This window comes from Paraburkholderia fungorum, assembly GCF_003610895.1.
Classification (GTDB): Bacteria; Pseudomonadota; Gammaproteobacteria; order Burkholderiales; family Burkholderiaceae; genus Paraburkholderia; species Paraburkholderia fungorum_B.
Genome location: NZ_MCAS01000012.1, coordinates 288358 through 346028 on the forward strand (window position 1 = coordinate 288358; position 57671 = coordinate 346028).

At 61.8% G+C, this 57671-nt stretch carries 47 protein-coding genes (2 of these 47 only partly in view); 24 read left to right on the plus strand and 23 right to left on the minus strand.

The window, feature by feature from the left end:
- Positions 1 to 816: the 3' portion of a porin gene (locus BCY88_RS14030; RefSeq protein WP_120344818.1), read on the plus strand. Its footprint begins 345 nt before the window's first position; 816 of the gene's 1161 nt are visible here — the last part of the coding sequence; its start codon lies beyond the left edge, outside the window; it ends in the stop codon at positions 814 to 816.
- 84 nt (positions 817 to 900) lie between these two features.
- Here the strand turns inward: BCY88_RS14030 and BCY88_RS14035 are convergent, their stop codons facing one another.
- Positions 901 to 1794 carry a LysR family transcriptional regulator gene (locus BCY88_RS14035; RefSeq protein ID WP_120344819.1) on the minus strand — a complete coding sequence of 298 codons (894 nt, stop codon included), beginning with the start codon at positions 1792 to 1794 and terminating at the stop codon, positions 901 to 903.
- A 106-nt stretch (positions 1795 to 1900) separates the two neighbouring features.
- Here BCY88_RS14035 and BCY88_RS14040 point away from each other — a divergent pair, with 106 nt between their 5' ends.
- The gene (locus tag BCY88_RS14040; RefSeq protein WP_120344820.1) at positions 1901 to 2782 is read left to right on the plus strand and encodes an aldo/keto reductase family oxidoreductase; all 882 of its coding nucleotides are present in this window, start codon (positions 1901 to 1903) and stop codon (positions 2780 to 2782) included.
- Between the two features lie 40 nt (positions 2783 to 2822).
- Here the strand turns inward: BCY88_RS14040 and BCY88_RS14045 are convergent, their stop codons facing one another.
- Positions 2823 to 3737 (minus strand): LysR family transcriptional regulator, encoded by a 915-nt coding sequence (locus BCY88_RS14045; RefSeq protein WP_120344821.1) that lies wholly within the window; start codon positions 3735 to 3737, stop codon positions 2823 to 2825.
- 70 nt (positions 3738 to 3807) lie between these two features.
- On the opposite strand from BCY88_RS14045, the gene BCY88_RS14050 reads away from it, so the two are divergent.
- Together BCY88_RS14050 and BCY88_RS14055 are read left to right on the plus strand one after the other, a co-directional pair.
- Positions 3808 to 4584 (plus strand): NAD(P)H-dependent oxidoreductase, encoded by a 777-nt coding sequence (locus BCY88_RS14050; protein WP_120344822.1) that lies wholly within the window; start codon positions 3808 to 3810, stop codon positions 4582 to 4584.
- Between the two features lie 220 nt (positions 4585 to 4804).
- Entirely contained in the window at positions 4805 to 5647 is an 843-nt protein-coding gene (locus tag BCY88_RS14055; RefSeq protein ID WP_120344823.1) for an alpha/beta hydrolase, read from the plus strand.
- A 66-nt stretch (positions 5648 to 5713) separates the two neighbouring features.
- On the opposite strand, the gene BCY88_RS14060 is transcribed toward BCY88_RS14055, so the two are convergent.
- The 5 genes from BCY88_RS14060 to BCY88_RS14080 form a co-directional block, all read right to left on the minus strand.
- The gene (locus tag BCY88_RS14060) at positions 5714 to 6685 is read right to left on the minus strand and encodes an alpha/beta hydrolase (RefSeq protein WP_120344824.1); all 972 of its coding nucleotides are present in this window, start codon (positions 6683 to 6685) and stop codon (positions 5714 to 5716) included.
- Complete coding sequence (locus BCY88_RS14065; protein WP_120344825.1) at positions 6678 to 7205, minus strand: thioesterase family protein; 528 nt, start codon at positions 7203 to 7205, stop codon at positions 6678 to 6680. Before BCY88_RS14065 ends, BCY88_RS14060 begins: the two co-directional genes overlap by 8 nt.
- Positions 7206 to 7299: 94 nt before the next feature.
- Positions 7300 to 8265 (minus strand): L-carnitine dehydrogenase, encoded by a 966-nt coding sequence (locus tag BCY88_RS14070; protein ID WP_120344826.1) that lies wholly within the window; start codon positions 8263 to 8265, stop codon positions 7300 to 7302.
- 76 nt (positions 8266 to 8341) lie between these two features.
- A complete protein-coding gene (gene cdhC / locus BCY88_RS14075) occupies positions 8342 to 9271 on the minus strand; it encodes a 3-dehydrocarnitine:acetyl-CoA trimethylamine transferase CdhC (protein WP_120344827.1) in 930 nt (309 codons plus the stop codon).
- Between the two features lie 115 nt (positions 9272 to 9386).
- Positions 9387 to 10340, minus strand: coding sequence for a choline ABC transporter substrate-binding protein (locus BCY88_RS14080; RefSeq protein ID WP_120344828.1), 954 nt, complete (start codon positions 10338 to 10340; stop codon positions 9387 to 9389).
- 412 nt (positions 10341 to 10752) lie between these two features.
- Here BCY88_RS14080 and BCY88_RS14085 point away from each other — a divergent pair, with 412 nt between their 5' ends.
- On the plus strand, positions 10753 to 11763 hold the full coding sequence (locus tag BCY88_RS14085) for a GlxA family transcriptional regulator (protein ID WP_120344829.1): 1011 nt from the start codon (positions 10753 to 10755) through the stop codon (positions 11761 to 11763).
- Between the two features lie 148 nt (positions 11764 to 11911).
- On the plus strand, positions 11912 to 12226 hold the full coding sequence (locus BCY88_RS14090) for a DUF4148 domain-containing protein (RefSeq protein WP_120344830.1): 315 nt from the start codon (positions 11912 to 11914) through the stop codon (positions 12224 to 12226).
- 149 nt (positions 12227 to 12375) lie between these two features.
- On the opposite strand, the gene BCY88_RS14095 is transcribed toward BCY88_RS14090, so the two are convergent.
- Positions 12376 to 13284, minus strand: coding sequence for a LysR family transcriptional regulator (locus BCY88_RS14095; protein ID WP_120344831.1), 909 nt, complete (start codon positions 13282 to 13284; stop codon positions 12376 to 12378).
- A gap of 306 nt (positions 13285 to 13590) precedes the next feature.
- On the opposite strand from BCY88_RS14095, the gene mdlC reads away from it, so the two are divergent.
- The 4 genes from mdlC (at position 13591) to BCY88_RS14115 (ending at position 19747) form a co-directional block, all read left to right on the plus strand.
- Entirely contained in the window at positions 13591 to 15210 is a 1620-nt protein-coding gene (gene mdlC, locus BCY88_RS14100; RefSeq protein WP_120344832.1) for a benzoylformate decarboxylase, read from the plus strand.
- A gap of 53 nt (positions 15211 to 15263) precedes the next feature.
- Positions 15264 to 16715 (plus strand): aldehyde dehydrogenase, encoded by a 1452-nt coding sequence (locus BCY88_RS14105; protein WP_120344833.1) that lies wholly within the window; start codon positions 15264 to 15266, stop codon positions 16713 to 16715.
- Positions 16716 to 16971: 256 nt separating this feature from the next.
- Positions 16972 to 18399 (plus strand): MFS transporter, encoded by a 1428-nt coding sequence (locus BCY88_RS14110; protein ID WP_120344834.1) that lies wholly within the window; start codon positions 16972 to 16974, stop codon positions 18397 to 18399.
- Positions 18400 to 18610: 211 nt separating this feature from the next.
- Positions 18611 to 19747 carry a porin gene (locus tag BCY88_RS14115; RefSeq protein ID WP_120344835.1) on the plus strand — a complete coding sequence of 379 codons (1137 nt, stop codon included), beginning with the start codon at positions 18611 to 18613 and terminating at the stop codon, positions 19745 to 19747.
- A gap of 78 nt (positions 19748 to 19825) precedes the next feature.
- Here the strand turns inward: BCY88_RS14115 and gabD are convergent, their stop codons facing one another.
- The 3 genes from gabD to BCY88_RS14125 form a co-directional block, all read right to left on the minus strand.
- A complete protein-coding gene (gene gabD / locus BCY88_RS14120) occupies positions 19826 to 21286 on the minus strand; it encodes an NADP-dependent succinate-semialdehyde dehydrogenase (protein WP_120344836.1) in 1461 nt (486 codons plus the stop codon).
- Positions 21287 to 21758: 472 nt separating this feature from the next.
- Complete coding sequence (locus tag BCY88_RS39545; protein WP_147408520.1) at positions 21759 to 22115, minus strand: hypothetical protein; 357 nt, start codon at positions 22113 to 22115, stop codon at positions 21759 to 21761.
- A complete protein-coding gene (locus BCY88_RS14125; protein WP_120344837.1) occupies positions 22096 to 23379 on the minus strand; it encodes a 4-aminobutyrate--2-oxoglutarate transaminase in 1284 nt (427 codons plus the stop codon). Before BCY88_RS14125 ends, BCY88_RS39545 begins: the two co-directional genes overlap by 20 nt.
- Before the next feature lie 123 nt (positions 23380 to 23502).
- On the opposite strand from BCY88_RS14125, the gene pdxR reads away from it, so the two are divergent.
- Positions 23503 to 25020, plus strand: coding sequence for a MocR-like pyridoxine biosynthesis transcription factor PdxR (gene pdxR / locus BCY88_RS14130; protein WP_120344838.1), 1518 nt, complete (start codon positions 23503 to 23505; stop codon positions 25018 to 25020).
- Positions 25021 to 25033: 13 nt separating this feature from the next.
- Here the strand turns inward: pdxR and BCY88_RS14135 are convergent, their stop codons facing one another.
- The 4 genes from BCY88_RS14135 to BCY88_RS14150 all read right to left on the minus strand — a co-directional run bounded on the left by BCY88_RS14135 (position 25034) and on the right by BCY88_RS14150 (position 28014).
- On the minus strand, positions 25034 to 25606 hold the full coding sequence (locus BCY88_RS14135) for a PIN domain-containing protein (RefSeq protein WP_120344839.1): 573 nt from the start codon (positions 25604 to 25606) through the stop codon (positions 25034 to 25036).
- Positions 25607 to 25609: 3 nt separating this feature from the next.
- On the minus strand, positions 25610 to 26068 hold the full coding sequence (locus BCY88_RS14140) for a helix-turn-helix domain-containing protein (RefSeq protein WP_120344840.1): 459 nt from the start codon (positions 26066 to 26068) through the stop codon (positions 25610 to 25612).
- Between the two features lie 89 nt (positions 26069 to 26157).
- Positions 26158 to 26994, minus strand: coding sequence for a DMT family transporter (locus BCY88_RS14145; RefSeq protein WP_120344841.1), 837 nt, complete (start codon positions 26992 to 26994; stop codon positions 26158 to 26160).
- Positions 26995 to 27087: 93 nt separating this feature from the next.
- Positions 27088 to 28014 (minus strand): LysR substrate-binding domain-containing protein, encoded by a 927-nt coding sequence (locus BCY88_RS14150; RefSeq protein ID WP_120344842.1) that lies wholly within the window; start codon positions 28012 to 28014, stop codon positions 27088 to 27090.
- 106 nt (positions 28015 to 28120) lie between these two features.
- Between BCY88_RS14150 and BCY88_RS14155 the strand changes: the two genes are divergently transcribed.
- Positions 28121 to 28774: a hypothetical protein gene (locus BCY88_RS14155; protein ID WP_259461392.1), complete on the plus strand. Its 654-nt coding sequence runs from the start codon at positions 28121 to 28123 to the stop codon at positions 28772 to 28774.
- An 82-nt stretch (positions 28775 to 28856) separates the two neighbouring features.
- On the opposite strand, the gene phnE is transcribed toward BCY88_RS14155, so the two are convergent.
- From phnE to phnC, 3 genes are read right to left on the minus strand one after another with little or no spacing between them, the layout of a single operon-like run.
- Entirely contained in the window at positions 28857 to 29699 is an 843-nt protein-coding gene (gene phnE, locus BCY88_RS14160) for a phosphonate ABC transporter, permease protein PhnE (protein ID WP_120344843.1), read from the minus strand.
- Complete coding sequence (gene phnD / locus BCY88_RS14165) at positions 29696 to 30682, minus strand: phosphonate ABC transporter substrate-binding protein (protein WP_120344844.1); 987 nt, start codon at positions 30680 to 30682, stop codon at positions 29696 to 29698. The genes phnE and phnD overlap by 4 nt, the downstream gene beginning before the upstream one ends.
- A gap of 42 nt (positions 30683 to 30724) precedes the next feature.
- Positions 30725 to 31642 carry a phosphonate ABC transporter ATP-binding protein gene (gene phnC, locus BCY88_RS14170; protein ID WP_120344845.1) on the minus strand — a complete coding sequence of 306 codons (918 nt, stop codon included), beginning with the start codon at positions 31640 to 31642 and terminating at the stop codon, positions 30725 to 30727.
- A gap of 291 nt (positions 31643 to 31933) precedes the next feature.
- Here phnC and BCY88_RS14180 point away from each other — a divergent pair, with 291 nt between their 5' ends.
- The 4 genes from BCY88_RS14180 (at position 31934) to BCY88_RS14195 (ending at position 39812) form a co-directional block, all read left to right on the plus strand.
- Positions 31934 to 32968 carry a M14 family zinc carboxypeptidase gene (locus BCY88_RS14180; protein WP_120344847.1) on the plus strand — a complete coding sequence of 345 codons (1035 nt, stop codon included), beginning with the start codon at positions 31934 to 31936 and terminating at the stop codon, positions 32966 to 32968.
- The gene (locus BCY88_RS14185; RefSeq protein WP_120344848.1) at positions 32965 to 33741 is read left to right on the plus strand and encodes an alpha/beta fold hydrolase; all 777 of its coding nucleotides are present in this window, start codon (positions 32965 to 32967) and stop codon (positions 33739 to 33741) included. Before BCY88_RS14180 ends, BCY88_RS14185 begins: the two co-directional genes overlap by 4 nt.
- A gap of 146 nt (positions 33742 to 33887) precedes the next feature.
- Entirely contained in the window at positions 33888 to 38729 is a 4842-nt protein-coding gene (locus BCY88_RS14190) for an NAD-glutamate dehydrogenase (RefSeq protein WP_120344849.1), read from the plus strand.
- A gap of 177 nt (positions 38730 to 38906) precedes the next feature.
- A complete protein-coding gene (locus BCY88_RS14195; protein ID WP_120344850.1) occupies positions 38907 to 39812 on the plus strand; it encodes a cation diffusion facilitator family transporter in 906 nt (301 codons plus the stop codon).
- A 42-nt stretch (positions 39813 to 39854) separates the two neighbouring features.
- Here the strand turns inward: BCY88_RS14195 and BCY88_RS14200 are convergent, their stop codons facing one another.
- Positions 39855 to 40835 (minus strand): aldo/keto reductase, encoded by a 981-nt coding sequence (locus tag BCY88_RS14200; protein ID WP_120344851.1) that lies wholly within the window; start codon positions 40833 to 40835, stop codon positions 39855 to 39857.
- A 250-nt stretch (positions 40836 to 41085) separates the two neighbouring features.
- Here BCY88_RS14200 and BCY88_RS14205 point away from each other — a divergent pair, with 250 nt between their 5' ends.
- Complete coding sequence (locus BCY88_RS14205; RefSeq protein WP_120344852.1) at positions 41086 to 42159, plus strand: purine-nucleoside phosphorylase; 1074 nt, start codon at positions 41086 to 41088, stop codon at positions 42157 to 42159.
- A gap of 1229 nt (positions 42160 to 43388) precedes the next feature.
- Here BCY88_RS14205 and BCY88_RS14210 read toward each other — a convergent pair.
- Positions 43389 to 43703, minus strand: coding sequence for a DUF4148 domain-containing protein (locus BCY88_RS14210; RefSeq protein ID WP_120344853.1), 315 nt, complete (start codon positions 43701 to 43703; stop codon positions 43389 to 43391).
- Between the two features lie 236 nt (positions 43704 to 43939).
- On the minus strand, positions 43940 to 44944 hold the full coding sequence (locus BCY88_RS14215) for a LysR family transcriptional regulator (protein WP_120344854.1): 1005 nt from the start codon (positions 44942 to 44944) through the stop codon (positions 43940 to 43942).
- Between the two features lie 174 nt (positions 44945 to 45118).
- Between BCY88_RS14215 and BCY88_RS14220 the strand changes: the two genes are divergently transcribed.
- From BCY88_RS14220 to BCY88_RS14235, 4 genes are all read left to right on the plus strand, one after another.
- Positions 45119 to 45973 carry an alpha/beta hydrolase gene (locus tag BCY88_RS14220; RefSeq protein WP_120345022.1) on the plus strand — a complete coding sequence of 285 codons (855 nt, stop codon included), beginning with the start codon at positions 45119 to 45121 and terminating at the stop codon, positions 45971 to 45973.
- A gap of 45 nt (positions 45974 to 46018) precedes the next feature.
- Positions 46019 to 47230 (plus strand): efflux RND transporter periplasmic adaptor subunit, encoded by a 1212-nt coding sequence (locus tag BCY88_RS14225; RefSeq protein WP_120344855.1) that lies wholly within the window; start codon positions 46019 to 46021, stop codon positions 47228 to 47230.
- An 82-nt stretch (positions 47231 to 47312) separates the two neighbouring features.
- Positions 47313 to 50498, plus strand: a complete 3186-nt coding sequence (locus BCY88_RS14230; protein ID WP_120344856.1) for an efflux RND transporter permease subunit — start codon at positions 47313 to 47315, stop codon at positions 50496 to 50498.
- Between the two features lie 13 nt (positions 50499 to 50511).
- Entirely contained in the window at positions 50512 to 52140 is a 1629-nt protein-coding gene (locus BCY88_RS14235) for an efflux transporter outer membrane subunit (protein ID WP_120344857.1), read from the plus strand.
- 105 nt (positions 52141 to 52245) lie between these two features.
- On the opposite strand, the gene BCY88_RS14240 is transcribed toward BCY88_RS14235, so the two are convergent.
- Both BCY88_RS14240 and BCY88_RS14245 read right to left on the minus strand, forming a co-directional pair.
- On the minus strand, positions 52246 to 53547 hold the full coding sequence (locus tag BCY88_RS14240; RefSeq protein WP_120344858.1) for a type II toxin-antitoxin system HipA family toxin: 1302 nt from the start codon (positions 53545 to 53547) through the stop codon (positions 52246 to 52248).
- Complete coding sequence (locus BCY88_RS14245) at positions 53540 to 53905, minus strand: helix-turn-helix domain-containing protein (RefSeq protein WP_183081366.1); 366 nt, start codon at positions 53903 to 53905, stop codon at positions 53540 to 53542. The genes BCY88_RS14240 and BCY88_RS14245 overlap by 8 nt, the downstream gene beginning before the upstream one ends.
- Positions 53906 to 54223: 318 nt before the next feature.
- On the opposite strand from BCY88_RS14245, the gene BCY88_RS14250 reads away from it, so the two are divergent.
- The 3 genes from BCY88_RS14250 to BCY88_RS14260 all read left to right on the plus strand — a co-directional run.
- Entirely contained in the window at positions 54224 to 55063 is an 840-nt protein-coding gene (locus BCY88_RS14250; protein WP_120344859.1) for a MetQ/NlpA family ABC transporter substrate-binding protein, read from the plus strand.
- Between the two features lie 78 nt (positions 55064 to 55141).
- The gene (locus BCY88_RS14255) at positions 55142 to 56557 is read left to right on the plus strand and encodes an LLM class flavin-dependent oxidoreductase (protein WP_120344860.1); all 1416 of its coding nucleotides are present in this window, start codon (positions 55142 to 55144) and stop codon (positions 56555 to 56557) included.
- Between the two features lie 13 nt (positions 56558 to 56570).
- Positions 56571 to 57671: the 5' portion of a methionine ABC transporter ATP-binding protein gene (locus tag BCY88_RS14260; RefSeq protein WP_120344861.1), read on the plus strand. Its footprint extends 57 nt past the window's final position; 1101 of the gene's 1158 nt are visible here — the first part of the coding sequence; the start codon lies at positions 56571 to 56573; the stop codon falls past the right edge of the window.

The following is a 57671-nucleotide window of genomic DNA, read 5'->3' on the forward strand; positions in this document are numbered from 1 at the left end:
TTTGACGTGATGAACGATCTTGTCGGACCGCTCACGGCGGAGTTCAACACGTGGGGCGGCAACATGGCCGCGCATCCGTTCGAAAACGACAACCTGGCCGGCAATTCGGTCGTTCTCAACAATACGGTCAAGTACACGAGCCCGACGTATCGCGGCGTCACCTTCGAAACGATGTATGCCTTCAGCAACAAGGCGGGCAGCTTCGCGAACAACCGCTCATACGGCTTCGGCGTTTCCTATACCCAGGGACCTGTCAATCTCGCCGCCGGATACCTGCAATTCAATAACGCCGGCAGCGCGGGCGGTGCCGCCACCACGGGCGACACCAGCGCGAACTTCCTCGCGCAACGTCAGCGTATCTGGTCGCTGGGCGGTAACTACACGTTCGGTCCGGCGACTGTTGGCCTCGTCTGGAGCCATACGCAACTGGACAACGCCTCGGGTGTCTTCTCGTTCGGAACCGGCACTTACCTCGGTGCGAACGACGCTTCCGCCGGAAGCCTGAGCGGCTCGCTGCGCCTCGACAACTACGAGGCGAACGTCAAATACGCGCTGACCCCCGCGTTGAGCGTATCGGGCGCTTACACCTATACGCGTGGCGCCTATAACGGCTCGTCGCCGGGATGGAATACGGCGATGCTCCAGACCGATTACGCGATCAGCAAGCGCACCGACTTCTACCTGGAAGGCGTCTATCAGAACGTGCACGGGGCGCCTGCGGACTCCGTGCTCTCGCATGCAATGATCAACACGCTCTCGCCTTCGGCGTCGAACTCGCAGGTAGCGGTCACGGTAGGGATGCGGCACGCATTCTGATCGGGCTCGCCGGGTTCGCGTTGCGTAGCGCTTCACGACGGATGCCTGCAGGTTGAGGGGCATCCGTCATCGTCGGCTTGGCGTTTATTCGCCTGCCTTCAGGAAGTCGATAAAGACGCGCAACGGCGCGGGCAAATGACGGCGGCCCGGATAGTAAAGAAACGGCCCGGAAAAACGCTGCCACCATGGTTCGAGGATCGGCTCGAGGGCGCCGCTGTCGAGATGCGGGCGCAGCATGTCCTCGAAAAGATGAATCACCCCCACGCCCGCGACGGCGGTACTGACCGCAAGGTCGATCGCCGCGCCGGGTCTCACGAGAAGCGGTCCCGACGGATTCAGCTGGACCACTTCTCCATCGCGCTCGAAATACCAGGTTGGCGTCGCGCCGCCGGCAAACTGGCCACGCAAGCACGCATGAGCGAGCAGGTCGCGTGGATGTTCAGGTCTGCCGTGCATGTCGAGATAGTCCGGTGCTGCAGCCGTAGCAAAACGCTGCGTACGTGGTCCGATTGGCATCGCGATCATGTCCTGTTCGAGCCGCTCGTCATAGCGAATGCCCGCGTCGCAGCCGATCGACAGCACGTCGACGAAGCCGTCCTCCACCACAACCTCCACGCGTATGTCAGGATAGGTTTTCAGGAACCGGGGGATGACACCCGGCAGCACGATGCGCGCGGCGCTCGACGGAACGTTGAGTTTGAGTGTGCCGCTTGGTTTGTCCCTGAACCGGTTCAGAACGTCCAGCGCGGCTTCCATCTCGCTGAACAATGGCGTCAGCTTTTCGAGCAGGCGCAATCCCGCTTCAGTTGGGGCGACGCTGCGCGTGGTCCGGTTGAGCAGGCGCATACCGAGCTTCGCTTCGAGACGACGCACGGCAATGCTCAGACTGGACGCGGAGACGCCGCTGGTGCGCGCGGCGTCGCGAAAGCCGCCGGCGCGGGCCACCGAGGCAAATGCGGCAAGGTCGTTGAATTCCATGGTCATTGTTCAAAATGTTTAACAACCTGTGCAATCTAGACCGGATTATCGAACAGTGCAATCGCCGCCATACTGCCGCTCAACCCCTCACATCAAGGAGCGCACCATGTCGAACTTCACCACCGTGGACACATTTCCGCTGGCTGGCCAACTCGTGCAACGCATGGGCTATGGCGCCATGCAACTGGCCGGCCCAGGCGTATTCGGGCCGCCGAAAGATCATGACGCTGCAATCGCCGTACTACGCGAAGCGGTGGCCTCGGGTGTCAATCACATCGATACGAGCGACTTCTACGGGCCCCACATCACCAACCAGCTGATTCAGGAAGCGCTGCATCCTTATCCGGATGACCTCGTGATCGTCACCAAGGTCGGCGCGGTCCGTGACAAAGACGGCGCGTGGCTGCCGGCGTTCGAGCCGGAAGATATCGAGCGTGGCGTTCACGACAACCTGCGTAATCTTGGCGTCGACGCGCTCGACGTCGTCAACATGCGAATCATGGGCGACGTGCACGCACCCGCTGAAGGGTCGATTGAAAAGCAGGTCGTGGCGCTTGCCGAACTGCAACAGCGAGGGCTGGTTCGCCACATTGGTTTGAGCAACGTGACGGCGGCGCAGGTGGCCGAAGCCCAGGGCATCGCGAAGATCGTTTGCGTGCAGAATCACTACAACCTGGTTCACCGGGCAGACGATGCGCTCGTCGATGAACTGGCGCGGCAGGGCATTGCTTACGTACCGTTCTTCCCGCTTGGCGGATTCACGCCGATCCAGTCGTCGGCGTTGTCCAAGGTCGCGCAAACAATCGGCGCGACGCCGATGCAGGTTGCGCTCGCCTGGCTGCTCAAGCGCGCGCCTAACATTCTGCTGATTCCGGGCACTTCGTCGCTTGGGCATCTGCGTGAAAACATGCAGGCAGCGCGCTTGAACCTGACTGACGAGGTGCGCGCTGAACTGGATGCGATCGGCGCGGGGAATGGGCAAGCCTGATCGCATTGAGTGGATTGCATCTGCGGATTCTCACGCGTTGTTACGTCGCTACCGAGTTCGTGATGCAATCCCGCAGCCACTGATGTGCCGGGTCGCGATGAGCGCGTTCGTGCCAGAGCATCGCCATTTCGTAACCCGGCACGTCGACCGGCGCGTCGACAACCCTGACCGCGCTATTGCCGCGCGCGAGGCGCGCGGGCAGCATCGCGACGAGGTCGGTGTTCGCGAGAACCGACATCATGAACAAAAAGTGCGGGACCGACAGTACAACCCTGCGCGCGAGACCCACCTGCGCCAGCGCCTCATCCGTGACGCCGCTAAATCCGCCGCCGTCCGGTGACACGATCACGTGCTCCAGTTTGCAGAACTGCGCCAGCGTCGGCCGTCGCTTCAGGCGCGGGTGATTCGCGCGGCCTGCCAGCACATACCGCTCCTTGAAAAGCACCCGCCGGCGCAATCCGGGCGGCGCGCCTTCGCTGGTGTGGAAGGCCAGATCGATATCGCCCTGTTCCGCCTGCTTCGCGATGCGGGGTGGAGCAGCTTCGACGATCGCGAGCCGGGTGCCGGGCGCTGTCGCGCGCAAGCCGGCGAGCATGGGCAGCAGGATCGTCGATTCGGCGTAGTCGGTAGCGGCCACGCGCCACGTATGGTTCGCTTCGGCCGGATTGAATGGGCTGGCCGGCGCCACCGCGTGCTCGAGGGCATCGAGCGCCTCGCGCAATGGTTCGCGCAATTCCTCCGCCCTCGCGGTAGGGCGCATGCCGCGTGGTCCCGGCAGCAGCAAGGGGTCGCCAAAGATATCGCGCAGCTTGGCGAGATGCACGCTCACCGAGGGTTGAGAGAAGTTCAGGCGTTCCGCCGCACGGGTCACGTTATGTTCCGATAGCAGAACATCGAGTGTGACCAGCAGGTTGAGGTCCAGTCTTCTGAGATTATTCATGGCTATACCTGACATATTGGTAATTCATTTCCAATATACCGGATAGAGACCTATCGTATCCCTTTCTGGCAATGGAGCTCAGGTCATGAATGTTCTTCTCGTCTATGCACACCCGGAACCCCGGTCGTTAAATGGGTCGCTCAAGGACTTTTCGGTAAAACATCTCGAGGATGCCGGGCATGTCGTTCAGGTATCCGATCTGTACGCGATGAACTGGAAAGCATCGCTCGATGCAAACGACAGCCTGGATACGCAACCGGGCGCACGTTTCGATCCTTCTCTCGATTCGAAGCGTGCTTTCAGGGATGGCCGGCAAAGCCCCGACATCGCGCTCGAACAGGAGAAGCTGAAATGGGCGGATGCGGTGATTCTGCAGTTCCCGTTGTGGTGGTTCTCGATGCCCGCGATCCTGAAAGGCTGGGTAGAGCGGGTGTATGCCTATGGTTTTGCGTACGGCGTGGGCGAGCATTCCGATGCGCGCTGGGGCGACCGTTACGGAGAAGGCAGCATGGCGGGCAAGCGGGCGATGCTGATCGTAACAACAGGGGGATGGGAATCTCACTACAGCCCGCGCGGTATCAACGGGCCGATCGACGACGTGTTGTTCCCGATTCAGCACGGCGTGCTGTATTACCCCGGTTTCGACGTGTTGCCGCCGTTCGTCATCCATCGGACGAGCCGGATCGACGAAGCGCGGTTCTCCGCGATTCGTGACGGACTCGGACAGCGTCTCGATGACCTGTGGACGACCGCGCCCATACCGTTTCGGCCGCAGAACGCCGGGGCATACGAGATTCCGGCGCTTACATTACGGCCTGATGTCGCGCCGGATCGGGCGGGCTTTTCAGCACACATTGAATAGACGTGTTGCCGCCCTGTATTCGCTTTCAGGGTGCAGCCGCTGCATGATGGTTCGGTTTGGGCCGGTCCGGCTCCCTCTGGAGCGGCACCAAGCTGACAACACCGTATGCTTTGTTGAAATTTGGTTGTAAGTCGCCGTTGTTAGAGTCGTCGTCAGAGTTTTGCCGCCAGATGCCAGACAGTGTTCATCGAACACATAGAAAGGGGGAGAGCGACAAACCATGAAAATGAATCGTGTGTTCTGGCTCATTCTGACGCTGCTGTTCACGAACCCGGTCTGGGCATTTCAGTCCAGGGTCGTCGCCATTCCCAGTGCGGCCATGCATAAGTCGTTCGAGGCGACGGTGGTGCTGCCTGATCAATACACGCATGGCAAAGCCGCCGATCGCTTTCCCGTCGTCTACCTGCTGCACGGTTCAGGTGGCGATTACACCGACTGGACCGCGAATTCTCATATCGGCAAACTCGCCGACCGTTATCACGTGATTCTCGTCATGCCGGACGGCGGTCACGAGAGCTGGTATATCGATAGTCCCGTCGATCCGCGCAGCCGTTACGAAACCTACGTAGGTACCGAAGTGGTCGGCTATATCGACCAGCATTTCCGCACGATTGCAACGCGCCAGGCGCGCGCGATTACCGGGTTGAGCATGGGCGGATTCGGCGCATTGCATATCGCGCTCGACCGGCCGGACGAATTCGGCGCTGCGGGCAGTATCAGCGGGGCGGTCGATCCACGCGGATGCGAAGATGAGCCAGGAATCGACGAGGTGTTTGGCGATCCGGCCCGGCACGCCGACTTCTGGAACAACGAGGCTATCGTCGAAAACGCCCGTAGTCTGGCAAGTGCGCATATCGCGCTGACGATCGATTGCGGTGTGAATGACTCGCTTGTCCAGTCGAACCGGATGCTGCATGCGCGGCTGGTCGAATTGGGCGTGCCGCATGATTATGCGGAGCGGCCGGGCGGCCATACGTGGAAGTACTGGGCGAACGCGGTGCAGTATCAGGTGCTGTTCTTTGCCAGTTCGTTCAGGCGCAGTGGCGGCGCGGCGCAGACCTGAGGCGCGAACGGGTTAAATCGTCAATGGCGAATTGATGGCTATCCTGATTATCTCCGCCTGATGGCGTCACGAGGCGGCGGAGTGCTCGCCTAGAAATTCGCAGACCGTGCGATGCAATGCCTTCACACCGGGACTCGATTCGAGCGCGCGCCAGCATCCATGCACGAGTCCGGTTCCAATCCATAACCGGCCCTTTCCGCCGGCCGCATTGATACGGTCGACAAACACCCTCGCGTCGTCCCGCAACGGATCGTGTTCGACACCCACCGCAAGCGTCGGCGGAAGTCCGTCGAAGCGCGTCGCATCGAGCGGTATCGTCCAGGCAGGATAGGGCGCGTGGTTGTCGTCGTTTTTGTCCCCGCTTTTGCCCCAATATAGATCGCGAAACGCATGCACATCGGCAAGCGTCAGCATCGGCGCATGCGCTTCGGTTTCGCGCGCGGGCATCTGTGGCTCGGTGCCGAGCATCGGATAAACCAGCGCAAGTCCGCGTACGCCCTCGACACCGGCATCGCGCAAGCGCATGGCGACGCTGGCCGCGAGATTCGCGCCGGCGCTATCCCCGGCCAGTTGCAACGCACTTCCCGCTAGCGAATCAAACGGCAGGCCGCCGTTCAACGCCGCTAGCGTGACTTCCAGGCAATCGTCATGGGCAGCTGGCGCGCGGTGTTCAGGCGCAAGGCGGTAATCGAGCGCAATCACATCGAGTCCGGTATCCGCGGCAATCCGCGCTGTCACGATCTGATGACTCTCCAATGAGCCGAGCACGAAGCCGCCACCGTGAAAGTACAGGACGGTGCCGCCGGGTGTCCCGCTCGCCGTTCTACGATTCCGATAGCGCCGCAGTCTGATCGGATGCCCGGCGCTTGCGTGAAACACCGCGTCTTCAGCGATCACATCGGCAGGCAGAGGCGGCGTGAGCGCCGCCGCGTAGCGATCGTAAATTGCGCGCTGCTCGCCTGGCGGCAATGAAGTCGAATGCCCTGCATAGATGGCGGCAGTCCGTTCGATGAACGCGGCAATCTCCGGTTCAAGCATGTTCGCCGCCTTCAGTCTCTTTGGGTGCGCTAGGCGAGGTTTTGACCGGCAATCCGATTACACGGCCTGCAAACCTGGCCGTGGGCAGCGCAGCATGCGCTTGCGCCAGTGCCCGAACACGCGCCGCGACGTCGGGGTCGAAGGCAACCGCGCGCGGCCCACTCGTATCGACGTGCAGCAACATCTGTTCGCCTGCGGCCACTGGTTCGACACCGTCATCAGCGAACATCTCGAGGTAAAGATGCAGCCGCTTGGCGTCATGCCCAAGCACGCGCATATCGACGCGAACCTGCGTGCCTTCCTTGATTTCGTGCAGGTAGTTGATATGCGCTTCGAGCGTGTAGATCGAGCGGGCGCGTTCTTTGCGCACCGGATCGGGCAGGCCGATCACGTCGATCAACGCATCAGTCGCGAAGCTGAAAATCAGCATGTAGAACGCGTCGCGCAAGTGGCCGTTGTAATCGACCCATTCCGCGCGCACGGTATCGCGATAGCAGGGCAGCGCAGCGTGATCCGGCATGAGCAATCGTTTCCTTCATCAGTATGAGTTGCATCGCCCGTGCGAGGAACGCAGCGGGCCTGCACAGCAGTATGCTCGCCTCTACACAGCCGTATCACTCCGCAGGAAGCAATCCGTGCCGCGCCTTGGCTTCTCCAATCGCCGCCAGCACACTCGTAATACAATCGTCCCGATAGCGTTCGAGTTGCTTGATCGAGCGCGGCCCAACCTGTTCGGACGTTCCGTCCACTACCCGGTCGATCAGCTCGTCGGTGAGCTGCGGCGCTACCAGTTTAGTCCACGGCAGCTCCAATGCCGGTCCAAATTGCTGCATGAAGTGGCGCATGCCGGCGTCACCGCCTGCCAGCGTGTACGTCAGGAACGTACCCATGAAGGACCAGCGGATGCCCGCGCCGAAACGGATCGCGTCGTCGATTTCGCCGGTGGTCGCCACACCCTCATTGACCAGGTGCAGCGCCTCGCGCCACAACGCTTCGAGCAGGCGATCGGCGATAAAGCCGGGTACTTCCTTGCGCACGAGAAGCGGGCGCATCGATAGCGAGCGGTAAATCTGCATCGCAGCGTCGATGGTCGCCGGTGCGGTCAGTTCGCCACCCAGTACTTCGACGAGCGGCAGGAGATACACCGGATTGAACGGATGCCCGACGATGCAACGCTGCGGATTCACCGCCCGTGCATAGAAGTCGCTCGGCAGCAGGCCGGAAGTGGACGAAGCGATGATCGCATCGGGTTTTGCCGCGCGACTGATCTGCTCATGCAAGGCGAGCTTCAATTCCTCGCGTTCGGGTGCGCTCTCCTGAATGAAGTCGGCCTGTTCGACGCAGGCTTCGATCGTATCGACGAAACGCAGCCGGTTGGGTGAAGCGCCCGCGGCGAGACCGACGCGTTCCAGTGCGGGCCAGGCATTCGCGATGTTTTCGCGCAACTGCTTCTCCGCGCCCGGAGCGGGATCCCATGCGACGACGTCGAGCCCATGCGCGAGCGCGCGCGCCACCCAGCCGCTGCCGATCACGCCCGCGCCGATTGCCGCAAATGTTTTGATATCGACGATCACTGCCATTGCTGATGTTTCCTTTGCCTATGAGTTTTCAGGTGACGCAACGCACTATCTCCAGCGCGCTGGATACGTGGCATCGTCACGCGTACTGTCCAGCTGCACGCCGCTCCAGTTGCCGCTCGCCACGCGCGGGCAGGCCGAGTTTGCGACGGCCTTCCGCGGGTGTCAGCGCACGGCCGCCGAGCCGCTCGATGATCTCGATCGCGCGCTGCACCAGCGTGCCGTTCGTTGCAGGCACACCCTTGTCGAGCCAGATGTTGTCTTCGAGGCCGACACGCACGTGGCCACCGAGGAGCATCGCCTGCGCGACCATTGGCATCTGCATGCGGCCGATGCCGAAACCGGCCCATTGCGCGCCAGGCGGCAGGTTGTCGGCCATCGCTTTCATCGTCGTGGTGTCGGCGGGCGCACCCCATGGAATGCCCAGGCAGATCTGAAACAGCGGCGGCGCGTCGAGCAAACCTTCCTGGAGCAATTGCTTGGCGAACCACAGATGCCCGGTGTCGAAGATTTCCAGTTCCGGCTTCACGCCGAGTTCCTGGATGCGCTGCGCGCCGGCCCGCAATTGCGCGGGCGTCGACACATAGATGTAGTTGCCGTCGCCGAAATTGAGCGTGCCGCAATCGAGCGTGCAGATTTCCGGCAGGAGCTCCTCGACATGCGCGAGGCGTGTCAAACCGCCGACGAGGTCCGTTCCCGCGCCGAAACGCATCGGATCTTCGCCGGGACCGATCTCGAGATCGCCACCCATGCCCGCTGTCAGGTTGATGATCACGTCGGTGCCTGACGAGCGGATCCGGTCGACGACCTCGCGATACAGCTGCGGATCGCGGCTGCCGCGTCCGGTCTTCGGATCGCGCACATGGCAATGCGCAACGGTCGCACCGGCCTTCGCGGCTTCGATAGCGGCGTCGGCGATCTGCTTTGGCGTGACGGGAATGGCCGGATGCCTGCCGACCGTATCGCCCGCGCCGGTGACCGCGCAGGTCACGATGACTTCATGATTCATACGTGCTGGTTCCTGTAAATTGAAATGCGCAACCTGGTGGATGGAGGCTGGATTGCGGCCATGGCCGGCCGCACCTGGGCGGTGCTACTCAGGCGGCCCCACCTAGGCGGTCCCATCAAAGTCCGAGATAGGCCTTTACCGCGGGCAGACCGTCTTTACCGTCATAGGTCTTCACTCCGGCGAGCCACGCATCCAGTACTTGCGGGTTCTTCTTCAGATACGCCTTGGCGGCATCGGCAGGTTTTTCCTTGTTCATCACCGATTGCATCACCACGTTCTCCAGTTGCGTCGAAAAGCGCAGATTGCTCACCAGCTTGCCCGCGTTCGGGCAGCGCGTCAGATAGTCGGGGGACGTCAGCGTATAAACGCGCGCTTCGCCGTCGTTGGGGCCGAATACGCCGTCGCTGCCGGTGAGGTATTTCATGTCGATCTGGATATTCATGGGATGCGGTTCCCAGCCGAGAAACACCACCCATTTCTTCTCGCGAATCGCGCGATCCACCGATACCAGCATGCCCGCTTCACTCGATTCGATCAGCTTGAAGCCGCCGAGGCCGAATTGATTGCTGGCGATCATTTTCTGAATCGCGGCGTTCGCGCTGCTGCCGGGTTCGATGCCATAGATCTTGCCGTCGAGCTGGTCGCGATGTTTCGCGATGTCGGCGAAAGTCTTGAGGCCTGCTTCGTACTCATAGCTCGGCACGGCGAAGGTCGCCTTGGCGCCGGTCAGGTTAGGTGGCTGCAACACCTGGATCGATTTCGAATCGACGAACGGTGCAATCGCTTTTTCCTGCACGGGCCACCAGTAGCCGAGCGACACGTCGAGCTGTTTGCTCTTCAGACCGGCGAACGAAATCGGCACTGATGCGACGGTCGTCACGGGCTGATAGCCGAGTCCCTCGAATACGGCCGATGCAAGCGCCGTGGTCGACGTGATGTCGGTCCAGCCAATGTCGGCAAAATGCACCGCGCGGCAGGTGGCGGGATCCTGTGCGAGAACCGGCGACGCAGCGGCGACAGCCGCCAGACAGACAAGATGGGCAAGCAGGGCTTTGACGCGTAACTTCATGACGTTCCCTCTTCTGACACGTTAAACAGCGTGTTTCGAAACAGCCGCGACGAGATAAACAGGGCGGCCCCCGGTCCTGCGCGGTATTGCGCGATGTGCATCGAGTCATGCGCGAGCCATGCACTAAGGCTGGCTTGAGTAGCGCCTGAGCCGCAGGAATGACGTAACGTTAATGCCCCATATTCCGGCCAAAGCGACCGTCAGCGACCCGTTCTTGCTCCCATGCGACAACGAGGGAAAACCAGCATCGTTCGTCATGCGGCGCAGCATCGACGGGTTCGATGAATTTTGGTGTGTCTTGCCGCATCGCGCACCGCTTGCTACGCTCGCCCGGAATCCCGCGTTGGTTTGCGGCTTTGTGTCTCCAAGTGTCCCTACGTTTCCCGAGTGTCCCTGATCGAGTCCGCGCACGATGCCCGAAGATATGTCGTTCCTGCTGCTGCCGGGCTTCTCGGCGATTGGCTTCATGTCAGCGGTCGAGCCGCTGCGCGTGGCCAACCGCTTTCGAGGCGATCTCTACCGCTGGCGCATTCTGAGTCTCGACGGCGCGCCGGTCGCGGCCAGCAACGGCATTTCGATCAACGCGGAAGCGGCAATCGCCGATGTCCATGAAACGCAGACGGTATTCGTCGTCGCGGGCTTCGAGCCGCTCGCCTGCTATACGCGCGAGCTCGGCGATTGCCTGAGGCGGTTTGAGCGGAGTGGCGCGACGCTCGGCGGCATCGATACGGGCAGCTTCGTCCTCGCGGAAGCGGGGCTCCTGGGTGGCTCGGACAGCGTGACCGTGCACTGGGAAGCGTTGTCGGCGTTTCGCGAGCGCTATGCCTCGCTGAGCGCAAGCCAGGAGCTGTTCGAAATCGGCGCGCGGCGCATCACCTGCGCGGGCGGCACGGCGTCGATCGACATGATGCTCGACCTGATTGGCCGCAAGCACGGCGCAGCGTTGGCTTCCGCGGTATCGGAGCAGTTTGTCGTGAGCCGGATCCGGCAGCGTTCGGACCATCAGCGCATGGAAATCGCGGCGCGTTACGGGGTGCATAACCGCAAGCTGATTCAGGTGATCGGGGCCATGGAACAGCATATGGAAGAGCCGCTGACGCCCGACCAACTCGCCGAGGAAATCAGCGTGACGCGGCGGCAACTGGAACGGCTCTTCTGCGCCTCGCTGAAGGACACGCCGACGCATTTCTATCTGCAACTGCGCCTGACCCGCGCGCGCGAGTTGCTGCAACAGACCGACATGTCGATCACGTCGATTTGCGTCGCGTGCGGATTCGAGTCGCCTTCGCATTTTTCGCGGACGTATCGCGTGCGCTTCGGCGTGAGTCCCAGGGGCGACCGGCAGGTGATGGGCGGCAGAAATGGCGGCGCTGAAGTGTCATCGAGCGGGGCAGCGCCGGCCTTATCGCCGGGCTTTCAATGAGCTTTCTTGGCAATTGTGCCGATTCTAGCAACAGTGAATTCGTTTATTAGGGGTTTACCCTATATCGACTGACTCCTAGACTGTGTCCACTGGCTGCAAACAAACGAGTTTGCAGCACGGCAAAAAACAATCTCTGGAGGTAGTCGTCATGAAATCCCTGATCGAAGCTGTTGCTATCGCTGCTCTCATCACCGCACCGCTCGCGGCTTTCGCCCAATCGAACCAGCCGGTGACCCGCGCTCAGGTGCGCGCTGAGCTGGTCCAGCTGGAAAAGGCCGGCTATAACCCGGCAACGGCGAACGTCGACGACTATCCGGCAAACATTCAGGCCGCCGAAGCACGCGTCGCGGCACAAAACGGCAGCGGTTACGGTTCGGCCACGAATGGGTCGTCGCAAGCAGGCAGCCGCACCGACGTGACGCCGAGTTCGTATTCGGCTCCGGTTGCAAACTTCGGACATTAATGAGCGGTGGCGCGGGCGGTAGTCTCGCACCCGCCCGATTGATATCGTTGTAACAGCGGCCCCGCTTTCACTTCACTGTGAAAGCGGGGCCGCTGTGCGATTGAGCGCTGAACGAGGTAACCGGGCCGCTCCAGATTTTGCGCAGGCGCTTAGCCTGGTGCGGCGGTCAACTGTCTGAGTTGCTCCAGCAACTTCACCGCCGGACTCGGCAAAATCCCCTGACGACGCCGAAACGCCGTCAACGTGCGGCGTGCGACCAGACCCGGGATCGGCAGCGTATCGAACACGCCGGCCGCACTTTCGGTGTCGTACATCGGCATGGCCATCCAGCTCAGAAACCCCGCACGCGTCACAAGGCTTTTCAGCACCGTGATCGAGCGCGTCTCGACCGCGATCTGCGGCATGCCGAACCCATGCTCGGCAAACACGTTCTGCATATGCTCGAACGGACCCGTTCCACGCGGCGGCACACACCACTGCTGATCGAGCGTGTCGGCAAGCGATAAATCCGCTTTGTTTCGCAGCGGATGGTCGAGCGCGGCGACCACATAGCTCGTGTCTTCCCACCTGCAGTCGGCAATCGCGGTGATCTCATCCGTGTCCGGCACCGCCATGCTGAGCGCGAGATCGATCTCGTGTTTCATCAGACTGTCCGCAAGCCGGTCCCACACGCCTTCCATGATCTCCACACGCAGATTCGGCCAGCGCGCGAGCACCCCGCTTACCGCGAGCGGCAGCACGAGCGTCGCGATGCTCGCCACCGCGCCGACGCGAATCGTCCCTTTTGCGAGGCCGCGCATCGCGTCGATTTCCTCACGCGCGTGATCGGCCTCCCGTTGCAGCAGGGTGGCGTGCGGCAGCAGCGCGCTGCCGATCGCAGTAAGCTGCATGCCCTTCGAGTGCCGCTCGAACAGCGGCGCGCCGACCTGATCCTCGAGCCGCTTGATGGTGCGGCTCAGGGCGGGCTGGGTGACATGCAGCACTTCCGCGGCACGGCCCAGACTGCCGCTCGCGACAATAGTGGCGAACGCATGCAGTTGTTGCAGATTGAAAGTCATGCTCAAAAGTAATGCCTTTTCTCAAAAAAGGCAATTTTCAATTAACCTCGAGCTTCCGATAATGAGCCTTCAGGAAACGGCGCTTATCGCCCGCAACTAATTTGCATGGAACCGGAGTAGTGCGTTGAAGCGCCCACTCTGGCCGACAGCTTTGCATGGGGCCGGAGTAAGAGCTTTGCATGGGACAGGAGTAACGCGCTAAAGCGCGAACTCCTGTCGACAGCTAAAGCACTAACTCCGGCCGACAGCTTTGCATGGGGCCAGAGTAAGTGCTAAAGCGCTAACTCTGGCCGACAGGAGACACGCATGACCAGCAACGCGCCCCGTTCAGACGCATCGGGACTCTCTCAACCCACCTCGTTCACCGTGCGTGACGCCGTCATCGATCTCATGCGCCGTCTCGGCATGACGTCGGTGTTCGCCAATCCGGGGTCGACGGAATTGCCGTTGTTCCGCGATTTCCCGCACGATTTCCGTTACGTGCTGGGCTTGCAGGAAGCGGCCGTGGTCGGCATGGCCGACGGCTATGCGCAGGCCACCCGCAACGCGTCATTCGTGAATCTGCATTCGGCGGCAGGTGTAGGCAATGCGATGGGCAACATCTTCACCGCGTTCCGCAACCGCACGCCGATTGTGATCACCGCCGGGCAGCAGGCCCGCTCGATTCTGCCGTTCGACCCGTTCCTCGCGTCGACCCAGGCCACCGAATTGCCGAAACCGTATGTCAAATGGAGCATCGAACCGGCGCGCGCCGAGGACGTGCCGCTGGCGATCGCGCGCGCTTATTACGTGGCGATGCAGGAACCGCGCGGGCCGGTGCTGGTGTCGATTCCCGTCGACGACTGGGACCGCGCCGCGGAGCCGGTGCCGGCACGCGTAGTCAGTACCGGGACGCGGCCGGAGCCGTTCGTGCTGGAGCAGATCGGCGCGGCGCTCGATGCCTGCGAACGGCCGGCGTTCGTCGTGGGCGGCGCGGTCGACAGGGCCGGCGGCTGGGACGAAGTGGTGAGTCTCGCTGAACGCCATAACGCCCGCGTGTTCGTCGCGCCGATGACAGGCCGCTGCGCGTTCCCCGAAGACCATCGGCTGTTCGCCGGTTTCCTGCCGGCCATGCGCGAGAAGATCGTCGAAATGCTCGGTGGCCATGATCTGATCTTCGTGATCGGCGCGGCGGCCTTCACGTATCACGTCGAAGGTCATGGGCCGCATCTGCCTGCCGGTGCGGCGCTGTGCCAGTTGATCGACGATCCGGCGATCGCGGCGTGGGCGCCGGCCGGCACCGCGGTAGTCGGTAATATTCGTCTGGGCGTAGCCGATCTGCTATCGAGGCCTGCGCCGAAAGCGCGCCCCTTGCCTGCGCCGCGCCGCGCACGTCCGCGCGCGGAACCGTCGGCGTTGATGTCGGTGGCGTTTGCATTGCAGACCCTCGCCGAGGTGCGCCACGCGGACGATATCGTGGTCGAGGAGGCGCCGAGCGCACGTCCGGTGATGCAGAACTACCTGCCGTTCACGCGCAGCGGCACCTTCTACACAATGGACAGCGGTGGTCTCGGCTATGGCATGCCGGCTGCTGTCGGCGTGGCGTTGGCGAAGCCCGGCACGCGCGTGATCGGCCTGATTGGCGACGGCTCCAGCATGTATTCGATCCAGGCCATCTATAGCGCCGTGCAGATGAAACTGCCGGTTACATTCGTGATCCTGAACAATTCCCGCTACGCCGCGTTGCAGGATTTCGCGCCGGAATTCGGCTTTGGTCCGAACGATCCTGTGCAAGGCACCGATCTGCCGGGACTCGACTTCGTATCGCTTGCCGCGGGCATGGGTTGCCACGGTACGCGCGTGACCGATGCCGAACGCCTGCATGAGGTTCTGCGCGACGCATTGGCATCATCCGGACCGAGGCTGGTCGAAGTCGTCGTGGCCTGATCTCGAGCGAGCGCCACACCCGCATTCAAAAACTTTCCGCAGGAGACAACACGATGCAGAGCATTTCGATGCTGATCAACGGTGCAGCAGTAGACGCGAGCAACGGCGCTACCTTCGAGCGCCGCAATCCGCTCGATGGGGAAGTCGCGACGCGCGCTCCCGCGGCGACGGTTGCCGACGCGGTAGCCGCCGCCGACGCCGCAGCAGCGGCGTTTCCGGCATGGTCCGCGCTCGGGCCGGGCGAGCGCCGCGCGCTGCTGATGAAGGCGGCGCACGCGCTGGAGGCGCGCAGCGACGCGTTCGCCAGAGTCATGGCCGCGGAGACGGGCGCATCGGCGATGTGGGCGGGGTTCAATGTGCATCTCGCCGCCGGCGGATTGATGGAAGCAGCGTCGCTCACCACGCAGATTGGCGGCGAGCTGATTCCGTCCGACGTGCCGGGCAGTCTTGCGATGGGCGTGCGTCAGCCGGCCGGTGTCGTGCTCGGCATCGCGCCGTGGAATGCGCCGGTGATCCTCGCGGTGCGTGCAATTGCGTTGCCGCTTGCGTGCGGAAATACCGTCGTGCTGAAGGGTTCGGAGATCTGCCCCGGCACGCACGGCCTGATTATCGAGGTCTTGCAGGAAGCGGGTTTGCCCAAGGGCGTGGTGAACTTCATCACCAACGCGCCGGCCGATGCGGGCGCCGTGGTCGAGGCCCTGATCGCCCATCCGAAAGTCCGGCGTGTCAATTTCACCGGCTCCACGCACGTGGGCAAGATTATCGCGGCCACCTGTGCGCGCTATCTGAAGCCGTCGGTGCTGGAGCTCGGCGGGAAAGCGCCGTTGATCGTGCTCGACGACGCGGATCTCGACGCAGCCGTCAACGCCGCAGCCTTCGGTGCGTTCGCCAACTCGGGGCAGATCTGCATGTCGACGGAACGGATCATCGTCGATGAGCGGGTCGCCGAGCCGTTCGTCGCGAAGCTCGCGCAGAAAGCGCGCGGCCTGCCGCTCGGCGATCCACGCAAAGGGCCGGTGGTGCTCGGCTCGGTGGTGGATATGGCGACGGTGGAGCGCTGCAACGCGCTGATCGACGACGCACTGGCCAAAGGCGCCACGCTCGTCTGCGGCGGCAAGGCGGACAGCACCTTGATGCCCGCCACGCTGCTCGACCACGTCACACCCGCGATGCGCATCTATGGCGAGGAGTCGTTCGGACCCGTGAAGGGCATTGTGCGTGTCAACGGCGAAGACGAAGCCGTCGCCTGTGCGAACGACAACGAATATGGGCTCTCGTCGGCCGTGTTCAGCCGTGATGTGGCGCGCGCGATGAATGTCGCGAGGCGCATCGAATCGGGCATTTGCCACGTCAACGGGCCGACCGTTCACGACGAAGCGCAAATGCCGTTCGGCGGCGTGAAAGGCAGTGGCTTTGGACGTTTCGGCGGGCAGGCGGGGATTGCCGAATTCACGGACTTGCGCTGGATTACCGTGCAAACCACGCCACGTCATTACCCCTTCTGAAGAGACGATGGCTGTTCCGGTTGCAGCATGTCGTTGCATGTTGCAGCACGCCGGTTCACCGCAACGATGCGCACGCCGTGCAAGCCATGCATACATGTCATGGCTTTTGCGCGAAACGGCAATGTCGGAAGCGGGGCTCCCGCTCACATACTCAGCAAAAAGCATGACCTGAAAACGTGCCGCAAAGGCATACCTCAAAGCATGACGAGAAAAAGCGCGACGCTCAGATCGCGCATACAAACCAGGAGACAGCTGCATGACCAGTTATGTACCACCGGCCGGTCCGGCCAGTGCGGCAACCGGCACGACCGATGCGGGCGGCGCGCCGCTCACCGGTAATCAGGCGGGAATCGAAGAGGGGCGTCACGTGGTCGACATCGGCCGCACGCTCGACGAAGGCCCGTACACCATCATGCAGAAGACCGTGGTGTTTCTCGCGGCGTTGTCGATCGTGCTGGACGGTTTCGACAGTCAACTGATCGGTTTTGCGATTCCCGTGTTGATCAAGGAGTGGGGCGTCACGCGCGCGGCTTTTGCGCCGGTGGTTGCGGCCGGGCTGATCGGCATGGGCATAGGCAGCGCGTGTGCCGGGCTGCTGGCGGATCGCTTCGGCCGCCGCTGGGCGGTAATCGGCAGCGTGCTGGTGTTCGGCGCCGCCACGTGCGGTATCTGCTTCGCGCCTGACATCGTGACGATTGCCGTGTTGCGCTTTATCGCCGGTCTGGGCATCGGCGGCGCATTACCGAGTTCGACGACCATGACCGCGGAGTTCACGCCGGCTCGCCGCCGCACATTGGCCGTCACCGCGACGATTGTCTGCGTGCCGCTCGGCGGCATGGTGGCGGGTCTGTTCGCGCACGAAATTCTACCGACGTACGGATGGCGCGGCTTGTTCATGATCGGCGGCGTGCTGCCTCTCGCGCTCGGCGTGTTGCTGCTCTTCACGTTGCCTGAGTCGCCGCGCTTTCTCGCCCGGCGTCCGCAACGCTGGCCGGAGCTCAAACGCCTGCTTGGCCGGATGTCGCGGCCGGTGGCAAGCGGCTGCGTATTTGCCGACTCGCGCGAACAGGCCGTTGAAAAGCACACGGGTTTTACCGCGCTCTTCCGCGAGGGTCTGGCGCTCGATACGGTAGCCATCTGGTGCGCGTTCTGCCTATGCCTGCTGGCCGTCTATAGCGCCTTCAGCTGGCTGCCGACCATGCTGAGCACGCAAGGCCTCTCGGTGGCTGTGGCGGGTTCGGGGCTCACCGCGTACAACCTGGGTGGAGTGGTTGGCGCGTTGCTGTGCGCCGCGGTGATCGCTCGCACCGGCTCGCGTTGGCCTTTGATTCTCTGCAGTGCGGGTGGCGCGGTGAGCGCGTTGTTGCTGCTCGGTGTGAACATCGCCGATCACACCGGCCTGCTGATCTTCGGTCTCGGTGTGCACGGACTGTTCGTCAACGCGGTTCAGTCGACCATGTTCGCGCTGTGTGCTTATGTCTATCCGACCCGTGTGCGCGCCACCGGCACCGCGTCGGCGCTCGCGTTCGGCCGGCTCGGCGCGATTGCCAGCGCGTTCGCGGGTGCGGTGGTGATCACGGCCGGCGGCGCATCGTCGTACTTATGGATGCTCGGAATCGCGATGTTGATCGTGATGGTCGCGCTGATGGCGGTCAAACGCCATATTCCGACGCCGGGTGTTTGAGGGACGCAATGTCCTGACTTGCGGCGATTGTGTGTGACAGGCGGATCGCCGCTATCTGAGGCAGTCAATCGTGAATGTGCCGGACGGTTTGAACAGCGGTCGGCATCGCCACGCCGGTAATTAGTATCGCTACATAAAAGATGCTGCGTATGGGCTGCATCGGTATAGCTGTGCGCTCATACAAAGCACCCGTCAAGGAGACACGGAGATAATGAAATACCAACTCGCTTTGGGCAGTGTGCTGCTCGGTATCAGCGCCTCGTCGTTCGCACAGAGCAGCGTGACGTTGTACGGGATCATCGACACCGGCATCGAACTGGTGACGCATGCGAATGCGGCGGGCAATAGCGTCGTGCGCATGCCGGGCATTACCGGCGAATTTCCGTCGCGCTGGGGGATTCGCGGCAAGGAGGGCCTGGGTGGTGGGTTGTCCGCGGTGTTTGTGCTGGAGAGCGGCTTTAATACCAGGGGCGGCACGCTCAATCAGGGTGGCCGGCTGTTTGGACGGCAAGCTTACGTCGGTCTCGAGAGTCCCTATGGCACGTTGACGTTCGGCCGCCAATACACGATGACGTATTGGGCGATCCTCGACTCCGATCTGCTCGGTCCCGACATATACGGCGGCACGGGGTCGTTCGATCAGTACATGCCGAGCGCACGCAGCGACAACACGATTGCGTACAAGGGCACGTTCTCGGGTTTCACGTTCGGCGCGACTTATTCATTCGGCCGCGACTCGGCGGGGACGGGCAATTCGCCGGGGCAGGGTACCTGTGTGGGGTCGATTCCGGGCAGTTCGCAGAGTTGCCGTGAATGGTCGACGATGTTGCGCTATGACATGAACGGCTACGGCGTGGCGGGCGCCTACGACGAACAACGCGGCGGCCCGGGTGCCGCCGCGAATCTGTACGACGGCACGGCGCCTTTTGCGTTGACGCAATCTGGCGACAAGGACGTGCGGATGCAGTTGAACGGCTATGGACACATCGGGCCGGTGAAGCTTGGAGCAGGTTGGCTTGGCCGTCATGTCGAAACGGTGTCCCCGGCGTTGCCGGACGTGCGCTCGAATCTGTACTACCTGACTGCGTCCTATAACGTGACGCCCGCGTTCATTTTCGATGGCGGCGTGTACCGCATCGTCAATCGCGCAGACGACACTCGCGGCACCATCGCCGCGCTACGCACCACGTATCTGTTGTCGAAGCGTTCCGCGGTTTACCTGCAAGGTGCGTATCTGTTCAACAGTGCGCATGCTGCTTATACGGTGAGCCAGGGCGGCGGAGGCACGACGCCGGCGCCAGGCATCGGGCAACTCGGGGTGATGGCCGGCATTCGCCACTCGTTCTGAACGATGCACTGAAAGTGCGGTGACCAGGCTCAAGAGAAAACGGCCACGTCGACATGTTTGACGTGGCCGTTTTTTGCATCAGATGCCGCCGACGCACATGTACTTGATTACCACATAATCGTCGATACCGTAGTGCGAGCCTTCGCGGCCGAGACCGGATTGCTTGACTCCGCCGAACGGCGCGACTTCGTTGGAAATCAGACCGGTGTTGATCCCCACCATGCCATATTCGAGCGCTTCCGCGACACGCCAGACGCGGCCGATATCGCGGCTATAGAAGTACGACGCGAGGCCGAATTCCGTATCGTTGGCGAGGCGGATCACTTCTTCGTCCGACGAGAAGCGGAACAGCGGCGCGAGCGGCCCGAAGGTTTCGTCGCGCGCGACCTTCATGGCCGGCGTCACATCCGCAAGCACGGTCGGCTCGAAGAAGCCGTGGCCGAGCGCATGGCGCTTGCCGCCGGTGACGATGCGAGCCCCTTTGGCGAGGGCGTCTTCGATATGCGACTCGACCTTGAGCACGGCCGCTTCGTTGATCAGGGGTCCTTGCGTGACACCTTCTTCGGTGCCGCGGCCGACCTTGAGCTGCTCGACGGCGACGCGCAGTTTTTCGGCGAATGCGTCGTAGACCTTATCGTGCACGTAGAAGCGATTCGTGCACACGCAGGTCTGACCGCTGTTGCGATATTTCGATGCGATGGCGCCCGCGACGGCCGCATCCAGATCCGCGTCGTCGAAGACGATGAAGGGTGCGTTGCCGCCGAGCTCGAGCGACACTTTCTTGACCGTCGGCGCGCACTGCGCCATCAGCAGACGGCCTACCGGCGTCGAGCCGGTGAAGGACAGTTTGCGCACGATCGGATTGCCGGTCATTTCCGCGCCGATCGCTTTCGGCTCGCCGGTCACGACGTTGAACACGCCGCGCGGCACACCGGCGCGTTCGGCCAGCACGGCGAGGGCGAGGGCCGACAGCGGCGTGGCTTCGGCCGGTTTGACGATGATCGGGCAACCGGCGGCGAGTGCCGGGCCGACTTTACGCGTGATCATGGCCGCCGGGAAATTCCACGGCGTGATGGCTGCGCAGACGCCGATCGGTTCTTTCGTCACGACGATGCGTTTGTCGCCTGCCGGCGTGGGGATGGTGTCGCCGTTGACGCGTTTGCCTTCTTCCGCGAACCATTCCAGGAACGAGGCGGCGTACAGGATTTCGCCTTTGGCTTCGGCGAGGGGTTTGCCTTGTTCGGTGGTCAGGATCGTTGCCAGATCGTCGGCGTTTTCCAGCATCAGGTCATGCCATTTACGCAGGATCGTGGCGCGTTGTTTGGCGGTGGTTGCTCGCCATGCTGGCCATGCGGCGTTGGCCGTGTCGATTGCGCGGCGGGTTTCGGTTGTGCCCATGCGGGGCACGGTGGCGATGGTTTCGCCTGTGGCCGGGTTTTTGACTTCGAATGTTGTGTTGTCTTCGGCGGATTGCCATTCGCCTGCTATGTAGGCTTTTGTTTTTAGAAGTGTGGGGTCTTGCAGGACTGGCGTTGGCATTTGGGTTTCGCTCCAGGGGTTTGGGTTTTTTTTGTTGCCTGTGCGGCGCTTGGTGGTTGTGGTTTTTTGCTTTTGCTTGTTGTGGGTTCTTCTTTGGCCTTTCCTTGTTTTGCTAGTGGTCTATTAGCGTTGCCCCTGTGCGGGGCGGCACTTACTTTCTTTGCCGCCGCAAAGAAAGATAAGCAAAGAAAGCGGCTCACCCCGCCAGCTCATAAGCGGGTCCCCCGCACAGCCACGGTAGTGGTGCATCTGGAATCCGTGTGCTCGCACACTCCGCTCCAGTGACAAGGCCGTCATACTTCCGGCGGCGCTGCGCGCGCCGACGCGCAGTTCGAAAACCAACGCGTTTTCCAGCGTATCGCCGAGGCGAAGCCGATGGCCCCCACCACGCACCACCGAAGCCTTGGTTTCCCATGCAGACCCGTCCGCGACGCACGTAGTGCGGAGTGGGAGCGAATGAGTCCTTTGTCACTTATGCCGAATGTGCGAGAACACGGATTCCAGATGCACCACTACCCCCTCCAAGCTGGGGGACCCACTTAAGAATTAGCGGTTTGAGCCGCTTTCTTTGCTTATCTTTCTTTGCGGCGGCAAAGAAAGTAAGTGCCGCCCCGCACAGGGGCAACACTAATAGACCACTAGCAAAACAAGGAAAGGCCAAAGAAAAAGCCACAACAAGCAAAAACAAAAACCACCAAGCGCCGCGCAGGCAACCAAAACAAAACAAAAACAAAACAAAAACAAAAAACAGGAAAAAGGCCACCGCCGCAGGCAAACAACCAACCCGCCGCGAAGGCCCAAAAAAACCACTACACAGCCACAGCAACATTCTCCTTAAGCACAGCTTCCAGAATCCCCATCGCCTCATCAAAAACAGCATCCTGAATCGTAAGCGGGAAAAGAAACCGAACCACATTCGAATAAACACCACAAACCAGCAACAGCAACCCGCGCTCAAGCGCCCGCGCCTGCACCCGCTTGGTGAACTCGGCATCCGGCTCAGTCCCGCCAGCCTTGCAGAACTCAACAGCCACCATCCCACCCGGCCCACGCACGTCAGCGATCTGCGGAACTTCGCTCTGCAGCGCGATCAGCTTCGCCTTGACACGATCGCCCAGAACAGTAGCCCGCTCGCAGAGCTTCTCTTCATCGATGATATCGAGCACGGCATGCGCGGACGCGACCGCCAGCGGGTTACCCGCATAAGTGCCACCCAGGCCGCCAGGCGCTGCCGCATCCATCACGTCGGCACGTCCGACCACACCCGACAACGGCATGCCGCCCGCGAGACTCTTGGCGATCGTCATCAGATCAGGCACCACGTCATAGTGATGCATTGCAAACAACTTGCCGGTACGAGCAAAACCCGTCTGTACTTCGTCGGCGATCAGCAGAATGCCGTGCTCATTGCACAGCTTGCGCAAGGCGCGCACGAACTCGGCCGGCGCCGGATAGAAACCGCCTTCGCCCTGAACCGGTTCGAAAATAATCGCCGCGACGCGCTTCGGATCGATGTCGGCCTTGAACAGAAACTCGATCGCCTTCAGCGAGTCAGCCGTGGTCACGCCGTGCAGCGGATTCGGGAACGGAGCATGGAACACGTCCGCCGGGAACGGGCCAAAGCCGATCTTGTACGGTGCAACCTTGCCGGTCAGCGCCATGCCCATCATCGTGCGGCCATGGAAACCGCCGGTGAAGGCGATCACGCCCGGACGGCCAGTCGCGGCGCGCGCAATCTTGATGGCGTTTTCAACGGCTTCGGCGCCGGTCGTGAAGAAAGCGGTTTTCTTCGGATAGTCGCCCGGCGCACGTGCGTTGATCTTCTCAGCCAGTTCGACGTACGACGCGTACGGCACGATCTGATAGGCGGTGTGCGTGAAATGATCGAGCTGGTCACGGATCGCCGCCAGAATCTTCGGGTGACGATGGCCCGTGTTGCACACGGCAATACCCGCGGCGAAATCGATGAAACGGCGGCCTTCGACGTCCCACAACTCGGCGTTCTCCGCGCGTTCAGCGTAGAAATCGCACATCACCCCGACGCCGCGCGGCGTGGCGGCGTCTTTGCGGCTCTTCAGTTCAGCATTTTTCATGGTTATCTCCTTGGCTCCTCGGTTTTGCAGGGGACTGCGCGCTCAACGCAGCACATGCAGCGACTATAATGAGATTTGGCTCTTAATTTCAGAGCCATTTCAATAAAAAAGTAGGAGCCAATCATGCGCGCGAGCGTTTTGTCCGACTGGCTGGCGCAGCGCCTCGACCGTGGCAACGGCCAGCCGATCTACCGTCAGCTGCATCGGCTGTTGCAGCAGGCGATCCTGTCGCGTGAATTGCCGGCGGGCAGCAAGGTGCCCTCATCGCGTTTGCTGGCGCAGGAGTTGGGCATCGGGCGCAATACCGTCACCCAGGTCTACGAGCAGTTGGTGCTGGAGGGCTACGTGAGCTCGGCAACCGGCCGCGGCACGTTTGTCGCGGACAGCGCGCCGGACGAGATCGTCGGTGTGCCGGACACCGAGGCGTCGGCCGCGTTGCTCGAATCATTGCCGCCGCCACTCCCGTCGCAGGTCAAGCGCGCGTTGTCGACGCGCGGCGCGCGGCTCATTGCGGGGGCGGGCGTGTCGAAGCGGCAATGGGGCGCGTTCATGCCGGGGGTGCCGGACGTCACGAAGTTTCCGGCGCGCGTGTGGAGCCGCTTGCACAACAAATATTGGCGCCGGCTGCGCCCGGACTTGCTGACCTACGCGCCGGGCGGCGGCCTGGCCTCGTTGCGGCACGCGCTGGCCGACTATCTGCGCACCTCGCGCTCGGTGCGTTGCACGCCGGAGCAGATCATCATCACGACCGGGATTCACCAGTCGGTCGACCTGGCCGTGCGTCTGCTGTCCGATCCGGGCGACGTGATCTGGACTGAAGACCCGTGCTACTGGGGCGTGCGCAGCGTGCTGCACGTGTCGGGTCTGCAATCGCGGCCGATCGCCGTCGACGAAGAAGGCATCAATCCATCCGCCGACGATCTCGCGCAGCCGCCCAAGCTGATGCTCGTCACGCCGTCGCATCAATATCCGCTCGGCATGGTGATGAGCCTCGCGCGGCGCCGCATGCTGCTGGAATACGCGCGGCAGAACCAGTGCTGGATCATCGAGGACGACTACGACAGCGAATTTCGTTACGGCAGCCGGCCGCTGGCATCGCTGCAAGGTCTGGACCGGTCCGGGCAGGTGATTTACGTGGGCAGCTTCGGCAAGACGCTGTTTCCGGGCTTGCGTATCGGCTACCTCGTTGTGCCCGAAGCGCTGGCCGAGAGCTTCGCGACCGCGAGCGCGGAGTTGTACCGGGAAGGGCAGTTGTTGCAGCAGGCGATGCTCGCGGAATTCATCGCGGAAGGGCATTTCACGTCGCATATCCGCAAGATGCGCACGCTTTACGGGCAGCGTCGCCAGACCCTGCTGGACGCCGCCGCGCACCGCTATGGCGACGCGCTGCCGGCCGTGGGCGGCGATGCCGGTTTGCATCTGGTGATGCAATTGCCGCAAGACAGTGACGACCGCGCGGTGGCGGCTGCCGCGCTGGAGCGCAATATCGTCGTGCGGCCCTTGTCGGGGTATTACGCGCAACCGTCGCTGGCGCCGTCGGGCTTGCTGATCGGCTACGCATGCGTGCCGGACGAGGAAATCGCGCCTGCTTTCAATACGCTGGCGGATGCGATCGACGCGACGCTCGTGCAGTTCGCGTGAGGGCGGGTGTTTCTCAGATCGCGACGCTGTAAGGGCGAACCATAGAAACGGTTTGCGTGAGGCCCAGGGTCGTGAGGGTGTCGAGGTATTGCTCGACGGATTTGGGCGGATTCTTCAACGACTTTCTATGTTCAGCCATCGCTTCGAGGACTTTAGCCTGGTTCAGGTCGAAGAGATCGCTGATGAAGTCGTCAGGATGTTGAACGGTCACGTTGAAGGTGTTTAACGCTTCCGCCGGAAAGTCCTTCAGGTTAAACGTGACGATGAGTTCGGCGCCGCAATGCACGGCGGCGGTGACCACATGAGCGTCATCAGGATCCGGTAAATGAATGGTCGGTATCAGGTGTTCATAGTTATCGACCAACGCGTCCCGAACGTGCGCGTCCATGAGATCCCGGACACGATAAATCTTGCTGGGGTCGAGATCAGGACGGTTTGCGATCAGATTGCGCGTCCACTCTTCATGAATGGCCGAGGTCCAGCGCGCCCGGTAAAGGTCGGTCAGCGCCAGACGCATCAGCAGATTTCGCAATGGTTGGGAGTGCAGAACGCAGGCGTCGTAGATTGCCGTGAAATGTGATGACATCGATTATTCCAAACCCATTTCCTGCGACAGCGCCGCGAGTTCGTCCAAGGCCTTACGCCGGTCGGAATCGATTCGATCCTTATACGCCATCACGTCGTCATAACGCACTCGCCGATGCGTATTGACCTTGCGGAAAGGGATTTCTTTCTTTTCCAGCAACTGGACGAAATACGGCCGCGACACATTGAGCAGGTCGGCCGCCTCCTGCGTGGTCAACTCGGCATGAATAGGGATGATCGATACCGCATTGCCTTGGCCAATTTCCGCGAGAACGTCGACCATCAGACGGACGACCGATGTCGGTAATTCCACGCTGCGCGTTTCGCCCTTGCTGTCCTTGAAGTCGAATTGCTGCGTTTCGGCGCGGCTTGACAGCACGACGGACAGATTTCGGCCAGAGACGCGGGCGAGCTCAGCCTCTTGCGCTGAGGGCAGCGGCGTAGGATGAATCGAGGTGTTCATGGCGCGGTTCCTTTCGAATTTCCATATTCTAAATCGAAATATTCGAAATCGCAATAAACGAAACGGACTGGAAGGCGGACTTGACGGCCTCAAATCCGGATCAACACCGCCCCGAGCGTCACCATGGCGCATGCCGCAATACGGCGCGCCGTCAGCTTCTCCCGCATGAACAGCCAGCCGATCAGCACCGCGAAGATCGAACTCAGCTCCCGCAACGCGGAGACCATCGCGATCGGCAGGTAGCGGTAGGCCTCGATAATCAGGCAATAGGCGGTGAGCGCGAGCACGCCGGACGCAATGCCTTTGAGCACCACCGTGCGGCCGATGAATAGCCCGCGGGCGCCGCCGCGCCAATGCCAGGCGAGCAGAAACTGCGGGATGTTCCAGATCAGATAGACCCACATGATGTAGCTCAGGCCGTTGCCGGCCACGCGTGCGCCGATTCCGTCGACGACCGAATACGTCGCGATGAAGAAGCCGGTCAGCAGAGCAAACGGCACGCTTTCGCCGGAAAACCGCATGCCGCGGCGAAACGCGAGCGAGATGATGCCGAGCGACACCAGTGCCACACCGAGCGCCGCCAGCGGTTTGAGCGCTTCGTGCGCGAACACCATCGCGCCGACGAATACGAGCATTGGAGAAAGACCGCGCGCAATGGGATAGATTTGCCCGAAGTCGCCGCTCCTGTAGGCGCGGATCAGTGCCAGCAGGTAGCCGAATTCGAGTACCACCGACGCGAAGATATAAGGCCAGGCCGCCGGGTCGGGCAAAGGCAGCACGATTACGCCGACCGCGCTGACGGCTATATACGGAATCGCCATCATGCCGAGCAGCCATACACGGTCTTCGGATAAGTGCAGAAACGCGTTCCAGGTGGCATGAAGCAGCGCGGAGAGCAGCACCAGCGAGACGACTAAGGTGTCCATCGAAGATCGGGGAGAGGGAAAGAAGGCCGCGGCGGCAACCGTAAGCCCGTGATTATTCCAGCAGAACGCCACAATGGCCGAATCACGTTTTAACTAGAGGGGCTTTGAAGCGCCTGCTGCCACCGCCGTTGGGACCTGAAGCGCAGCGCCGAACAACCAGTCGAGAAACAGGTTGAGCTCGCGATCCTGCGGCGCCACGCGATATAGGCAATGAAACGGCGGTCCTTCGAGTCTGACTTCGGGGAAGAGCGCGACCAGCCGCCCGCGCTGTATGTCCTCTTCGACGATCGCCTGAGGCGCGAGCGCTATGCCGAGTCCGCTTGCGGCTGCCTGCACGAGCAAAAAGAACTGCTCATAGAAAGGACCGCCGAGCGTTTCGCCGGCCGGCACCGCCGCGCAGTGGAACCAGTACTGCCAGGCCTCGGGCAAGCCCGCATAGTGCAGCAGCCGGGCTTGCAGCAAATCGGCGGGGGTGCGCAGCGCATCCAGTCCGGGCAGGTCGGGCGTGCACACGGGCACGGCCACATTGGCGACGAGTGGGCGCGAGTCGAAGCCGTAACGCCGCAGATTCGGTTGGTAGCGGCGGATGATGGCATCGTGCGATTCGTCGAGGGTGTCGATGTTCAGGCCGTTGACGGTCACGATCTGCACGTCGATCTCCGGGTGTAGCGCGTGAAAGCGCGCGAGCCGTGGAATCAGCCAGCCGTGTGCGAACGACGCCGAAGTATTCACGCGCAGGGTTCGCCGCGTGGTATTTCCGCGCATTTGCGTGGTGGCTTCGGCCAATCGGCTCAGGCAACCGGCGACATCGACCAGATAGTGTCTGGCGTGCGGCGTCATCTGCAGCGTGCGGCCGTGGCGTTCGAACAGCTTTTGCCCGAGATAGTCTTCGAGCGCGCGAATCTGTTGCGTGACCGCGCTATGCGTGACGCACAGTTCTTCGGCGGCCCTGGTGAGGCTGCCGAGACGCCCGGCGGCCTCGAAGCTGCGCAAGGTGTTGAGTGGGGGCAGGCGGCGCATGAAAAGCCCTATATCCAAGTATTGCTTGTATTTCTAACAGAAACTTTCAATTGAGGATATCGGCTTCGTGCTTTTACGATAACGCTTTCTCCCACCGGTCATAGCGATGGCATTGCCTGTGCTGCAGCGCGCCACAACACAGTTTTTCTGTTATCCGAAGGCGAGGCGTTGCCTGTTCTGGCGCAATGTCTGGATGAGTGCGGGCGTTGTCGTCATGCTGGGCGCATGCAAGGCGCCGGATCCGAACGAGCGGGTGACAGGCTCGGGCGGCACCGCCGTCAAATACAGTTCGCGTCAGGTGAGTGTGGATCTGACCGACAGCGAACGCACCGCGCTTGCCGCCATGCGCGACCGCAGCTTTCCGGGCGTCACGCGTGAGAAGGCCTTGACGGCGGTCGCCGCCGCGTTGAAATCGGGCGGCTACGCGCCGGTTACGGTAGACACGGATACGGCACTGGTGGAAGCAGGCCGCTCTGAGGTGCTCGTGCCGAAATGGCGGGAAGTGCTGCGTGGCGTGCTCAAGACGCGTATCGGTATGCTGCCGGCCAAACCCGATCACCAGTACACCGCGGCGCTCGTCAGCGTGCGGGCGGCTGAAGGCGGTCAAGGTGTCGTGGTGCGGGCGCGTTTCGACAATACGGTGTGGGACAGCAACGGCGACGCCCGCACGAAAACCGTGCTGGCTCGCGAAGACTACGACGCGTTCTTCGGCAAGGTCGGCGAGGCGCTCAATGGTTCTTTGGCGCCTCGCCAGCCTTGAACAACGCAAGGGGCGTCCTCCGGAGCGGGGCAGGCAGCACGCCTGCGTAAGTCACGCGTTGGAACGCGCTTTGGGTCACGCGTTAGGTCACGCGTTCACGCAGCCACGCCGACGCCATATCGATCACGGTCACAACAACGATCACCATGATCATCACCGCGGCCGTCTGCGCGTAATTGAACGAGCGGATCGCTTCGTACAGCACCACGCCGATCCCGCCTGCGCCGACCATGCCGACCACCATCGCCGAGCGCACGTTCGATTCGAAGCGATATAACGCGTACGAGATCCACAACGGCAACACTTGCGGCAGCACGGCGTAAATGATTTCGTCGAGACTGGTCGCACCGGTGGCGCGCACGCCTTCGGCCGGACGCGGATCGATAGCCTCGACCGCTTCGGCGAAGAGCTTGGCGAGCACGCCGGTGGTGTGCACCCACAACGCCAGCACGCCGGCGAACGGACCGAGTCCCACCGCGACGATGAACAGCATCGCGAAGACCATTTCATTGATCGCGCGGCATGCGTCCATCATGCGGCGCATCGGCTGCACGACCCACATTGGCGCCATGTTGTGCGCGGACATCAGTCCGCACGGCACGGCGCACACTAGCGAGAGAACAGTGCCCCACACCGCTACCGACAGCGTTACATACATCTCGTGCAAATAGCTGCGCCATTCGGTGAAGTCCGGCGGGAAGAAGTCCTTGGCGAACTGGCCCATGTTGCCGGAGTCGGAGAGCAGATCGAGCGGACGCATGTCGGCGCCGTGCCATGCGCCGCCCAGCACGGCAAGCACGGCGATCCAGCCGATCAGCGACAGCCAGCTGCGCTTGCCGGCGGCCGGCGCGGCCTGCCGTGCCGCCTGCGCGGCGAGCGCTTCGCTCGCACGCGTGGGCGGCGTGATCAGATCAACCGTGTTCATTGCTTGGATACGGCGCTATTGAGCGCGCTCATCTTCGCATCGATGTCGGCCAGCTGGGTCTTGCGGTCGTCGTCGGAAAGATGCGTGTCGTTCTCGATCTTCTGCTTCTGCCGGTACAACGCGACCTGGCGGATCGGCAGCAACTGCGCATCCGACGATGCTGCAAAACCGGCGTAACCCGTAATCGCCGCCATCACCTCTTTTTCATGCGGATCGGTCTTGCCGTAGTTCAGGAAGAAGTTGCGGATCTTGTCCTTGGTGGCCTGCGGCAGATCCTTGCGCCACACCAGCGGGTCGGACGGAATCAGCGGCGAGGTCCACAACACACGGACTTGTGCGAACTTGTCCGGATGCTGCTGCTTGAGTGTGTCGAGCATCTCGGTGTTGTTGGTCGCAACATCGATCTTGTTGTTCACCACGGCCAGCAGGTTCGCTTCGTGGCTCGAAGGCAGCACCGCCTTGAACGCCGTATTGACCGCGACGTTGCGCTTGGCGAACAGGTAGTAGCCCGGGATCAGCGTGCCGGAGGTGGAGTTCGGATCGCCGAAACCGAGCGTGACGTCCTTCGTGTTCTTGAACACGTCGTCGAGCGTCTTGAAGCGGCTGTTGACGTTGGTGATGAGCACCGACTTATAGCCGAGGTCGCCGTTCGCATACAGGACCTTCGCGAACACTTCGCCTTGCGAACGATCCACCGCTTCGATCGCCGACGCATTGCCGAAATAGCCGACCTGGACCTTGTTAAAGCGCATGCCTTCGATGATGCCGGCGTAGTCGGTCGCGAAGAACGCTTTGACGTTCAGGCCGGTTTGCTTGTTCATATCCGCGATCAACGGTTCCCAGCGCTGTTTGAGCACAGAGGACGAGTCGGTCGAGATGATGCCGAGGTTGATGTCCTCGGCGTGCGCGGTGGCGGCGCCGGCGAATGCGGCCGCACCGACAGTCAGCGTGATCAATGAACGTAATGAACGCAGGAATTTCATCGCTTTGAAGTCCGGTTGAGTGAACAGAAAGGGTGGGCGCGCTCAGTTCGAGTGCGCCGGATTGAGGGCGAATGCATAGCGCGTCGCGGTGGGCACGGCGTCTTGAGCAGGGGCGTTGGTCTCGCCACCGTTAGCGGCGTGGTCCGCCTGACTGACCGTGCTATCGGCGCCGGCCTCGTCGAGTAGCTCATGGGCGTCGTCGCCGTAGAGTTTCTTGAGCAGTGCAGGGCTCAGCGCGGCGGAGGGGCCGTCATAGACCACCTTGCCGCGACGCAGCGCAACGGTGCGCGGGCAGAACTGCATGGCGATGTCGACCTGATGGAGCGACACCAGCACCGTCAGTTGATGTTCGAGATTGAGCGTGCGCAACATCTCCATCACGCGGCGCGACGATTCGGGGTCGAGCGAGGCGATCGGTTCGTCGGCGAGCACGATGCGCGCGCGCTGCACCAGCGCCCGCGCCAGTGCGGCGCGTTGCTGCTGACCGCCGGAAAGATTGGCGGCGCGTTCGTGCGCGTGGTCGCCAATACCGACTTCATTGAGCGCGGCCATCGATAACGCCCGCTCCGCGCCCGGAAAGCGCCCCGTGAGGCGGCGCCACAAAGGCAGGCGCGCGAGCGCGCCGATCAGCACGTTGCGCTGCACTGAAAGCCGGTTCACCAGATTGAATTGCTGGAACACGAAACCGATATCGCGGCGAATACTGCGCACCTCTCGCACGATGCGGCCGTTCTGCTGGATCGGGCGGCCGAGAATCGCGATCTGCGACGGCTGCGCATCCGAGGCGGTGAAGCCCGCGATATGCCGCAGCAGCGTCGACTTGCCCGAGCCCGAGGCGCCGATCAACGCAACCATTTCGCCCGGCTCGACACGCAGATCGATTTCGTCCAACGCCTTGCGACCGTTACTGAACGTTTTGCTCAACCGTTCAATACGGATTGCTTCCCGAACTGTTTCCATAAGTACCCCTTGATGCATTCGGCCATTGCCGGCATGTGTGGGGCACATTCTAGGAAGCGTCTGTGACGGTTGAGTGAAGGCATCGCAACGTCTAGACGACTATATCTTCACGTGTCTTTTTTGCGTCGCTGGAAAGGCAGGAAGATGTCAATTGCCCGAATAAAAAGTGACACTTGCATGACACGATATGCAACGGGCCTGGCCGGTTTCGCATGATCCTGTGTTGCCAGGCTATATTGCGTCATTCGGTGTGCCGTCCCCAATAACCTTGCAGTCCCTTTCGATGTCGTCATGCAGCCTTTGAGCTTTCTCCCCGACAGTTTTGCGGAGTACGAAGATCTCAGGACGATCCTCGAGCAGGGCAGTGCCAGCTTCGAGATTCGCACTGTCTGCGAGACGACGGTGCGGGGGCGGCAATTCGCCGTGCACACCGCGAGCATCGGTTCGACCGATCCGCTTACCCCGGCAATCGGGTTTTTTGGCGGTATTCACGGGCTCGAACGGATTGGCTCGCAACTCGTGCTGGACTACATGCGCGCGCTGCTCGCCCGCCTGGAGTGGGACGAACTGCTCGTGCGGCAATTGCAGTCGATTCGTCTGATCTTTATGCCGATCGTCAACCCGGGCGGCATGTGGGCCGCCACGCGCGCCAATCCCAACGGCGTCGATCTGATGCGCAATGCGCCGCAGAATGCCGACGAACGCGTGCCGCTGCTCGCTGGCGGACAGCGGGTGGGCGCATGGCTGCCCTGGTATCGCGGCCGGCCGGGTGAACCCATGGAGCCGGAGGCCGCCGCGCTCCTGCGGGTGGTCGAAACAGAAATGGCGGCGCGGCCACTGAGTATCGCGCTCGATTGCCACTCGGGTTACGGCTGGCGGGACAGCATCTGGTTTCCTTACGCGCGCACGCGCAAGCTGATGCCGCATCTGCCGGAAATGTATCTGCTGAAAACCATGTTTGAGCGCGCGCATCCGCATCATGGCTACGCGTTCGAGCCACAGAGCCACCAGTATCTGCTGCACGGCGATCTATGGGACTTCGCCTACGACCGCACGCCGGCGCCGAACATCTTCTTGCCGATGACGCTTGAACTCGGTTCGTGGCTGTGGATCAAGAAGAATCCACGCCAACTGTTTTCACGTCAGGGCATGTTCAATCCGGTCAAGGCGCATCGCACCGCGCGCGTGTTGCGGCGTCATGCGAATCTGCTCGATTTTCTCGCGCGCGCGGCGTTCTCGTCGCAACGCTGGCTGCCGCAGGGCAATCGTCGCGAGCAATTGCTGCAAAGCGCGACCGACCATTGGTCCAAACCGGCAGTCTTATGAGCACGTGGATTCTGTTGCGTGGGCTGACGCGCGAAACACGCCACTGGGGGCATTTGCCGCGCTTGCTGCGTGAGGCGGTCGGCGCGGAGCGCCTGCTGCTGCTCGATCTGCCGGGCAACGGCGAGTTCACCAACTTGCGCGCGCCGGCTGGTGTGGAGGACATGGTGAGCTTCGTGCGGATTGCTGCGCTGCAAACCGGCGCCGCCGGCCCGTATCGCGTGCTGGCGATGTCGCTTGGCGGCATGGTGGCGACAGACTGGGCGCAACGGCATCCCGGCGAGATCGAGCGGCTCGTGCTGATCAATACCAGTATGCGGCCGTTCAGCCGCATGCATGAGCGCCTGCGTCCATCCGCGTGGCCGGGGCTGCTAGGCGTGGCGGCTCACTGGCGCGACGCGCCGCGCGCGGAAAGCGGCATTCATCGGCTCACGTGCAATAACGTCGAAACGCTGGGCGCGGATATCGAGGCATGGAGCGAGATTCGCCGAAGCGCACCGGTAAGCCGGGGCAACGCGTTACGGCAGCTGTGGGCGGCCGCGCGTTTCAAAGCGGCGGCGGCGAAACCGCGTTGTCCGTTGCTGATTCTGGCTTCACGCGCCGACAAGCTGGTCAACCCTGTGTGTTCGGTGAAACTCGCGGCGGCGTGGGGTGCAACGCTTTGCGAGCATGAATCGGCCGGTCACGATCTGCCGCACGACGACCCGGCGTGGACCAGCGAACAGGTTCAGGCATGGCTGAAGCAGGGGGCGAGGGAGTCGAAGGCCGTGCTTTAAACAGAAGCAGCACGCATACCGGCAGCGGGTATAACCTAAGTGAGCTCGCGCATCGCTTTTCGGGGCGGCAGGTGCATAATCCCCGTTCAGACGATGCATGCGAATCGAGCGATACTCGCTATTGCCGCCCGCCAGGGGAGTTGATCATGCAAGCAAAGAATGAAGAAGCCGTCACGCACCTGCTGAACGATGTCTTCGAATTTGCGCGTGGGCGCTTGCCGGAGCCGACCTTCAAAGTCGTCGAGCCATTCTTGCGGCACTACTACGATTTCGTCGACGCCGACGATCTGCAGAGCCGCGCGATCGCCGATCTCTACGGCGCAGCGCTCGCACACTGGCAAACCGCGCAGCGCTTCGTGCCGGGCAGCGAACGGCTGCGTGTCTACAACCCGATCCTCGAACAGCACGGCTGGCATTCCGATCACACGGTGATCGAGATCGTCAACGACGACATGCCGTTTCTGGTCGATTCGGTATCGATGGCGGTCAACCGCCTCGGGCTCGCGCTGCATTCGGTGGTGCATCCGGTGTTTCGCATCTGGCGCGGCGCGGATGGCAGCATCGTGCGAGTGAGTCAGGGTGCTGAAGATGCCACCGATACGCGCTCGCAGCTCGCCTCGTTCATTCACTTCGAAGTCGACCGTTGCGGCGACGCAGCGAAGCTCGACGCGTTGCGTGACGAAATCGCCCGGGTGCTGCGCGACGTGCGCGCCGCGGTGGAAGACTGGCCGAAAATCGTCGAACTCGCGCGCGTCACCGTCAAAGGCATGAAAGCCGGCGAAGCAGGACCCGAAGGTGTCGAGGCTCGCGCGTTTCTCGAATGGATGGTGGCCGATCATTTCACGTTCCTCGGCCAGCGCGACTATGAACTGGTGCAGCTTGACAGCGGCTTTGGCTTGCGCGCGATGCCAGGCTCCGGCCTCGGCATTCTGCGTGATGCATTGCGTCCCGCGGGCGCTGCCGAGATCACGCCCTTACCGCCGGCGGCCGCCGATATCATCTCCGGCTCCTCGCCCATTTTCCTGACCAAGGCCAACTCGCGCGCGACCGTGCATCGTCCGGGCTATCTGGATTACGTCGGCATCAAGCTGACGGGAGCGGACGGCAAGGTAATCGGGGAGCGGCGTTTTATCGGCCTGTATACCTCGACCGCCTACCTGGTTTCGGCCTCGGAAATTCCGATCGTGCGGCGCAAATGCGCGAATATCGTGCGGCGAGCGGGTTTCCTGCCCAAGGGCCACCTGGCCAAATCGCTGGTGACGGTGCTCGAAACTTACCCGCGCGACGAACTCTTTCAGGCCGACGAAGACCAGCTCTACGATATCGCGCTGGGTGTGCTGCGTTTGCAGGAGCATCAGCGCACGCGCCTGTTCGTGCGGCGCGACCGTTTCGACCGCTTCGTATCGTGTCTGGTGTTCGTGCCGCGCGACAAGTACAACACCGATCTGCGGCAGCGGATTGCCAACCTGCTCGTCGATGCATTCAATGGCGAAAGTGTCGAATTTACGCCGCTGTTATCGGAGTCGACCCTCGCGCGGATTCATTTCGTCGTGCATGCGAAGCCGGGCGGCATGCCCCATGTCGATACGCGCGAACTCGAAGCGCGGCTCGTGCAGGTCACGCGCCGCTGGCAGGACGATCTCGCCGATGCATTGCTCGACGCGTTCGGCGAAGAGCAGGGCAATCGTCTCCTGCAACACTATGCGGATTCGTTTCCCCCCGGTTATCGCGACGACTATCCAGCCCGTACGGCAGTACGGGATATCGAGCTGATCGAGCGTGTGCAGGGCAGCGAGCGGCTTGCCATGAACCTGTACCGCCCGATCGAAGCCGGGCCGCGCGCGTTTCGTTTCAAGGTTTATCGTGCGGGCTTGCCGATCGCGTTGTCGCGCAGCCTGCCGATGCTCGAACATCTCGGCGTGCGTGTCGACGAAGAGCGGCCTTATCTGATCGAATCGCTCGACGCCACGCCCGCGTGGATTCACGACTTCGGCCTCGAACTCGCCGACGATGCGGAGTTCGATATCGAACGCGTGAAGAATCTTTTCGAGGATGCGTTCGAACAGGTGTGGACCGGCGGAATCGAAAGCGACGATTTCAACCGTCTCGTGCTGCGTGCGCAGCTGAGTGCGCGCGAGGTGACGATTCTGCGTGCTTATGCCAAGTACTTGCGGCAGGTGGGTTCGACCTTCAGCGACGCGTATATCGAGCGCGCGGTGACCGGCAATCCGGAAATCGCTCGCATGCTGGTGGAGTTGTTCATTGCGCGCTTCGATCCAGCGCAGGGCGTGACCCGCGAGGCACGTGTCGACGGATTGTTGAAGCGGATCGACACTGCGCTCGATCAGGTGCCGAATCTCGACGAGGACCGGATACTGCGGCAATTCCTCGGCGTCATCAAGGCCACGCAGCGCACGAACTACTATCGCTTCGATGCTGAGGGCCACCCCAAACCGTATCTGTCGTTCAAGTTCGACCCCGCGCATGTCCCGGGTTTGCCTGAACCGAAACCGATGTTCGAAATCTGGGTGTATTCGCCGCGCGTGGAAGGCGTGCATCTGCGCGGCGGCCGTGTCGCCCGCGGCGGGCTGCGCTGGTCGGACCGGCGCGAAGACTTCCGCACGGAAGTCCTCGGGTTGATGAAGGCGCAGATGGTGAAGAACGTGGTGATCGTGCCGGTGGGCTCAAAAGGCGGTTTCGTCGTGAAGAATCCGCCGCCGCAGACGGAACGCGATGCGTGGATGCGTGAAGGTATCGCCTGCTATCAAACCTTCCTGCGCGGCCTGCTCGATTTGACCGACAACCTCGCGGGAACGGCGGTCGTGCCGCCGCCCGACGTGGTGCGGCATGACCCGGATGATCCCTATCTGGTGGTTGCCGCCGACAAGGGCACGGCGACCTTCTCCGACTACGCGAACGCGATCTCCCAGGAATACGGTTTCTGGCTCGACGACGCCTTCGCGTCGGGCGGCTCCGTCGGTTATGACCATAAGAAAATGGCGATCACGGCGCGCGGCGCGTGGGAGTCGGTCAAGCGGCACTTCCGCGAAATGGGCGTCGATACGCAGGCCACTGATTTCACCGTGGTCGGTGTCGGTGATATGTCGGGCGACGTGTTCGGCAACGGCATGCTGCTGTCGCCGCATATCAAGCTGGTGGCCGCGTTCGATCATCGGCATATCTTTCTCGATCCGAATCCCGATCCGGCGGTCAGCCTTGCCGAACGTGGGCGCCTGTTCGTTCTGGATCGCTCCAGCTGGGCCGACTACGATCCGTCGTTGATCTCGGCGGGCGGCGGGGTGTTTCCGCGCAGCGCCAAGACGATTCCGTTGTCGCCCGCGGTGCAGTCGGTGCTCGGCATCAGCGCGCCGGCGCTCGCGCCCGCTGAATTGATGCGCGCGATTTTGCAGGCGCCGGTCGATCTGCTCTACAACGGCGGCATCGGCACTTACGTGAAAGCGACTCGTGAAACGCATCTGCAGGTCGGCGACCGCGCCAACGATGCGATTCGCGTCAACGGCGCAGATCTGCACTGCAAGGTGGTCGCGGAGGGCGGCAATCTCGGTCTCACGCAACTTGGGCGGATTGAGTTCGCGCAGCGCGGCGGCCGCATCAATACCGATGCGATCGACAACTCCGCCGGGGTCGACTGTTCGGACCACGAAGTCAACATCAAGATTCTGCTGGGGCTGGTCGTCTCCGACGGCGAAATGACCGAAAAGCAGCGCAATGCACTGCTCGCGGAAATGACCGATGAAGTCGGCCTGCTCGTCCTGCAGGACAACTATTACCAGACCCAGGCGCTTTCGATTGCAGGCCGCTACGGTGTCGAACTGCTCGATGCCGAAGCACGCCTGATGCGATACCTCGAACGCGCGGGCCGCCTGAATCGTGTGATCGAGTTCTTGCCGAGCGACGAAGAGGTCGCCGAACGCCTGGCCGCGAAACAAGGGCTGACCACGCCCGAGCGCGCGGTGCTGCTCGCCTATAGCAAGATGTGGCTGTACGACGCGTTGCTCGACTCGTCGATGCCGGAAGACCCGCTTGTCAGCGACATGCTGATCGAGTACTTTCCGAAGCCGTTGCGGCAGCGCTTTAGCGAACCGATGCAACGCCACCCGTTGCGGCGCGAAATTCTCGCCACGCATCTGACCAATGCGCTCGTGAATCGCGTGGGCTGCGAGTTCGTGCATCGCCTGATGGAAGAGACCGATGCAAAGCCTGGCGACATTGTGCGGGCCTGCATCATGGCGCGCGACGTGTTCGATCTCGACGACGTGTGGCGCAGCATCGACGCGCTGGACAACCGTGTTGCCGATGACGTGCAGGCACGCATGTTCGTCGAAGTCGCGCGGCTCGTCGAGCGCTCGGCGCTGTGGTTCCTGCGGCAGTTGCAATCGGGAGGCGTCAGCGACGGCGATGTTGCCGGCTTGCTCGCGCGCTGCCGCGACGCGGCGCAACGGCTCGCGCCGCAATGGCCCGCGCTGCTGCCGGGCGCGGATCTCGAAGCGTTGTCCGAGCGGCAGCGCGTGCTCGCGGACGCCGGTGTCGATAGCGAACTGGCGGTGCGAATCGCCAGCGGTGAGATTTCGGCGGCGTTGCTCGATATTGCCGAGGTGTCGTCGACTTGCGGCCGCAGTCTCGAGCTCGTGGCGGGCGTCTACTTCGCGCTCGGTACGCTGCTGAACTACGGCTGGATCAGCGAACGCGCAAGCGCGCTGCCCGCGCCCACGCATTGGGACATGCTGGCGCGCGCCACCGCATTGGCGGAACTCGCACGCCTGAAGCGCGCGCTGACCACGAGCGCGCTCGCCGACGCCGACGAGGCCTCCACACCGGAGGGGCTGGTTCAGGCATGGCGCGAGAAACGCGCCGCGCAACTCGAGCGTTACGCGCGCCTGCTGGCCGATTTGCGGGCCACGGGCGGCGCGAGCCTGTCGATGCTGCTGGTGATCGTGCGGGAGATGGCCGCGCTCGAAAGGGCATAGCGCGACGAAGCGTGAGAGACGGGGCGATGCGCTGCATGCGTCACTAAACCCGGCGTGAAGCCACGTAGAGCCACGTAGAGCTGCGCCGGAGTTGGACGCATGTCACCTGGCGTGTCCATAATACGCACTCTTGCCAACTGAAAGCGCTCTGCAAACTCACGGACCACCGCCACGACGATGAAAGAAGAATCGCCGAAAGCCATTTTCTATGCGCTTGCCGCCAACCTCGGCATCGCCATTTGCAAGTTCGCTGCTGCCGCCTTCACCGGTTCCGGTTCGATGTTCGCCGAAGCCATTCACTCCACCGCCGATTGCGGTAACCAGTTGCTGCTGCTATTCGGCTTGCGCCAGGCGCGCAAGCCTGCGAGCCCATTGCATCCAATGGGCGGTGGCCGTGAGATCAATTTCTACTCGCTGCTGGTGGCGCTGCTGCTGTTCTTTGTGGGCGGCGCGTTCTCGGTGTACGAAGGCGTGCATCGCCTGTTTGTGCGGGAACCTCTGCAGTACGCGTATGTGGCGCTCCTCGTACTCGGTGTTTCGGTGGTGCTTGAGGCTCTTTCGTTGTGGGGCGCGCTCAAGGAAATCCGCAAGACACATCCTGACAAAAGCCTGTGGCGCTGGTTTCGCGAAACGCGTGAGTCCGAACTGCTGGTGGTGGCCGGCGAAGACATTGCCGCGTTAGCGGGTCTCGCGATGGCTTTCGTCGCCGTGCTGCTGACGATGGTGACCGGTAATCCGGTTTATGACGCGCTGGGCTCCATCGGCGTGGGTGTGTTGCTGATGGTGATTGCGTGGCTGGTGGCGCGCGAAGTGAAGTCGATGATCGTTGGCGAATCGGCGGGCCCGGAAGTGCGCCGCGCGATCGAGGCGCATCTGCGCGCCCGGTCCGAGATTCGCAGCATTATCAACATGATTACGCTGCAGTGGGGGCGCCACGTGGTGGTGGCCGTGCAGGCGGAAATGATCGACTATGCGAGCGGCCGCGCGATGGTCGATGCGATTAATGTGATCGAAGCGGACCTGCAAGCGGCGTTCCCGCAGGTGCGCTGGGTGTTTTTCGAACCGGACGTGCCGCGGGTTTGATGCGCTGTTGTGCTTGTGGAGCACGTCCGGTCCTTTGGCTGCTTATTGGAAACCGGTCACCGCATGCGGCACGTACAGTTCTTCCAGTTGACGGATTTCGTCCGCGCCCAGATTCAACGATAGTGCCGCGACCGCGTCGTCCAGGTGATGCAGCCTGGTTGCCCCTACGATGGGCGCGGTGATCGGCTTCTTCTGTAACACCCATGCGAGCGCCACCTGCGCCCTTGGCACTCCCCGTTCCCTGGCAATCTGGCTCACGCGCTCCACGATCTGGCGATCCGCGTCTTCGGTTTGGGCGTATAGCGTGCGACCGAAAGCGTCGGTCTCGGAGCGTGCGCTTTCGGTGTTCCAGTCGCGCGTCAGGCGTCCGCGCGCCAGCGGGCTCCATGGAATCACGCCGATGCCTTCGCTTTCGCACAGCGGCAGCATTTCGCGCTCTTCCTCGCGATATAGCAGGTTCACGTAGTTCTGCATGGTCACGAAACGCGTCCAGCCATTGCGTTCGGCGACATGTAACGCCTTGGCGAACTGCCACGCATACATCGACGACGCGCCGATATAGCGTGCCTTGCCTGCTTTCACGACGTCGTGCAGTGCCTCCATGGTTTCTTCGATCGGCGTACCGTCGTCCCAGCGATGGATCTGATACAGGTCCACGTAATCTGTACCGAGGCGCCGCAAGCTGTTGTCGATTTCGGCCATTATTGCCTTGCGCGACAGACCTGCGCCGTTCGGGCCGGCATGCATGCGACTATTCACCTTGGTGGCCAGCACGATCTCGTCGCGCTTCGCAAAGTCTTTCAGCGCGCGGCCGACGATTTCTTCGCTGGTGCCGTCCGAGTAGACGTTGGCGGTATCGAAGAAATTGATGCCGTGGTCGAGCGCCTGCTTGATAAAGGGACGCGCCGCTTCATCGTCTAGCGTCCACGCGTGGGTGCCGCGAGCGGGCACGCCGTAGCTCATGCAGCCGAGACAAAGACGCGATACATCGAGGCCGGTGCGGCCGAGTTTCACATAGTCCATCGTAGTGCTCCTGGGGTGAGGCGCGCGAAGGCGGTGCGTGCATGCGGGGCTTCCATTATAGGAAGGGCGCTGTTGACGCGCTCGGAGCGCGACCGGCCGGTGAGGCGCGCGGGCTACGCCGGAGTTCAGGCGCGGCGCATGAAATGCCCCAACACGTAGTGGAAAATAATTTCTTCGCATCTATACTTCTTTCGGCCTGAAGGCAGCACCTCTCCCAATTTGCATCAAAAGAAAAAAGGAAGGACCACCGATGCTGACTCGCACACTTGGCGCATTCTGCGCAATGACACTCGCGGCTTGCGCCGCTTTCACATCCGGCCCGGCCAGCGCCGACGACAGCGCCAGTTACTCGCAGGGCGACGGCGGCTCGCACGGGCGGCCGGTCAAGGTAATGATCATTTCGATGTTCGGACCGGAGGGCCAGGTATGGCTGGACCGGCTTGGGCCATGGCGCGAGATTGCGGTCGACGGCCTGTCACCCGATTATCCGACGGTACATTGCAATAAGCAGGACGTATGTGTCATGACGACCGGCATGGGGCACAGCAATGCTGCCGCGTCGATCATGGCGTTGACGTTCTCGCCGCGCTTCGATTTGCGGCATACGTACTTTATGGTGGCGGGGATTGCCGGGATCGATCCGCAACAGGGTACGGTCGGCTCTGCCGCGTGGGCGAAATACCTGGTGGATTTCGGAATTCAGTGGGAGATTGATGGGCGGGAGATTCCACCGGGTTGGAATACCGGGTACCTTGGGATCAACACGACGGGTCCCACGGCCAAGCCGCCGCTCGACTATCGGACGGAGGTGTTTCAGTTGAATACGCAGTTGGCCGATACGGCGTTTGCCTTGTCGCGCAGTGTGGTGCTGTCCGATAGTGCTCAGGCGCAGGCTGCGCGGGCCAAGTATTCTTATGCGCCGGCGAACCGGCCACCTACCGTTATTCAATGCGATACGTTGGCGGGAGACACGTGGTGGTCAGGGACGTTGCTTGGGCAGCGGGCACGGGATTGGACCAAGATTTTGACCGATGGCAATGGGGTTTATTGCACGACGCAGCAGGAGGATAACGCGACGTATGAGGCGCTTAAGCGCGCGGCCTCTGTGCATAAGGTGGATTTGAACCGCGTGGCGGTGCTGCGGGCTGGGTCGGATTTTGATCGGCCGTACGATGGGCAGACTAGTGCGGATAATCTGCTTAACTATGCTGCGCAAGGGGGCTTTACGATTGCTATTGAGAACCTGTATAGGTCTGGGAATCCGCTTGTGCAGGATATTGTTACTCATTGGGGGGAGTGGCGGGATGGGGTACCCAGGAGGTAGGGGTTTTTGCCTTTTGCGGTGGTATTGGTTGATTGCCTGCGGCGTTGGGTTTTCGTTGTTTTGTTAGTGGTCTGTTTTGGTTGTTTGCTTATGGCGTTGGCCTTTCCTTGAATTGATATTGGTCTATTAGTGTTGCCCCTGTGCGGGGCGGCACTTACTTTCTTTGCCGCCGCAAAGAAAGATAAGCAAAGAAAGCGGCTCACACCGCTAATTCTTAAGTGGGTCCCCCGCACAGCCACGGTAGTGGTGCATCTGGAATCCGTGTTCTCGCACACTCCGCATCAGTGACAAAGGACTCATCAGCTCCCACTCCGCACTGCGTGCGTCGCGGATGGGTCTGCATGGGAAACCGGTGGCTTCGTTTCGGGTAGCGGGGGCCGTCGGCTTCGCCTCGGCGAGGCGCTCCCGCACTTATTGGCGAGCCCCCACTTCGAATGGCATGTCGATGCATTGTATTTACGGCGGCCGCAGTTGTGCCTGCCGCGGCGATGCAACGACTAGCCAGGGAACTGGGCAAATCGTGGGAGCNCCGCAGTTGTGCCTGCCGCGGCGATGCAACGACTAGCCAGGGAACTGGGCAAATCGTGGGAGCGGACGCTTGAAATGTAGCTGCGTTGCATTCATGGCACGGCCGCAGTCGTATCAGCAGCTGCGATACAACGACGAGTCACGGATCTGGACAAACCGTGGGAGCAAACGCGTGGTGGGTGGTTTTATGAAGAACCGTTCGGCGCGCGCAGCGCCACCGGAAGTATGACGCCCTTGTCACTAACGCGGAGTGTGCGAGAACACAGATTCCAGATGCACCAATACCGCAACTGTGCGGGGGACCCGCTTATGAGCTGGCGGGGTGAGCCGCTTTCTTTGCTTATCTTTCTTTGCGGCGGCAAAGAAAGTAAGTGCCGCCCCGCACAGGGGCAACGCTAATAAACCAATAGCAAATCAAGGAAAGGCCAACACCGCCGCCGTACAGACAGAACAGACCACTAACACAGTGAGGAAAGGCCAACACCACAAGCAAACAACCAAAGCGCCGCGCAGGCAAAAAACCCTCAAAAAAAACCTTTACCGCTGCGGCGCCCGATAAGGCATCCAAACACCCACATCCATATCCCAATCATCGAGCTCAGACGGTGTCATGACACGCTCCTTTGTAAAGAGTGAAAAAAGAACCCGCCGCGATGAAAAAATTCTTTTGGAATCCATATCATCGCGGCAGCGAACCCACCTTACTGCCCATTAGCAACACGCGTCACATCGCCACTTCTACCTTCCTGCAATGCAATACGCGCAGCCTGCGTTTGACCAATCAAACCTTTATTCGGGTACGACGTACGATTCAGCGCGGGCAACGACCCATCACGATACGCCGCGACCAGTTCGGCCTGAACCTCAGCACGCGTCTTACCGCCCGTGCTCGGAACAGGTTGCGTTTCATATGTGCCCGCATGGCCAATGCCCCCGCCGCCAGCATTGCCTTGTGCAAACACCGGCGCGCTGGCAAGCAGCGAAACAACCAGACCTGCTAAGAGATTGCGCTTCATGATTCACTCCTGTCGATTTGTTTGCAGCACGAGCAGCGCTGCGACAGGGTGAAATGTAGACTTCGAGTCAGTGCGGATAAATCGCACTTTCGCGAAATGAATTATCGCGATTCCAGAACAATCGCGATGACGTGTGTGTCCGCCGGTTACTGCAGGACAACCGCGGCATTAGAGCCGCGGTTGGAATTCACTGTTCCAGATTCTGTACTTCGATTCTGTACCTCAGCTCGCGCGAATCAGGCAACCCACTCCGTTATCACCGGGGTATCGAGCGTCGGAGCAGATTCACGTTCTTCGAAAGTGCGCTTCGTGCACATCGCGTCGAGACTGCCGCGTCCGCTAAGCAATGGGCAGCGATCGAACAGCTCGGCAATCCAGTCTACGAAAACACGGACTTTAGGCGACAGATGCCGACTGTGCGGATAGACTGCGGAAATCGGCATCGGTAAAGGCTTCAGCTCCGGCAACACTTCAACCAGCTGGCCCGAACGCAGATGCGGCAGCACCATGAAGAGCGCCGGCTGAATCAGGCCGAAACCTTCCAGTCCGCAGGTTACGTAGGCATCGGCGTCATTCACCGACACAATGCCCTTCATTTTTACTTCGATTTCTTTGCCATCAACCATGAAGGCCCAATCGATCGTGCGCCCCGTGCGGCTCGAGAAATAATTGACTGCTTTGTGATTATCGAGGTCCTCGAGCGATGTCGGCATGCCCGCACGCTCAATGTAGTCGGGGGCCGCGCATGTCACGCCCTCGAACAAACCGATACGCCGCGCCACTAGCGACGAATCCTGTAACGCACCCACACGTACCACGCAATCCACGCCTTCCTGCAGCAGATCGACGGGCCGGTCCGTCAATCCGAGTTGCAGGTCGATGTCGGGATAGCGCGTGTGAAATTCACAGAGCGAAGGGATCACCAGCAAACGCCCGATCGATCCCGGCATGTCGATGCGCAACTTGCCGTGCGGCTTCTTGTTGCCGCTCTGGAAGCTGGCCTCGGTCTCTTCGACGTCCGCAAGGATGCGCACGCAGCGTTCGTAATACGCAGCGCCGTCCGGCGTCAGCGACAAACGCCGCGTGGTCCGGTGCATCAGGCGCGTTCCGAGGAACGCTTCGAGATTCTGAATGATGGTGGTAACCGATGCGCGCGGCAGGTCGAGCGTTTCCGCCGCACGGGTAAAGCTGTTGGTGTCGACGACGCGCGTGAACACTTGCATGGCCTGAAGCCGGTCCATTGCAAACCTCCAGAAAGGGGCGGGCGCACTGAGCAGGAATCGAATCCGCAGAGCAATCACATTCGATTGTTCAGGGACGCCGAATTGTGTTGCCGGATTATAGGCATTTATTTACGAGTCTGCCGAACCCACAATTCGCACCATTGAAGTTCTATGCGCATTGCGCGGCTCGACATGGATGCATTTAAACCGCCGTACTTTTTTGTGCCCGCCGGCAGCGGCCTGGCACAAGCAGACGGCACGGCACTTGAAGTGACTGACGTGCAGATCGAAGGGCACGCCCAGGACATTACGTTGCGTTTGTACCGGCAGTCACAAAAGACCGCACTGCCGGTATTGCTTTATTTCCACGGCGGCGGTTTCACCAAGGGCTCGATCGATCAGGCCGACTACGCCGCGCGTTATTTCGCAGAACACTTACCGGCACTGGTCGTCTCGGTCGGTTACTCGCTGGCGCCGCAGTTTCCGTTTCCGGCGGCGCCTGAAGACGCTCATCGCGCGGCGCTGTGGGTGCAGACCCGAGCCCGCGCGTTTGGCGGGAACAGCAAGAAGGTCGGCGTGGCGGGCCACGATGCAGGCGGACAGTTGGCCAACTGCCTCGCTTTCATCGCCCGCGATCGTGGCGATGTGCGCATCGTCGCGCAGGCGCTGTTCGGACCGATGCTGGATCCGAGCCTCACGCGCCTCGGCGACGAGAAGCGGCTCGGTTCGGACATCACCGCGAAGGAATGCGCCGCGTGTTATCGCGCGTATCTGCCGCAAGCGTCGCAGCGCATGCATCCGTATGCCGCGCCGCTCGAGTCGTCGCGTCTCGCGGGCCTGCCGGCCACGCTGATCGCGACGGCGCAAAACGATGTGCTGCATGTGGAGGCGGAGAAATACGCGAGCAGTCTGATCGACGCGGGTGTGCTGACCCAGGTGGTCCGCTATCCCAGCATCTCGCACGCCGCGTTGGCCGACCACCCGCCCGCATTGCAGGAGGCGGTGAGATTTTTTCAGTGGCGCTTCGATGCGCGCGCCCATCGCTGAAACAGAAACAAGTAGAACTTTAATCAACGATACCGGGAGCTTCTCATGACTATCCTTCCTCTTTCCCGTCGCCGTGTGGCGATTGCCGCGCTAGCCGTCGTCGTGGTGGCCGGGCTGGGTACGTTCGGTGCGATCCGCGTCGACGCGAGCTCGCCCGCCGCGCCGACCATCGTGCCGGAGGTCGACGTTGCCACTGTGGTGCAAAAGACCATCACCGACTGGCAAAGCTATTCGGGCCGCCTCGAAGCAGTCGAAAAAGTGGATGTGCGTTCGCAAGTGCCGGGCACGATCGTGTCCGTCAACTTCAAGGACGGTGCACTCGTGAAGAAGGGCGATACGCTGTTCGTGATCGATCCGCGTCCGTATGCAGCCGAGGTGGACCGCGCCGAGGCACAGCTCGCGGCAGCGCAGGCGCGCACGGGCTACACGCAAAGCGATTGGGAACGCGCGCAACGCCTGATTGCCGACAACGCGATCGCCAAGCGTGATTACGACGAGAAGCAGAACGCCGCGCGTGAAGCGAGCGCCAATCTGAAGGCCGCGCAGGCAGCCGTCGAAACCGCGCGTATCAATCTCGGCTACACGAAGATCGTCGCGCCGGTGGCAGGCCGTGTGTCGCGCGCGGAAATCACGGTAGGCAATGTGGTGGCGGCGGGCGCAAGCTCGGCGCCCCTCACCACGCTGGTGTCGGTTTCGCCGATCTACGCATCGTTCGACGTCGACGAACAAACCTACCTGCAATACCTGAGCCGCGCGAAAGACGGCCGCAAGGTGCCGGTGGACCTGGGTCTGGCGGATGAAAGCGGCTACTCGCGCAGCGGCACGATCGAATCCGTCGACAACCGGCTGGACACGTCGTCCGGCACGATCCGGGTGCGCGCGCGTTTCGATAACCAGGATGGCGCATTGATCCCGGGCCTGTATGCACGCGTGAAGGTCGGCGGCAGCGAGCCGCACCCGGCACTGCTGATCGACGACGCCGCAGTGGGCACCGATCAGGACAAGAAATTCGTGCTGGTGGTGGATCAGGGCAATCACGTGGTGTATCGCGAGATCTCGGTGGGCAGCATGCAAGGCAACCTGCGCGTGGTCAAGGGTGGCTTGCAGCCGACCGACCGGATCGTCGTGAACGGTATTCAGCGTGTGCGTCCGGGCGATGCAGTGCGCGCTCATATGGTGCCGATGACCGCCGATCAGGATCCGAACAGCGCACCGCTTGCGCAGACGAAAGCGAAAACCGCGGACAAGAATTCGTGAGCCTCGTGCGCCGCGGCTATCCAGTTGTCGTCACCCATTATCTGGTCATAGCGGGCGCATGCTCCAACGTTAAGAGCTTCCCATGAACATATCCAAATTCTTCATCGATCGACCGATCTTTGCCGGCGTGCTATCGGTATTGATCCTGCTGGGGGGCATCATTTCGCTCTTCAAGCTGCCGATTTCGGAGTACCCGGAAGTCGTGCCGCCTTCCGTGGTGGTGCACGCGCAGTATCCTGGCGCGAACCCGAAGGTGATCGCCGAGGCGGTCGCCGCACCGCTCGAAGAGCAGATCAACGGCGTCGAGAACATGCTGTACATGCAGTCGCAAGCGAATAGCGACGGCAATCTCACGCTGACGGTGACCTTCAAGCTCGGCACCAATCCGGACCTTGCGACGCAACTGGTGCAGAACCGCGTCAATCAGGCGTTGCCGCGCCTGCCGGAAGATGTGCAGCGCCTCGGCATCACGACCATCAAGAGTTCGCCCACGCTGACGATGGTGGTCCACCTGATCTCGCCGAACAACCGCTACGACATGACGTATCTGCGCAATTACGCGCTGCTCAACGTCAAGGACCGGTTGGCGCGGATTCAGGGCGTCGGCGAAGTGCAGTTGTGGGGTTCGGGCGACTACGCGATGCGTGTCTGGCTCGATCCGCAGAAGGTTGCACAGCGCGGTTTGACGGCGACCGAAGTGGTCAACGCGATCCGTGAGCAGAACATTCAGGTGGCAGCCGGTGTGATCGGCGCATCGCCTTCGGTGCCGGGTACGCAATTGCAGTTGTCGGTGAATGCGCGTGGCCGTTTGAAGACTGAGGGCGAATTCGGCGACATCATCGTCAAAACCGCGCCGGATGGCGGCGTGACGTACCTGCGCGATATCGCACGTGTCGAACTGGCGGCTTCGGAATATGGCCTGCGTTCGCTGCTGGATAACAAGCCGGCCGTTGCGCTCGCGATCAATCAGGCGCCGGGTGCGAACTCGCTGGCGATTTCCGATCAGGTTCGCTCGGCAATGAAGGAACTTGCGGAAGACATGCCGGCGGGCGTCGAATACAAGATCGTCTATGACCCGACGCAGTTCGTGCGCTCGAGTATCGAGGCCGTGATTCACACGCTGCTCGAAGCGATTGCGCTGGTGGTGATCGTGGTGATCGTGTTCCTGCAAACGTGGCGTGCATCGATCATTCCGCTGATTGCGGTGCCGGTGTCGATCGTCGGTACGTTCTCGCTGCTGCTTGCATTCGGTTTCTCGATCAACGCGTTGTCATTGTTCGGGATGGTGCTGGCCATCGGGATCGTGGTGGACGATGCGATCGTGGTGGTGGAGAACGTCGAACGGAACATCGAAAACGGGCTCAGTGCGCGCGATGCCACCTATAAGGCGATGCAGGAAGTGAGCGGGCCGATTATCGCCATCGCGCTGACGCTGGTCGCCGTGTTCGTGCCGCTCGCTTTCATGACCGGCCTGACGGGTCAGTTCTACAAGCAGTTCGCGATGACTATCGCGATCTCGACGGTGATCTCGGCGTTCAACTCGCTGACGTTGTCGCCGGCTTTGTCCGCGATGCTGTTGCGCGGCCATGGCGCCAAGGAAGACTTCCTGACACGCCTGATGAATCGCGTGCTGGGCCGGTTCTTCAAGGGCTTCAACAAGGTGTTCCATCGCGGCTCGACGGAGTATGGCCGCGGCGTGAAGGGCGTGTTGCGCCGTAAGGGCGCGATGCTCGCGGTCTACGCGATCCTGCTGGGCGCAACGGTGCTGATCTCGCGCGTCGTGCCGGGCGGTTTCGTGCCGGCGCAGGACAAGGAATACCTGATTGCATTCGCGCAATTGCCGAACGGTGCGTCGCTGGATCGTACGGAAAAGGTGATTCGCGATATGAGCGCGATCGCGTTGAAGCAGCCGGGCGTGGAAAGCGCAGTGGCGTTCCCTGGTCTGTCGGTGAACGGCTTCACCAATAGCTCGAGCGCGGGCATCGTGTTCGTCACGTTGAAGCCTTTCAAGGAACGTGGCAGCAAGAAGCTCTCGGCCGGTGCGATTGCCGGCGCGTTGAACCAGCAGTACGGCGCGATCAAGGATTCGTTCGTGGCGGTGTTCCCGCCGCCGCCGGTGCTGGGTCTCGGTACGCTCGGCGGCTTCAAGATGCAGCTGGAAGACCATGGCGCGGTGGGTTACGCGGAGCTGAACAAGGCAGCGGAGGCATTCGTGAAGCGGGCGGCGCAAACGCCTGAACTCGGACCGACCTTCTCCAGCTATCAGATCAACGTGCCGCAGTTGAACGTCGACCTGGACCGTGTGAAGGCCAAGCAACTCGGTGTGCCGGTCACGGACGTCTTCAACACGATGCAGATCTATCTGGGCTCGCTGTACGTGAACGACTTCAACCGCTTTGGCCGCGTGTATCAGGTGCGGGTGCAGGCCGATGCGCCGTTCCGTCAACGTGCCGACGACATTCTGCAGCTGAAGACGCGCAACGCTGCCGGCGACATGGTGCCGCTGTCCTCGCTGGTGACGGTCACGCCTACGTATGGTCCGGAAATGGTGGTGCGTTACAACGGCTATACGGCCGCCGATATCAACGGTGGTCCGGCTCCGGGCTTCTCGTCAGGCCAGGCGCAGGCCGCGGCCGAACGCGTGGCGGCGGAAACCTTGCCGCACGGTGTGAAGCTGGAATGGACCGACCTGACGTATCAGCAGATAATCGCCGGCAATGCGGGTCTGTGGGTGTTCCCGATCAGCGTGCTGCTCGTGTTCCTCGTGCTGGCCGCGTTGTATGAAAGCCTGACGCTGCCGCTCGCGGTGATCCTGATCGTGCCGATGAGCGTGCTGTCCGCGCTGACCGGTGTGTGGCTCACGGGTGGCGACAACAACATCTTCACGCAGATTGGCTTGATGGTGCTGGTGGGGCTGTCGGCGAAGAACGCGATCCTGATCGTCGAGTTTGCGCGGGAGCTGGAGCATGACGGGCGTACGCCGCTGGCGGCGGCGATCGAGGCGAGCCGCTTGCGTCTGCGTCCGATTCTGATGACGTCGATCGCTTTCATCATGGGTGTGGTGCCGCTGGTGCTGTCGAGCGGAGCGGGTTCGGAGATGCGTCACGCGATGGGTATCGCGGTGTTCTTTGGCATGCTCGGCGTGACGCTGTTCGGCCTGATGCTGACCCCTGTGTTCTATGTGGTGCTGCGTACGTTGGCGGGCGGGACGATTCACGTCGCGCAGAAAGACGCACCGCACCTTGGGGCGCCGGCAACGGAAGCCTGAGGAGAAAATAAAAATGAATCGTTTTGAATCTTTGAGCGGGTGGGGCCGGGCGGCTGCCAGCGGTTTGCTGGTGGCGTTGCTCGCGGCCTGCTCCGTGGAGCCCACGTATAAGCGGCCGCAGGTGGATACGCCGGTTGCATTCAAGGAAGCGCCCGTTGCTGCTTCGGGTGCGTCTGCTACTTCGGCTACCTCCGCCGCATCGCCGCAGGACGCGGGTACCTGGAAACAGGCCCAGCCCGCCGACGACGCGCATCGCGGCGAATGGTGGACGATTTTCGGCGACCCGCAACTCAACGCGCTGGAAGAGCAGGCGGCTGCCGCGAATCAGGATCTGAAGGCGGCTGCGGCACGCGTGCAGCAGGCGCGTGCGGTGACCCAGGCGGCGAAGTCGGACTGGTTCCCGAAGCTGGACGCGGGTTTTGGTCCGACGCGTGAACGGGCATCGGCCGCCTCGCAATTCCAGCCGGATAGCGCAGGCGGGACGAACGGCACGATCTGGCGCGCCCAGGTGGGCGCGTCGTACGAGACCGATCTGTTCGGGCGGGTCGGTTCGAACGTGAATGCGTCGCGGGCGGACGAGCAGCAAACGGAAGCGCTGTTCCGCTCGGTGCAGCTGTCGCTGCAAGCCGATGTCGCGCAGAACTACTTCCAGTTGCGCGAGCTCGACACCGATCAGGATCTGTACCGTCGTACCGTGGCGTTGCGCGAAGACACGCTGAAACTGATCGAGCGCCGTTTCAAGGAAGGCGATATCGGTGAGCTGGATGTTTCGCGTGCCCGCAACGAACTGGCTAGTGCGCGTGCCGATGCGGTGGGCGTCGCGCGTCAGCGTGCGGCCTCCGAGCACAGTCTGGCGATTCTGCTCGGCAAGCCGCCGGCTGATTTCTCGTTCGCGGAAGCGCCGCTCGCGCCGGTGACGGTGCGCGTGCCGCCAGGTTTGCCTTCGGCGCTGCTTGAACGCCGGCCGGACATTTCGGCAGCGGAGCGGGCCATGATGGCGGCGAATGCGCGGGTTGGTCTGGCGAAGTCGGCGTTTTTCCCGAAGCTCGATATCACGGGCGGGGCCGGCTTTGAATCGGCGACGCTGGGCGATCTGTTCATGTGGTCGAGCCGCGCGTTCATTCTCGGGCCGTTCGCCGGTACCGCGCTGACGCTGCCGCTGTTCGACGGCGGCCGCCGCAAGGCAAACCTCGCACAGGCGCGCTCGAAGTACGACGAGGATGTGGCGCAATATCGTCAACAGGTGCTGGTGGCGTTCCGTGAGGTCGAGGACAATCTGGCCGATCTGCGCTTGCTGGACGATCAGATGCGCGAGCAGAACGACGCGGTCGTGGCTTCTCAGCGTGCGGCGCATCTGTCGCGCACGCAGTACACGGAAGGCGCGGTCAGCTATCTGGACGTGATCGACGGCGAGCGGCAAGTGCTGCTTTCGCAACTGCAGGCGAGCCATCTGTCGGGCACGCAGGCGGTGTCGACGGTGAATCTGATTCGCGCGCTCGGCGGTGGCTGGGGCGATGTGAAGCCGGCGGGCGATACGGCGGTAGGGGCGGTTGCGCCGGCGTCGGGCGCGGTTGCTGCGTCTGCGTCGACCTCTACTTCTGCAGCTATTTCTGTAGCGGCGGATCAGGTCGCGAAACGCTAGGATTTGCTTTCGGTTTGCTGGCTGATGAAGAACGCCGGGTTGCGCTAGTTAAAGCGCGGCCCGGCGTTTTTTTTGCCGACGGTTAACGGCATCGGAGACGAGCCGTTATCGACGGCGCCGGCCCAACCGTAACGGGTCGAGCGTCTGTTGTCCGGTCGCGATGTCTTCAGCAAGTTTAAAAGCAGGGCGCTGAACTTCGATCTCTTGCTCGGTAAGACCGCACGACATCGCAAACAATGCGCGCCATGATGTATGTACAGAATCGGCCATGACGCGCAACGTGTTCCACGCTTCTTCCATCTCGTATGAAAATGCCGGCGCGTCGACGATCAGGCTCTCCGGTGTTGCAATGCGACTTCCCTGGCGGTTCAATGCCATCGCCTGATCTTCTCGCCGGCGTGGTATCGCCACGATGTCATAGGCTGGTGACAATGCCCAGGAGCCTGAGCGGTAGAGCAGCCCATGATTGCGTGGATGATCGTCATAGTTGCCGACCAGCGCATTGAACACCATACGCCGCCACAGTTCACGTTGCTGGTCGACGTAGCTCTGATTCCGATCTGCGCACCAACGCCGCAACTCATGGGCGAACTTCACGTACGAACGGTCTGGGTCTTCCCGAGTCGAATCGCTGCGCAGTCGCAGCACCGTTGCGGCGCTCGCGAACAGTGAGCGTTGAACACCTTCCGCTACCACGTCACGGTCGAATCTTTTGACCAGTACGACCTCGTGCTGGCCCATCCTGCTGTAGTGCACCTGGGCTGCGTCAATGTCACACTGGGCCGCGAGCGTCATCGCTACGAATTCGCGCGCTGGAAGAAATGGCGCGGCTCCTCGCTCCTGCAGCTTGGCAATCCACCATTGTGTAGCGCCGCCGCTTTGCCGGGTGATGGTCAGTTTTGGCTTTTCGCCACCGAGACTCGTGCCGTCGTCTATCCCTGATAGTTGCTCGACGACGCGGCGTACCGAGAATCCCGGCTCGGCATCGACGAGTTGCAGTTCCAGTTCGTTTTCGGATGGCGGCCGATAGGCGATCTTCCGATCGATCATGTCGGGCGAACAGACTTCGATTGCCCCGACGCCATCTCCGACCGCCAGATCCATTCGGTCGATTTCGTCGAGATCCTGCCGGGCGTGTTTCGCGAGGAGCAAATCCAGGCCAAATCCCTCGGGCGCTGCATCGCGCAATACGCCGAAAACACCGTTCATTAGCGTGGTCGTGGCAGGTTTCGTCGAACGCGAGAATGGCAGGTTGCTGGGGTCGATAGGCAGGGCGCCGGCGCGCGCCCGATATTCCGGCAGATAGGCGAATTGACCGATTCCCGGCGACCATTCGAAAGTGCCGCAGACAACTGGGTCAACTTCGCCGGGCGGCCATATCCACACCGGTCGCGTTTTTTCAGCCATTGGATCCCCGCACGCGTTTTGGCAAGCGCCTGAGCGCTTCTTTCTGGATCACAGGGTCGTCTTCCGGACGCGTGGCCTGGCGAAGCACGTCCAGAGAATCCAGCAACCACAGCGCCATGACGACTTGCCCGAATGCAACAGACGGCCGGCCCTTCTCAAGGTTGACTACGGTATTCACGCTGACGCCCATCTTCGCGGCGAGGTCCGCCTGAGTCCACGATCGGGCTCGACGCGCGAGCGCGATCTTGCATCCCAAGGCGGTGATGACCTCCTCGGCTTCGAACGGCAGCATGTCGAGCAGTTGAGCTTTTTTCACAATTAAATCAAATTTAACCGCCAAAAATTTGATTTTATACATATTTTTGTGCTTTTCAAGTCCAGCTGGCACGCCCGCCGCCCCCAAATCATTTTTCCCGCTTTCCTTCCCAAAATCCGTTCGTAGACCGCCGGTTTCCCGCCGTCTATCATGATTCGCACCTCATCTGGAGAGAGGCGATGACCTGTCCGACCTGCTGCTGTCCGCGCTGATCCGCTCGCGCGTTCTTTTGCTGCCGTGTGCCGGTTAAACCGCGCGCGGCAGATTTCCGTTGTTCGACCGATCCCGGCGCGCCTGCCCGCGTGCCGTGGGATCGGCTCGCCTCGAAACACACCACGCCCTAATTCTAAAGAGCTCACCATGCGCATTTCTCTGTCTGCAGTGCAGCGTTTTTTTCATGCCCCGACGCTGGCGCTGATCGGCGCATTTGGCGTCGCGCTGGCTTTGTCGGCCACGCCGGCCGCCGCGGCCGACACGCCCACGTTGAAGATCGGTACCGCCACCAGCCCGCAGATCGAGGCGCTTAAAGTAGCCGCGCGCGAAGCGAAGGAACAAGGGCTGGACGTGAAGATCATCGAGTTCACCGACTGGAATACACCGAACGCGGCGCTCGCCAACAAGGACATCGACGTCAACTATTTCCAGCACATCCCGTTTCTCGAGAACGCAAAGAAGCAGGGTGGCTATAACTTCGTCGCGATCGCGCCGGGCACGATCATGAAGATCGGTCTCTATTCGAAGAAGATCAAACGCTTCGATCAACTGAAGGATGGCGCCACCGTCGCCATCGCGAACGATCCGGTCAACGGCGGCCGCGGTCTGTTGCTGCTGCAACGCGCCGGGCTGATCAAACTGACGCCAGGCATCGACTATCGCGCCACGACGCTCGACATCGTCGACAACCCGAAGCATCTGAAGATCGTCCAGCTCGAAGCATCGCAGTTGGCCCGCTCGCTCGACGACGTCGATCTCGCCCAAGGCTACCCGAGCTTCATCAAGCTCGCAGGCACCACCGATCCGAATAGCGCCTTGCTGTTCGACGGCCTCGAAAACAAAAACTACGCGATTCAGTGGGTCGTGCGTCCGGAAAGCGTGAACGATCCGCGTATCCGCAAGTTCATTTCGATCTATCAGCATTCGCCCGCCGTGCGTGCCGCGCTCGATAAAGCCTTCGGCAATCTTTACGCCGTCGCCTGGTAACTGACACGACCTGGTTGTGCAGCGAGGGCTGGCATCTCAGTGACGCGGCTAGCGTTGTATGGAGCAAGGAACTACACGATGGCGAAGAAAAAGATCCTGCTGAACGCGTTCAACATGAATGCGGTCGGCCATATCAATCATGGTTTGTGGACGCATCCGCGTGACCGTTCCGCACATTACACCGACCTCGATTACTGGACTAGCCTCGCGCAAACACTCGAGCGCGGCAAGTTCGACGGCATCTTTCTCGCGGATATCGTCGGCGTATACGACGTCTATCAGGGCGGCCCGGACACGTCGCTGCGCGAATCGGTGCAGATTCCGATCAACGATCCCTCGCTGATCGTGCCGGCCATGGCGCACGTGACGAAGCATATCGGCTTCGGCGTCACGTCGAATCTGACGTATGAGCCGCCTTACCTGTTCGCGCGACGCATGTCGACGCTGGATCATCTGACCAAAGGCCGGGTGGGCTGGAACATCGTCACCGGCTATCTGGACAGTGCGGCGCGTGGCATGGGTCTCGCGCAACAGATCAGCCACGACGACCGCTACGATCGCGCGGACGATTACATGGACGTGGTCTACAAGCTATGGGAGCAAAGCTGGGAAGACGATGCGGTGGTGCGCGATCGCGCGGCGCGCATCTTCTCGCATCCCGGTAAGGTGCATCGTGTGAAACATGACGGCCCGTACTATTCGATCGACGCCATTCACCTGAGCGAACCGTCGCCGCAACGCACGCCGGTTCTGTATCAGGCGGGGTCGTCGAGCCGGGGTGTCGATTTCGCGGCGCGTCACGCGGAATGCGTGTTTGTCGGCGGACAGAACAAGCAGCTTACGCGCTCCATCGTCGACGACATTCGGGCGCGGGCGGTGAGTTTCGGCCGCGCGGCTGACGACATCAAGATCTTTGCCGGGGTTACCGTTGTAGTCGGAGAAACAGAACGCGCCGCGCAGGAGAAATTCGAAGAGTACCGGCGTTACGCGAGCGCCGAGGGCGGCATCGCGCATTTCTCCAGTTCGACCGGCATCGACTTCTCGCAATACGCGCTGGATGACCCGATCTCGTACGTGAAGACCGAATCGATGCAATCGGCTGTCGAGGCGATCTCGAAGAAAAGCGTGAGCGGCGTATGGACCAAACGCAAGGTGCTCGAACAGATGACGCTCGGTGGACGCGCGAAGCCCGTGGTCGGTTCGTCGCAACAGATCGCGGACGAATTGATCTCGTGGATGGAAGAGGCCGGTGTGGACGGATTCAATCTGACGCGTACCGTCATGCCCGAATCGTTTGAAGACTTCGTCGATCTGGTGGTGCCGGAATTGCAGAATCGCGGCGTCTACAAGGAAGACTACGACCCGGCACCGACGCTGCGCGAAAAGCTGTTCGGCGGCGGCCGCGCGCGACTGCCTGAGGGGCATGCCGGCGCGCGGCATCGGCTCAATGCAAAAATTGCGCAAGCCGGCGCGCGATCCACCGTGGAAGCATGAGAGGAGCGACGCCATGGCCAATCTATTCAACGTGCCGCAGTTTATTGAAGATGCGCCGTCCCTCGGCTTGAATCGTGCCGCGCCGGATATCGCGCGGGTGGCGGTCGTTTTCGACGACGTGGGCAAGGTGTTCGCCAACACGCGTGGCGTGTCGACCGCGGCCCTTTCGAACGTTTCGCTGAAGGTGGCGCGCGGCGAGGTGTTCGGCATCATCGGCCGCAGCGGAGCAGGCAAATCGACGCTGCTGCGGCTCGTCAACGGTCTGGAAAAGCCGACTTCCGGCGCGGTTCGCGTGAATGACGTGAGCGTCGGCGAACTCGACGAGCGTGGACTGGTCACGTTGCGCCGGCGGATCGGCATGGTGTTCCAGCATTTCAATCTGCTCTCCGCGAAAACGGTACGCGAGAACATTGCGTTGCCGCTGAAAATCGCCGGCACGCCGAAGGCTGCGATCGACCAGAAAGTCGATGCCTTGCTCGAACTGGTCGGTCTGTCGGCCAAACGCGATGCGTATCCGGCGAGTTTGTCCGGCGGGCAGAAGCAGCGCGTCGGAATCGCGCGTGCACTCGTGACCGACCCGGATATTTTGCTATGCGACGAAGCGACGTCCGCACTCGATCCCGAAACGACGCAAGCCATTCTCGCGTTGCTGCGCGACATCAATCAGCGGCTCGATCTGACCATTGTGCTGATCACGCACGAGATGCAGGTGATTCGCGAGGTCTGCGATACCGTGGCGGTGATCGAGCGCGGTGAGGTGGTGGAGACCGGTCCGGTGTGGCGCGTGTTCGGCGAGCCACGGCATGACGCGACACGTGCGTTGCTGCGTACCCTGGTGCACGACCTGCCAGCGGATCTGGCCACGCGCGTCAAACCAGTGCACGAGATCGCGCAAACGGATGCGCGGATTTTGCTCGACGTGCGCTTCACCGGCAGCGATGCGAACGAGCCCGATCTGGGCGGCTTGACGTCTGCATTGAGCGTTGAAGGCGGGCGCGTGAGTTTCGTGCATGGCGGCATCGACCGGATTCAGGGGCATGCGCAAGGGCGTCTGGTGGTGTCGGCAGAGGTGCGCGCGAATGCGGGCGACACGGTGCAAAAGCAGATCGCCACC

Excerpts from the sequence above, each read along its gene's own strand:
- BCY88_RS14035 (WP_120344819.1), bottom strand. The coding sequence starts at position 1,794 with ATGGAATTCAACGACCTTGCCGCATTTGCCTCGGTGGCCCGCGCCGGC.
- BCY88_RS14040 (WP_120344820.1), top strand. The coding sequence starts at position 1,901 with ATGTCGAACTTCACCACCGTGGACACATTTCCGCTGGCTGGCCAACTC.
- BCY88_RS14045 (WP_120344821.1), bottom strand. The coding sequence starts at position 3,737 with ATGTCAGGTATAGCCATGAATAATCTCAGAAGACTGGACCTCAACCTG.
- BCY88_RS14050 (WP_120344822.1), top strand. The coding sequence starts at position 3,808 with ATGAATGTTCTTCTCGTCTATGCACACCCGGAACCCCGGTCGTTAAAT.
- BCY88_RS14055 (WP_120344823.1), top strand. The coding sequence starts at position 4,805 with ATGAAAATGAATCGTGTGTTCTGGCTCATTCTGACGCTGCTGTTCACG.
- BCY88_RS14060 (WP_120344824.1), bottom strand. The coding sequence starts at position 6,685 with ATGCTTGAACCGGAGATTGCCGCGTTCATCGAACGGACTGCCGCCATC.
- BCY88_RS14065 (WP_120344825.1), bottom strand. The coding sequence starts at position 7,205 with ATGCCGGATCACGCTGCGCTGCCCTGCTATCGCGATACCGTGCGCGCG.
- BCY88_RS14070 (WP_120344826.1), bottom strand. The coding sequence starts at position 8,265 with ATGGCAGTGATCGTCGATATCAAAACATTTGCGGCAATCGGCGCGGGC.
- cdhC (WP_120344827.1), bottom strand. The coding sequence starts at position 9,271 with ATGAATCATGAAGTCATCGTGACCTGCGCGGTCACCGGCGCGGGCGAT.
- BCY88_RS14080 (WP_120344828.1), bottom strand. The coding sequence starts at position 10,340 with ATGAAGTTACGCGTCAAAGCCCTGCTTGCCCATCTTGTCTGTCTGGCG.
- BCY88_RS14085 (WP_120344829.1), top strand. The coding sequence starts at position 10,753 with ATGCCCGAAGATATGTCGTTCCTGCTGCTGCCGGGCTTCTCGGCGATT.
- BCY88_RS14090 (WP_120344830.1), top strand. The coding sequence starts at position 11,912 with ATGAAATCCCTGATCGAAGCTGTTGCTATCGCTGCTCTCATCACCGCA.
- BCY88_RS14095 (WP_120344831.1), bottom strand. The coding sequence starts at position 13,284 with ATGACTTTCAATCTGCAACAACTGCATGCGTTCGCCACTATTGTCGCG.
- mdlC (WP_120344832.1), top strand. The coding sequence starts at position 13,591 with ATGACCAGCAACGCGCCCCGTTCAGACGCATCGGGACTCTCTCAACCC.
- BCY88_RS14105 (WP_120344833.1), top strand. The coding sequence starts at position 15,264 with ATGCAGAGCATTTCGATGCTGATCAACGGTGCAGCAGTAGACGCGAGC.
- BCY88_RS14110 (WP_120344834.1), top strand. The coding sequence starts at position 16,972 with ATGACCAGTTATGTACCACCGGCCGGTCCGGCCAGTGCGGCAACCGGC.
- BCY88_RS14115 (WP_120344835.1), top strand. The coding sequence starts at position 18,611 with ATGAAATACCAACTCGCTTTGGGCAGTGTGCTGCTCGGTATCAGCGCC.
- gabD (WP_120344836.1), bottom strand. The coding sequence starts at position 21,286 with ATGCCAACGCCAGTCCTGCAAGACCCCACACTTCTAAAAACAAAAGCC.
- BCY88_RS39545 (WP_147408520.1), bottom strand. The coding sequence starts at position 22,115 with ATGTTGCTGTGGCTGTGTAGTGGTTTTTTTGGGCCTTCGCGGCGGGTT.
- BCY88_RS14125 (WP_120344837.1), bottom strand. The coding sequence starts at position 23,379 with ATGAAAAATGCTGAACTGAAGAGCCGCAAAGACGCCGCCACGCCGCGC.
- pdxR (WP_120344838.1), top strand. The coding sequence starts at position 23,503 with ATGCGCGCGAGCGTTTTGTCCGACTGGCTGGCGCAGCGCCTCGACCGT.
- BCY88_RS14135 (WP_120344839.1), bottom strand. The coding sequence starts at position 25,606 with ATGTCATCACATTTCACGGCAATCTACGACGCCTGCGTTCTGCACTCC.
- BCY88_RS14140 (WP_120344840.1), bottom strand. The coding sequence starts at position 26,068 with ATGAACACCTCGATTCATCCTACGCCGCTGCCCTCAGCGCAAGAGGCT.
- BCY88_RS14145 (WP_120344841.1), bottom strand. The coding sequence starts at position 26,994 with ATGGACACCTTAGTCGTCTCGCTGGTGCTGCTCTCCGCGCTGCTTCAT.
- BCY88_RS14150 (WP_120344842.1), bottom strand. The coding sequence starts at position 28,014 with ATGCGCCGCCTGCCCCCACTCAACACCTTGCGCAGCTTCGAGGCCGCC.
- BCY88_RS14155 (WP_259461392.1), top strand. The coding sequence starts at position 28,121 with ATGGCATTGCCTGTGCTGCAGCGCGCCACAACACAGTTTTTCTGTTAT.
- phnE (WP_120344843.1), bottom strand. The coding sequence starts at position 29,699 with ATGAACACGGTTGATCTGATCACGCCGCCCACGCGTGCGAGCGAAGCG.
- phnD (WP_120344844.1), bottom strand. The coding sequence starts at position 30,682 with ATGAAATTCCTGCGTTCATTACGTTCATTGATCACGCTGACTGTCGGT.
- phnC (WP_120344845.1), bottom strand. The coding sequence starts at position 31,642 with ATGGAAACAGTTCGGGAAGCAATCCGTATTGAACGGTTGAGCAAAACG.
- BCY88_RS14180 (WP_120344847.1), top strand. The coding sequence starts at position 31,934 with ATGCAGCCTTTGAGCTTTCTCCCCGACAGTTTTGCGGAGTACGAAGAT.
- BCY88_RS14185 (WP_120344848.1), top strand. The coding sequence starts at position 32,965 with ATGAGCACGTGGATTCTGTTGCGTGGGCTGACGCGCGAAACACGCCAC.
- BCY88_RS14190 (WP_120344849.1), top strand. The coding sequence starts at position 33,888 with ATGCAAGCAAAGAATGAAGAAGCCGTCACGCACCTGCTGAACGATGTC.
- BCY88_RS14195 (WP_120344850.1), top strand. The coding sequence starts at position 38,907 with ATGAAAGAAGAATCGCCGAAAGCCATTTTCTATGCGCTTGCCGCCAAC.
- BCY88_RS14200 (WP_120344851.1), bottom strand. The coding sequence starts at position 40,835 with ATGGACTATGTGAAACTCGGCCGCACCGGCCTCGATGTATCGCGTCTT.
- BCY88_RS14205 (WP_120344852.1), top strand. The coding sequence starts at position 41,086 with ATGCTGACTCGCACACTTGGCGCATTCTGCGCAATGACACTCGCGGCT.
- BCY88_RS14210 (WP_120344853.1), bottom strand. The coding sequence starts at position 43,703 with ATGAAGCGCAATCTCTTAGCAGGTCTGGTTGTTTCGCTGCTTGCCAGC.
- BCY88_RS14215 (WP_120344854.1), bottom strand. The coding sequence starts at position 44,944 with ATGGACCGGCTTCAGGCCATGCAAGTGTTCACGCGCGTCGTCGACACC.
- BCY88_RS14220 (WP_120345022.1), top strand. The coding sequence starts at position 45,119 with ATGGATGCATTTAAACCGCCGTACTTTTTTGTGCCCGCCGGCAGCGGC.
- BCY88_RS14225 (WP_120344855.1), top strand. The coding sequence starts at position 46,019 with ATGACTATCCTTCCTCTTTCCCGTCGCCGTGTGGCGATTGCCGCGCTA.
- BCY88_RS14230 (WP_120344856.1), top strand. The coding sequence starts at position 47,313 with ATGAACATATCCAAATTCTTCATCGATCGACCGATCTTTGCCGGCGTG.
- BCY88_RS14235 (WP_120344857.1), top strand. The coding sequence starts at position 50,512 with ATGAATCGTTTTGAATCTTTGAGCGGGTGGGGCCGGGCGGCTGCCAGC.
- BCY88_RS14240 (WP_120344858.1), bottom strand. The coding sequence starts at position 53,547 with ATGGCTGAAAAAACGCGACCGGTGTGGATATGGCCGCCCGGCGAAGTT.
- BCY88_RS14245 (WP_183081366.1), bottom strand. The coding sequence starts at position 53,905 with ATGTATAAAATCAAATTTTTGGCGGTTAAATTTGATTTAATTGTGAAA.
- BCY88_RS14250 (WP_120344859.1), top strand. The coding sequence starts at position 54,224 with ATGCGCATTTCTCTGTCTGCAGTGCAGCGTTTTTTTCATGCCCCGACG.
- BCY88_RS14255 (WP_120344860.1), top strand. The coding sequence starts at position 55,142 with ATGGCGAAGAAAAAGATCCTGCTGAACGCGTTCAACATGAATGCGGTC.